Consider the following 56602-nt stretch of genomic DNA (forward strand, 5'->3'; position numbering starts at 1 on the left):
GGAGCCGGAGCGGCAGACCGCGGCGCCGACCGGCGCCTCCGTGTTGCCGGCCACCGGCAGCTCGTTGCCCCGGAAGTCGTTGACCACCGCGCGCGGCGTCCAGTCGCCGTTGACCTCGACGAAGCCCATGTCGGCGTCGCCCGGGAAGGTCGAGGCGCGGACCGTGCCCTGGGCCTGCTGGTTGAAGCCGGTGGTCGTGGAGCCGACCCCGCCGCAGTGCCCGGCCGTGACGAAGCCGCCCTCGACCGAGAAGCCGATGGAGCAGCGGGCCGTGCCGCCGTCGACCCGGATGAAGTACGGGTCGGCGCCGCGCACGTCGAACAGCGGCTTGGGCGAGGCCGTGCTGGTCACGACCGACACCGCGTCGCCGGCGACACCGGCGGTGCGAGCCAGCTTCTTGGCCGCCGTCACCTTGCCCGGCTTGGCTACCACGACCAGCTTGTTGGTCTTGACGTCGACGTACCAGCCGGTCACGCCGGCCGCCTCGGAGCGGACCGCGTCCACCTTCTCCTTGGCCGCCACCAGCGTCTGCTCGCTGCGCTCGACCAGCACCGGCTCGGCGCCGGCGGCCCGGACCGCCTTCTCGGCGCCGGGGTCGGTCACGGCGACCTTCAGGGTGTTGCCGTCGGTCGCGAGCCAGGCGCCGCCGAAGTCGGCGCCGGTCTGCGCGGACAGCTTGGCGCTCACGCCGCTGGCCCACTTCGACCGCTGCAGGCGAGCCGTCGCCTGATCGCCGTCCAGACCGAGGTCACGCTTCATCGCCGCCAGGATCTGGGGCGAGACGCCACCGGCCTTGGGCTTGGCAGTCGTGCTCGACGGCGTGGTGCCGGCCATGGACGGCAGGGTGAACGCCACTGCCGCACCCGCCGCCGCCACGACCGCCGCCGCCACGGCGATCCGTCTGCGCTGCATCTTTCGGTACTCCCCTCGACACGGGTGCCGTGGGGGCGGCACCGTGCCCAGAAGTACGGGAAGAACCAGCGAAAGGTTTAAATGAGCCTCAGACTTCTACGACGGTCGGCACGATCATGGGCCGGCGGCGGTAGGCGTCGTTGACCCACCGGCCGACCGTACGCCGGACGACCTGCTGCAACTGGTGGGTGTCGGTGATGCCGTCCTCGGCCGAGCGGTGCAGCGCGGCGGTGAGCAACGGGATCACCGGGTTGAACGCCTCGGGGTCCTCCGAGAAGCCCTTGGCCGAGATGTTGGGCTCGCCGACGACCTTGCCGGTCACCGAGTCGATCACCACGGTGGCCGAGATGAAGCCGCCGTCGCCCAGGATCCGCCGCTCGGTCAGCAGCGACTCGCTGACGTCGCCGACCGCGAGACCGTCGACGTAGACGTACCGGTTCTGCACGCGGCCGACGTGCCGGGCGTGCCCCTCGACCAGGTCGACGACGTCGCCGTCCTCGCACAGCACGACCCGGTCGGGCGCGACACCGGTCTCGACCCCGAGCTGGGCGTGGGCGCGCAGGTGCCGCCACTCGCCGTGCACCGGCATGAGGTTGCTGGGGCGCACCACGTTCAGCAGGTAGCGCAGCTCGCCGGCCGGGGCGTGCCCCGACACGTGCACCTTCGCCGTCTCTTTGTGCACCACCGTGGCGCCGGCCCGGGACAGCCGGTTGATCACCCGGTAGACCGAGGTCTCGTTGCCCGGCACGAGCGAGCTGGCCAGCACGACCGTGTCGCCCGGCTCGATCGTGATGTGCCGGTGGTCGCCGCTGGCCATGCGGCCGAGCGCGCTCATCGGCTCGCCCTGCGACCCGGTCGACATGAAGACGATCTCGTCGCCCGGCATGTTCGTCGCCTCGTCCAGGCTGACCAGCAGCCCGTCCGGGATGTTGAGCAGGCCCAGGTCGCGCGCGATGCCCATGTTGCGGACCATCGAGCGGCCGATCAGGGCCACCTTGCGCTCGTACTCCCAGGCGGCGTCCATCACCTGCTGCACGCGGTGCACGTGGGAGGCGAAGCTGGCCACGATGATGCGGCCCCGGGCCTTGCCGAAGATCGAGCTGAGCACCGGGCCGATGTCGCGCTCGGGCGCCACGAAGCCGGGCACCTCGGCGTTCGTCGAGTCGGAGAGCAGCAGGTCGACGCCCTCGGCGCCCAGCCGGGCGAAGCCGGCCAGGTCGGTGATGCGGCCGTCCAGCGGCACCTGGTCCATCTTGAAGTCGCCGGTGTGCAGGATCAGGCCGGCCGGGGTGCGCACGGCGACCGCCAGCGCGTCCGGGATCGAGTGGTTGACCGCGAAGAACTCGCAGCCGAACGGCCCGAGCTGCTCGGTCTGGCCCTCGCGCACGGTCAGCGTGTACGGGTCGAGCCGGCGCTCGGCCAGCTTGGCCTCGACCAGGGCCAGCGTGAACTCGGACCCCACGAGCGGAATGTCGGCCTTGTGGGCCAGCAGGTAGGGCACGGCGCCGATGTGGTCCTCGTGGCCGTGCGTGAGCACGATCGCCTGGACGTCGTCGAGCCGGTCGAGGATCGGCGTGAAGTCGGGCAGGATCAGGTCGACGCCGGGCTGTTCCACGTCGGGGAAGAGCACACCGCAGTCGATGATCAGCAGTTTGCCGTCGAACTCCAGGACCGTCATGTTGCGGCCGATCGCGCCGAGGCCACCCATCGGGATGACACGCAGGGCGCCCTCGGGCAACGGCGGCGGCGGTTCGAGGTCCGCGTGGGCTTGACTCATATCAGGTTTGTCAGTCTTTCCTCATTTTGTGCGGCGGTCGCCCGTCACAGGGCGATGCCGGCGGCGGCGGCGTCCTGGCGCAGCTGGTCGAGCTCGTCACCGGTCGCGTCGACCAGCGGCGATCGGACCGGGCCCGCCGGGCGGCCCTGAGCGTTGAGGCCCGCCTTGACCAGCATGGTGCCGGGAACCCGGAAAATGCCGGTGAACAGCGGCAATGCCTTGCGGTGCAGAGCCTGGGCGGCGGCGTTGTCGCCGCGCTCGAAGGCCTCGATCATGTCTTTGGCCAGGACGCCGGTGAAATGGGTGGAGGTGCCGACCAGGCCGGCCCCGCCGATCGAGAGCAGCGGCAGGGTGGCCGCGTCGTCACCCGAGTAGTAGGCCAGCCCGGTGCGGCTGAGCACCCACGAGCTGGCGATCAGGTCGCCCTTGGCGTCCTTGACGGCGACGATGCGCTCGTGCTCGGCGATGCGGCACATCGTCTCGGTGGCGATCGCCGTGCCGGCGCGGTGCGGGATGTCGTAGACCATCACCGGCAGGCCGACCGCGTCGGCGACGGTGAGGAAGTGCCGGGCCACGCCTTCCTGCGGGGGCTTGTTGTAGTACGGCGTCACGACCAGTACGCCGTGGGCGCCCGCCTTCTCAGCGGCGTGAGCGAGCTCGATCGTGTGAGCGGTGTTGTTGGTGCCCACGCCGGCGACGACCTTGGCCCGGTCGCCGACCGCGTCGACCACGGCCCGGAGCAGGGTCTCTTTCTCGGCGTCGGTGGTGGTGGGCGACTCGCCGGTGGTGCCGCTGACGACGAGCGCGTCGTTGCGCTGCTCGTCGACCAGGTAGGTGGCCAGCTTCGCCGCGCCCTCGACGTCGAGGGAGCCGTCCGGGGCGAACGGGGTGACCATGGCGGTCAGCAGCCGTCCGAAGGGTCGCGGGTCGTGCGTCATACCCCCCAACCTATCGGACGGCCCGCTCAGACGTAGAGCGCGGTGAACGGGGCCCAGGGCAGGTTGCGTGCCACGGACCAGACGGCCCACACCGCGACGAAGGTGATCAGGACGGCCGGGCTCAGGTTCAGCTGGGGCAGGTTCCACTTGAAGAGGCGCTTGGCGGCCCAGGCCACGTACATATAGAGCAGGAACGGCACGGCGAAGGCGAAGATCGCGTGGTGGCGGGCCGCGGCCGACAGGTCCCCGTGCAACAGGTACCACGCGGCGCGGGTGCCGCCGCAGCCCGGGCAGACGAAGCCGGTGGTGTATTTCAGCAGGCAGGTGGGGGCGTCACCGGCGCCGGCGTCGGCCGGGTGACTGGCCAGCGTGTAGCCGACGGCGCCGCCCATGCAGACCAGCAGGGCGAGCGGGGCGGCCCAGATCGGCGACCTCGTCCAGACCCGCTGGACGAAGCGGGTGACCCGGTCGGGCTCGTGGGCGGCCTGCTGCTGGGCGTAGTAGGCCAGCCATTCCGGCGGCACCGGCGGGCCCTGGACGGGCTGGTCGTCCAGCCACGGACGGGTGGCCTCCGGCGTGGTGGCGGCGCTCATTCGGGCATCCGGCGTGGTGGCGGCGCTCATTCGGCATCCGGGCGGGCGGCGGCGCTCATGAGCGCCACGGTACACCGGCCGCGCCCTGCCTCCGCGGCCCGACGATCTTGCCCGGCCACCCGCTCACACCGGCAACGCCTTCAGCGCGGCCGTCAAGGGGACCGCGAAGTCGCCGCGTTCCGGAGTGGCGATCCGCTCGAGCCCCAGCCAGCCGGCCAGCCGGTGCAGCTCGGCGGCGAGGGCGGCGGCCGTCTCGTCCGGCTCGGCCCCGGGCTCGAGCCAGGCCGCCGGAACCAGCAGCTCACCGGTCTTGCGGTCGGCCTTCAGATCGACCCGGGCGGCCAGCTGGTCGCCGAGCAGGAAGGGCAGCACGTAGTAGCCGTAGAGGCGCTGGGCGGCCGGCACGTAGATCTCGATGCGGTAGTTCATGCCGAACAGCCGCTCGGTGCGGCCGCGTTCCCAGATCAGCGGGTCGAACGGGCTGACCAGCGTGGCCGCCCGCACCCAGCGCGGCAGCTTTGCCTCTTGGTGCAGATAGGTCGGCTGCTTCCAGCCGGGCACGGCGACCGGGCGGAGCACCTGATCTTCGACCAGCTCGGCCACGGCCCGCTTGAACCCGTCGACCGGCAGGCGGAAGTAGTCGCGCAGCTCGGGCTCGGCGGCCACGCCCAAGGCCCGGGCGGAGAGCTCGACCAGGGCGCGCAGGGCGTCGGGCTCGGCCGGGGTGGGCGCGTTGAGCACGGACGGAGGCAGCACCCGCTCGGGCAGGTCGTACCGCCGGGCGAAGGACGTGGTGCGTTCGGCCGCGGTGATCTCGCCCGAGTAGAACAGCCACTCGAGCGCCTGCTTGACCGACGACCAGTTCCACCCCCAGTGGTCGCTGCGGCGGGGCTCGTCGTGCTCGATCTCGGCCGCGGTGATCGGGCCGCGCTGCCGGACCACGTCGAGCACGCGGGCGACCAGCTCGGGCTGCTCTTGCACCACGCGGCGCATGCCGCCCCAGGCCAGCTCGCCGGCCCGGGCCATGCGCCAGCGGAACAGCGGCTGCAGGTCGGTGGTGATCAGCGAGGCCTCGTGACCCCAGAACTCGAACAGGTCGCGCGGCTTGCGATAGGCCGCCCGCTCGAGCAGGCCCACCGGATAGGGCCCGAGGCGGCTGTAGAGCGGCATGAAGTGGGCCCGCTGCAGCACGTTGACCGAATCCATCTGGATCAGGTGGACCCGGCGCAGCACCCGCCGCAGGTGGCGCAGGTCGGTCGCGCCGCCCGGACGCGGGTCGGCGAAGCCCTGCGCGGCCAGCGTGACGCGGCGGGCCTGCGCGACGGAAAGCGTTTCGGGGAGAGCCATCGATGAGCACGTTAGAGCAGGGGTACGACAAAATCGTCCGATGGCAGTGATCCGTCCCCTCGCCGAAGCCGACATCCGCACCGTCGCCGAGGTCCACGTCCACACCTGGCAGGTGGGCTACGCCGGGATCGTCCCCGGCGACATCCTCGATCGCCTCGACCCCGACGAGTTCGCCGCCCGCCGGCGCACCCGGCCCGCGCCCGAAGGGGCAAGGACGCTCGTCGCCGAAGAGGACGGGCGCGTCGTCGGATTCGTCGGCTTCGGCCCGTTCCGCCGGGACGACGGCGCCGACCCCGGGATGGGCGAGCTGTACTCCATCTACCTGCACCCCGACTTCTGGGGGCGCGGGATCGGCCGCCAGCTCATCGAGGCGGCCCGGGCCGGGCTGAAGGAGGCCGGCTTCCCCGACATGCGGTTGTGGGTGCTCACCGGGAACACCCGGGCCCGCCGGTTCTACGAGCGGGCCGGCCTGGCGCCCGACGGCGTCGAGCAGACCTGGACGCCGCGCGGCTCCACGCTGGAACTACCCGAATTGCGCTACGCGGTCGCTCTGTAGGCTCGCCCGCATGGCTATCGGCTTCGTGCGTCCCGCGCGCCCCGGCGACGCGCCGGAGATCGCCCGCATCCAGCTGGGAACGTGGCGCTCGGCCTACCGGCGCATGTTCCCGGCCCACGTGCTGGCCAACCTCGACGAGGGCTATCTGGCCCGGGGCTGGTCCGAGGCGATCGAGCGGCCGCCCACTGAGAAGCACCGGGTGCTGATCGCGGTCGAGCAGAGCGAGACGGCGACCCAGGTCGTGGGCTTTGCGGCGGCCGGCCCGGCCGACGAGCAGGCGCTGGCGCCCGAGGAGCCGGCGCTGCCGGCGACCGTCGCGGCGGTCACCGACCTGCTGGTCGAACCGCGCTGGGGCCGGCGCGGGCACGGCAGCCGGCTGCTGTCGGCCGCGGTCGCCCACTGGCGCGACGACGGCTTCACCCACGCCGTGGCCTGGGCCTACGAGCAGGACAAGGTGATGCAGAAGTTCCTGGCCTCGGCGGGCTGGGAGCCGGACGGCGCGGGCCGGGCCCTCGACGTGGACGACATGCTCGTCCCCCAGCTCAGGCTGCACGTGGCACTGGACGGAGAATAGATCCGTGACCATCCCGACCTTCGTGTACGACGGCGACTGTTCCTTCTGCAGCTCGTGCGCCGAGTTCATCGAGAAGCGCATCCCCACCCACGCCCGGGTGATTCCGTGGCAGTTCGCCGACCTCGACGAGCTGGGCCTCACGGTCGAGCAGTGCGAAGAGGCGGTGCAGTGGGTCGGCGCCGACGGCGGGACGGCTTCCGGCCCCGACGCGATCGCACTGATGCTGCGCGACGCCGGCCGCTTCTGGCAGCTCGCGGGCGGCGCGCTGCAGCTGGGCCCGGTGCGGCTGGCCGCCTGGCCGGCGTACCGCTGGGTCGCCGACCACCGCCACCTGCTGCCCGGCGGCACCGCGGCCTGCTCCCTGCCCCAGGCCCAGCGTGACGCCCTCTACGGCACCGGCTCGGGCGCCTGACTGCTGAGCCGGCGGCGGGCCCACTCGATCGGGCGCACCTTCTCGATGGACAGGAAGCTGGCCATGGCCACCAGGTGCGGGGCGAACGAGATGGTGATCATCGAGAACGTCATCAGGTGGAACGAATAGAAGAACGCCACCCCGATCCACCGGAAGCGCTGCGGGACCACGAAGATCAGCGGGCTCAGCAGCTCGAACGCGATGATGCCGGCCTGGGCCGCGATGAGCAGGCCGGGGACGACGGCGATGTGGTCGGCCAGCCAGGTGCCCCGGCGGATGATCGCCTGGGCCAGCACCGCGCTGGTCAGCCAGTCGATGCCGCCGAACCGCAGCTTGGCCCAGGCGGCCAGGAAGTACGTGCAGACGACGGCGATCTGGGTGACCCGCAGCGCCCAGCCGGCCGCCTCGGAAAGTGTCTTGTCGCCGAACCGGGCCCGGCCGATCGTGGGCAGCACGGCCAGCGCCACCAGCAGCCCGACCCGGTCGTGGTCGACCTTGCCGTAGCTCATCGCGATGATCATCCACTCGAAGTACAGCGCGAAGACGGCCCAGCCCAGGATGCGGGGCGCCCGGCCGGTGGCGGCGGCCAGCGAGAGCACGATGAGCGCCCAGAACACCGCCCACACCAGCGCGTGGGTGGGCGTCGGCAGCGGCAGGATGCGGCCGATCAGCAGCGGTTCGTAGAGGTCGCCCGGGGTGTTGGCGTGCGAGCGCACCCAGGGCGTGAAGACCGTGAGGTCGAGCGCGACGAAGACGTAGACCAGGGTGCGGAAGGCGGCGATCCGCCCGAGCGGCACCGGCGCGAACAGCCACTTCATGGGCGGGTCCACTCGGCCACGGTCTCGTCCCACGACTTGCCGGTGGGGCGGGCGTGCTCGATGCCGTGCCAGCGCACCACGATGCGGACCGTGCGCAGCGGGGCGGCGCCGGGCGAGTGCTGCTCGTACGCCGTGATCACCCGGGCCAGGCGGGCCGGGTCGTCGACGTACGCCTGCTGCTGCCCCTCGATCTCGGCCCGCCGGATGCCGCTGTTGCCCTCGGTGATCGCGACCGTGCGCCCGTCGGCGTCGACGCCCTCGACCCGGGTGTCCCGCGCGGCCCCGTTCGGGTCGGGCGCCGTCGAGTACATGCGGAACGGCCCGAACGGGAAGTCGTCGTCGGTCCCCCACAGGGTGCCGGCGAGCAGCAGCACCCCGGCGATCAGGGTGGCGGCCACCCGGACCCGGCGGCCGCGCACGGAAAGCTGGTTCACAGCAGCACAACCTATCGGCTCGGGTCCAGTACGTTCATCAGGTGGATGCCGTGGCCCGGCTCGTGGTGACCCACCGCCGGTGGGTCTTGCTCGCCTGGCTGCTGCTCGCCGTGGCCGGCGGTTTCGCGGCGCCCAAGGCCGTCGCCGCGCTCACCTACGACTTCTCTCTGCCCGGTCAGCCCGGCTACGAGACCAACCGGGTGATCCAGGAGCGGTTCGGCTCGGGTGGCGACGCCCTGCCGATCCTGCTGGTCGACCGGCAGCCCTCGGCCGAGCGGGCCGGTGACCTGGTCGCGTCGGTCGCGCAGGCGTTGCCTGGCGCGAGCGTTCTGTCGTACGCCGGTGAGCAGGCACTGCGATCGTCGGACGGGCAGACCGCGGTGGTGGTGGTCTACCCGCGGATCGTTCCCGGCCCGGAACCGTACGTCGAGGCCCTGCCCGCGCTGCAGAGCGTGGCCGCGGCTCATCAGGTGACCGTGACCGGCAAGGACGCGCTCGCGGCCGAGGGCGGTGGCGACCAGGGCGCCGATGTATTGGTCGAGACCATCTTCGGCGCCACCGGGGCGTTGATCGTGCTGCTGCTGGTGTTCGGCTCGGCCCTGGCCCTGCTGCCCCTGCTGATCGCGGCCGGGTCCATCCTCACTACCTTCCTGCTGGTCTGGGGGCTGACCGGGATCACCGACATCTCGTTCATCGTGCAGTTCCTGCTGGCGTTGATCGGCTTGGGCGTGGCCATCGACTACGCCCTGCTCATCGTCACGCGGTGGCGTGAGGAGCTGGGCCGCGGCGCCGACCCGGCCGAGGCCGTGCACCGGGCGCTGGCCACGGCGGGCCGGTCGGTGTTCTTCTCCGGCGTGACGGTCGCGATCAGCCTGGCCGCGCTGATCGCCCTGCCGGTCCCGTTCCTGCGCAGCGTGGGCTTCACCGGGCTGCTCATACCGGTGATCAGTGTGCTCGCGGCGCTGACCCTGCTGCCCGCCCTGCTGCTGACGGCCGGTCGGCGCCTGGACTGGCCGCACCGGCGGAGCACCGATCCGGACAGCCGGCTGTGGCGGCGCGTCGGCACGGCGGTCGTGCGGCGCCGCTGGTTGTCGGCGATCGCGGCCACCGTGGTGCTGCTGGTCCTGGCCGCGCCGGTGCTGACGATCCGCCTGGGGCAGCCGACGAACGCCTCGCTCGCCTCGGCCGGCGGCGACGCCGGGGACGCGATCACCCGGCTCGACTCCTCCGGCATCGGCGCCGGACTGACCACGCCGGTCGACATCCTGACCGCCGACCCCGCCGGGGTTCGCGCGGCGGTGGCCGGCCTGCCCGGGGTGGCCTCGGCGGTCGTCTGGCCGGGCCGCGCCGGCGGCGAGACGCTGGTGCGGGCCTGGACCACGGCGGACACCTCTACCGGTGAGGGGGTGGAGGCCGCAGCCGCGGTCCGGGTTGCGGCCGAGGCCACCGGCGCCCGGGTCGGCGGCGGGCCCGCCGGTGAGGCCGACTTCGTCGCCGCGGTCTACGGCAACGCCTGGTGGGTGATCGGGCTCATCGTCGTGGTGACGATCCTGCTGCTCATCCGGGCGCTGGGCTCGATCGTGCTGCCCATCAAGGCGCTGGTTCTCAACGTGCTCTCGCTGGGCGCGGCCTACGGCATCACCGTCTGGATCTGGCAGGACGGGCACGGCACCGAGCTGTTGTTCGACCAGCGTGCGGCCGGCGCGATCACCACCTGGGTGCCGATCGCCGTGTTCGCCTTCCTGTTCGGCCTGTCCATGGACTACGAGGTCTTTCTGCTGGCCCGGATCCGGGAGGAGCACGACGACGGCCACCCGACCGATGCGGCCACCGTGCGCGGGCTGGCCCGCACCGGCCGGTTGGTCACCTCGGCCGCGCTGATCCTGTTCCTCGCCTTCATCTCGCTGGCCCAGGTGCCCACGACCGAGGTGAAGATCCTGGCCACCGCCCTCGCGCTCGGCATCATCATCGACGCCACGATCGTCCGCGGCGTGCTCGCCCCGGCCCTGGTCGCCGCCCTCGGCCCGGCCAACTGGTGGACCTGGCGGCGGCGACCGGGTCAGCCCTTGTCGGAGCCGGCGGCCGCGTCCCGTACGAAATAACGCTGGAAGATGACGAAGATGATGGCGACCGGGATGGTGGCCAGCAGGGCCGCGCCCAGCTTGAGCGGGTACTGCGTGCCGGCGCCCAGCGAGCCGCTGACCAGGTCGGCCAGGCCGCGGGGCAGGGTGAACAGGCTGGGGTCCTGCACCGAGACCAGGGTGTGCGGGAACTCGTTCCACGATCCGGTGAACGACAGGATGGTCAGCGTGATCAGGGCCGGCTTGGCCATCGGCAGCACGACCGAGCGGAACGTCCGGAAGACGCCGGCTCCGTCGATGCGGGCCGCCTCCTCGACGCTGACCGGCACCGAGTCGAAGAACTGCTTCATCACGAAGACCCCGGTGGCGTCGGCCAGCAACGGCACGATCAGCCCGGAGTAGCTGTTGTACATGCCCAGCTGGTTGAGCACCAGGAACTTCGGGATGAGGAGCACGACGGGCGGCACCGCCATCAGCGCGAGCAGGCCCGCGAACAGCGCCCGCCGCCCGCGGAACTGCAGGCGGGAGAGCGCATAGCCGGCCATCGAGCCGAAGGCGACCCGGCCGATCGTGACCACGACGGTGACCAGCACCGAGTTGCCCAGCCAGGTCGGGAAGCCGGTGCCTTCGAAGATCCTCTCGATCGAGGCCGACGTGAAGGGGTCGGGGATCGGCGAGAGCGGGTTGGCGGCCGCGTTGGCCTCGGTCTTGAAGGCGTTGGCGATCTGGATGACGAACGGGTAGAGGAAGACCAGCGCGAAGAAGATCAGGATCGCGTAGCCGAGAAAGCGCGAGGTCAGCGTACGGATCATCAGTCACGCTCCCGGGTCAGCCGGCGCTGGACGAGGGTGAGCACCACGATGATGAGGAACAGCACGAACGAGATGGCCGCACCGGAGCCGTAGTCGAAGTCGCGGAATGCCGTGCGGTAGGACAGGAAGGCCGGGGTCAGCGTCGTCTTGGCCGGGTTGCCCTGGCTCATCACGTAGATCTGGTCGAACACCTGCCACGTGCCGATCAACCCGAGCGTCACCACCAGGAACGTCGTCGGCCGGAGCTGGGGCAGGATGATGTGCCGCAGCCGCTGCCACGCCGAGGCGCCGTCGATCAGGCCGGCCTCTTCCAGTTGCACCGGCACGTTCTGCAGGGCGGCCAGGAACATCACCATGAACGTGCCCGACGTGGTCCAGATGACCAGCGTGATGATCGCGCACATGGCCACGCTGGGCCCGGCCAGCCAGTCCCACCAGCTCAGCCCGAGCAGGCTGTGGTCGGCCAGCAGAGCAGGCGCCTGGTCGCCGAAGGCCAGGTGAATCAGCCCGCGCGGGTCGGAGAACCACTGCGGCCCGTTGATGCCGAAGACGCTCAGGATCGCGTTGATCGCGCCGCCGTTGGCGAACATGAACAGGAACACGACGCTGATCGCCACCGAGCTCGTGACGGACGGGAAGTAGAACGCCGTACGGAAAAAGCCTTTGCCCTTGAGCAGCCGGTTGTTGACGACCAGGGCCAGCGCCAGCGCCAGAACGGTCTGGATCGGCACGACCAGCAGCACGTAGTACGCGTTGTTGCGGATGCTGGTCATGAAGTCCTGCCGGGCCAGCCCCTCGTCGGTGAACAGCCGCGTGTAGTTCTGCAGCCCGGCGAACGGCACGTCACCGGTGAACGGGCTGCCCTGGCCGTTCCAGCGGGTCAGGCTGACCCACAGCGCCATCAGGATCGGCAGCAGCATGAACAGGCCCAGGATGATCAGGGCCGGGGCGACGAACAGCCAGCCGGCCGGCCGTTCGTTGCCCCGGATTCCGCGTGGCACGCTCAGCCCCCGAGGGCCGTCTTGGCGTTCTTGTCGAAGCGCTGCAGCACCGCCTTGGGGTCGCCGGTCTGCAGGCCCTGCAGGCCGGAGTCGAGGTCGGCCAGCACGCTGTCCATCTTGGGGGCGTTCACCGGACCCTGGGCGTACTGCGCGCCGGCCACGAACGCCGCGTCATCCGGGTTCTGCTGCTGATAGGTCGCCTGCGCGTCCTGCCGCGAGGGCATGACGCCGAACGCCTTGCTGAAGCTCAGCTGTTGCTCGGCGCTGGTCATGGCCTGCACGAACGCGACCGCCTGCTGCTTGAACTTGCTCTTGGCGGCGATGCCCCAGCACTGCGTGAACGACAGCGTGCCCTTGCCCTTGGGTCCGGCCGGCAGCTCTTTCACCGTGTACTTGATGTTCGGGAAGTCCGCGGTCAGCGCGCCCTTGATCCAGTTGCCCTCGATGGTCATCGCGACCTTGCCCTTGCCGAACGCCTCGCCGGCCCACCCCGCGTCCAGTGCCTTGGGGTATTTGGCCAGACCTTCCTTCAAGAGCCCTTGTACGTACGTCAGGGCCTCGACGTTCTGGGCGGTGTCCCCGGTCGCCTGCTTGCCGTCCGGGCTGACCCAGTAGCCGCCGGCCTGCACGAGGAAGGCGCCGATCCGGTCGCGGGTGTCGCCGATGGCCAGCGGCGTGATGTTCTTGGCCTTGATCTTCTGGGCCGTCGCGCGCAGCTGCTCCCAGCTGGTGGGGATGTCGGCGTCGGTCAGCCCGGCCTTCTTCCACAGATCGGTGTTGATCTGCAGCGCCAGGGTCGACGTGTCCTTGGGCACGCAGTACAGCTTGTCCTCGAAGGTGAAGCTCTGCCGCAGGTTGGGCAGGAAAGAGTCAACCCCTTCCATTCCCTGCGCGTACGGTTCCAGGGCCCCCACGCTGGCGTAGTCCGCGAAGCGGGCGGCATCGACGTAGAAGACGTCCGGCGGGGTGCTGCCGGCCAGCGCCTGACCGAGCTGCTGAACGATGTCCTGAGCCGGGGTCACAGTGGCCTTGCTGCCGCTGCTCGACGCCCATTGAGCGGCCGCGTCCTGCACGGCCTTGGTCTCGGCGTCGCCCGACGAGGCGATCATGATCTTGAGGTCGGCCGGGCCGGCGCTCTGCTGGGTGGTGGTCGAACCGTTGTCGTCGAAGCCGCTGCCGCAGCCGGCCGCTACGAGCGACCCGGCGAGCGCGGCGGCCAGGGCCGCGTGGCGAAGTCTGGTCATCGGGGGATCTCCAAGGGGTCAGGCCGTCTGGCGGAGCACCAGGGAGGGCGGGAGCAGGACGGTGGCAGGGACGGAGGGCGCACGGCCGTCGAGAAGTTCGGCGAGCAGATCCATGCAGCGGGCGGCCGCCTCGGCCAGGGGCTGGCTGACGCTGGTGAGCCCGATGGCCTGAGCGACCGCCGTGTCGTCGAAGCCGACGACCGCGCACTCGCGGCCGAGTTCGCGGGCGGCCTGAAGGGCGCCGAGGGCGAGGGAGTCGCTGGCGCAGACCAGGGCGGTCGGCGGTTCATCGGTGGCGAGCAGAGCGCGGGCCGCCTCGGCCCCGCCCTGCACGCCGTCGGTCGAGGCGGCCGACGGTCCCCACGGACCGAGCACCCGATGCCAGCCCTCGCGGCGGGCGTCGCCGACGCCGGAGCCGGCGGGCCAGCCCAGGAAGCCGATCCGCTGATGACCGGCGGCGAGCAGGTGTTCCGTGGCGGCGGCGGTGCCGGCCGCGTTGTCGACGTCGACCCAGGAGTGCATGTCGGGCGCGCCCCAGGGCCGGCCGAAGGTCACGAACGGCACGCTGCGCTCGGCCAGCCAGGAGGTGCGCGGGTCGCCGTGGTGCGTGCTGGTCAGGACGAAGGCGTCCAGGTCGTACGCGGAAAGCAGGTCGTCGTAGGTGGCGATCTCGTCGTTGTCGTCGGCGGCGGTGTAGAGCATGACGCGATAGCCGGCCAGCCCGGCGGCGTCGGTGAGCCCGTGCAGGAAGCGGTCGAGCACCGAGCCGTTGATGCCGTCGCGGGCGGGCTCGATGCGCACGGCGATGAGGCGGGACCGGCCCGTCCGCATCTGCCGCGCGGCCTGGTTGACCCGGTAGCCGAGCGCGGTGATCGCCTCGCGGACGCGCTCGCGGGTCTCTTCCCGCACCACGTCCGGCGTGTTGATCACGTTGGACACGGTCTGGCGCGAGACGCCGGCCCGGCGGGCGACCGTCGCGATCGTCACCTTTTCCACCAAGTCGACCCTTCCTAGGTCTTGAACGATCAAATTCTGATAGGGCAGGATTGGATCGATCAAGTTACGGGGTTGTTTCGCACTTTGCCCGCAGCCTCGCCGCCTGTCAACCCCGGGAGATCGCGTGCCCCTCCAGCCCCTCCTGCACGATCTGGTGCCCACCCTCGCCGCGCCGACGTCGGCGCTCTCCGGGGCGGACGGTCAGATCCGCGCGTCCGGGGTTCAGGGGGTGTTCCACGCCGACTGCCGGGTGTTGTCGCTGGCCGTGCTTCGCCTGGACGGACGTGAGCCGGAGCCGATCGGGCACGCTGCGGCGGGGCCGGGGGCCACGCGGTTCGTCAGCCTGGCGCGCTGGCTGGGCAATCCTGGGCCCGACCCGACGGTGCGCATTGATCGCGTACGGAGGGTCCGGGCCGGCGCGGTCGATGAGGAGATCACGATCGTCTCCACCGCGGATGTTCCCGTCACGACCACAGTCACGATCGACACCGCAAGCGATCTGGCGCCGATCGAGATGGTTAAGTCCGGAAATATCGGACGCGGTGACGATGATTTCGGGCGCGGTCCCGCCTTCGAGCAGGGCGTTGGTGACGTCGGGCAGCGTGGGGACGGCGTCGGCGGCGTTGAGGTGCGCATCGAGGGGGATCTTGACCGCCGGGTGACGATTCCGCCGCGCGGGCGGGTCACCCTGCGCTGGGCGTTGACCGTGCGCGATCCGGCGGCGGTCATGCTGGCCGGCCCGCGCGGCGACTTCGCCCGCCCGGCCGTACGAGCCGCCGACCACCGCCTGACCCGGCTGCTCGACCAGTCCCTGGACGACCTGGCCGCCCTGCGCCTGACCACCGCGATCGACGACGGCGACACGTTCCTCGGCGCCGGCGTCCCCTGGTACCTGACACTCTTCGGCCGCGACAGCCTGTGGGCCGCGCGGATGATGCTGCCGCTCGGCACCGACCTCGCCCTGGGCACGCTGCGGGCGCTGGCCCGCCGCCAGGGCACCAAGCTCGACCCCGAGACCGGCGAGGCCCCCGGCAAGATCATGCACGAGCTCCGCCGGGACGACGTGAGCGTCGAGGGCCGGCTGCCCGCGGTCTACTACGGCACGATCGACGCCACCCTGCTCTGGATCAGCCTGCTGCACGACGCCTGGCGCTGGGGCCACGACCCGGCCGAGATCGCCGAGCTGCTGCCCGCGCTCGAGGCGGCGCTGGGCTGGCTGGCCGACCACGCCGACCCGGACGGCGACGGCTTCCTCGAATACCTCGACCCGACCGGGCGCGGCCTGGCCAACCAGGGCTGGAAGGACTCGCACGACGCGGTTCGCTTCCACGACGGGCGGATCGCCGACGCCCCGATCGCGCTGGCCGAGGTGCAGGGGTACGCGTACCGGGCCGCCCAGGACGGCGCGGCGCTGCTCGACGCGTTCGGCCGCCCGGGCGGGTCGCTGTGGCGGGCGTACGCCGACGCGCTCGCGGCCCGGTTCCGCGGCGCCTTCTGGGTGGACGGCGGGCGCTACCCGGCGCTGGCCCTCGACCGGGACAAGCAGCCGGTCGACGCGCTGACCAGCAACATCGGCCACCTGCTGGGCACCGGCATCCTGAACGCGGACGAGGAGGCACGGGTCGCGGCGGCGCTCGGCTCGGCCGAGATGTCCGGCGGCTACGGCCTGCGCACGATGTCGGCCGGCGACGGCGGGTTCGCGCCGCTGTCGTACCACTGCGGCTCGATCTGGGCCCACGACACGGCGATCGTGGCCGCTGGGCTGGCCCGGGCCGGTTTCCCGGCCGAGGCCGGCCGCCTGATCGACGGGCTGCTGGGCGCGGGCGAGGCGTTCGGGTTCCGGCTTCCCGAGCTGTACGGCGGTGACTCCCGGACGGAGATTTCGAGGCCCATGCCGTACCCGGCGTCGTGTCACCCGCAGGCGTGGTCGGCCGCCGCCGCCGTGCTCGTCCTGCAGGCCTGGCTCGGCCTCGACCCCGACGTCCCCGCCGGCGTGGTCCGCGTACGCCCCCTGCCCGACGCCCCCACCGTGACCGGCCTGAGAATCGCCGGCCACCCGGTCGACTTCGCGAACGGCACGCTCACCGGCCTACCGCCGGGGTTCTCAATCCAGGAAGCTGTCGAGTCCGACCGTCAGGCCGGGACGCTCGAGGATTTTGCGGACGCCGAGCAGGACGCCGGGCATGAAGGAGACCCGGTCGAGTGAATCATGGCGGATGGTGAGCGTCTCGCCGAGCGAGCCGAACAGCACCTCCTGATGGGCGACCAGGCCCGCGGCGCGCACCGAGTGGACGCGGACGCCGTCGATGTCGGCCCCGCGGGCGCCGTCCACCTCTTCCTTGGTGGCGTCGGGCATGGGGCCCAAGCCGGCCTCGGCCCGGGCCTGCGCGATCAGGTGGGCCGTGTGGGTCGACGTGCCGCTCGGGGCGTCCAGCTTGCGCGGGTGATGCTGCTCGATGATCTCGACCGAGTCGAAGTAGCGGGCGGCCCGGGCCGCGAACTGCATCATGAGCACCGCGCCGAGGCCGAAGTTGGGGGCCACCAGCACGCCGACACCGGGCTTGGCCGCGAGCCATTCGCGTACCTGGGAAAGCCTTTCGTCGGTGAAGCCGGTGGTGCCGACGACCACGCTGATGCCCTGGTCGACGGCCCAGCGCAGGTTGTCCATCACCGCGTCGGGGGTGGTGAAGTCGACGAAGACCTGGGCGTGGGCCTCGGACGCCTTGAACAACTCGTCGCCCTGGTCGAGCATGGCGACCAGTTCCATGTCGCCGGCGGCGTCGACCGCCTTGCACACCTCGAGGCCCATGCGGCCCCGGGCACCGAGAACGCCGACGCGGATCGACTCAGCCTGGTTCGTCATCCGGATAATTTAGTCCGCCCGGCCCACCAGCGTTCGGCCAGGCCCACCAGCGCGAACACGCCGGCCACGTAGAGCCAGCCGACGAACACGTCGATCACGTAGTGCTCGCCCGTGTAGACCAGCGTGAAGGTCATGGCCAGCGGATAGGCCAGCAGCAGCGGCCACCACCGCTTGCGGACCATCGGCAGGAAGAAGGCGACGGCCATCATCGCGTACGCGGTGTGCAGCGACGGCATGGCGGCCACCGGATTCGACTGGTGCACCTGCAACGCGTTCAGGGTGTTGCCCGCGCCGTGCAGGCCCAGCACGTCGAGCCCGCGGGACGAGAAGCGCTCGACGTGGTCGGGCAGGTAGCCGTAGAGCGAGGCCCACCACGGGGGCGCGGCCGGGTAGAGGAAGTACGTGACCAGGCCGGCCAGGCTCAGCGTGATCCAGCGGCGGATGAACCGGTACGACACGGCCCGGTTGCGCACCCACAGCACCACGGCCACGGTCGGCACGGTGAGGAAGTGCGAGATGTAGACCAGCGTGGTGACCACCTCCCACCAGGGGACGTGGTTGGCGTCGTACAGGTGCTCCTGCAGCCAGACCGTGGGCACCTTGCCGTCGGTGAGCCACCCGAACATGGCCTCGTCGGCGTGGATCAGCGGCAGCACGTGCGGGTCGAAGAGCTTGTCGGCCGCGCCCCGGGACACGTTGTAGAAGACCAGCAGCAGCACGACCGGGCCCCAGTCGCGCAGGAACAGCAGGTGCTCGCGCCAGGGCAGATAGTTGCGCCAGGCGATGGTGGCCAGCCAGAGCCAGCCGAAGGCGGTGACCGGGTCGCTGGTCGGCACGCCGACCAGCCACACGAAAACCGCGAAGGCCGCCGCCCACACCGTCATGCCGATGATCCGGCGCTTGCGCTGTTCCGGGGTCACGGCGGGCGTGGGCGGCGGTGGGGTCTCCAGCGTCGTCACGGGGTCCAAGGTTAGCGGTGCGCCCCGAACGCGTTCTCGTCGAAGGGTCCGACCACGGCCAGCGACATCGGCTGACCCAGCAACTGGGCCGCCACCTCGTTCACCTCGCCGGTGGTGACCGCGTCGACCCGGGCCAGCAGCTCGTCGACGCCCATCAGGTCGCCGTAGAGCAGTTCGGACTTGGCCAGGCGGCTCATCCGCGAGCCGGTGTCTTCCAACCCCAGCACGTACGAGCCCTTGACCATGCCCTTGCCCCGGGCCACCTCGTCGGCGCTGACGCCCTGGGCGGCCACCCGTTCGAGTTCGGCCCGCACGAGGTCGAGCACCTCGTCGACCTTCCCGGGCGCCGAGCCGGCGTAGACACCGAACAGGCCGGCGTCGGCGTACTGGCTGGCGTACGAGTAGACCGAGTAGGCCAGGCCCCGCTTCTCGCGGATCTCTTGGAACAGCCGGCTCGACATGCCGCCGCCGAGCACGTTGTTGAGCACGCCCAGCGCGAACCGGCGCTCGTCGCGGCGGCCGATGCCGACCCCGCCGACCACCAGGTGACCCTGCTCGGTGTCGCGGTTGCGCACGACCACGTGCGGCTTCTGGGTCGGCACCCGCTTGGAACCCGGCCGGGGCGCGGCCGGAGCGGCCGGCTCGGAGTCGAGGGCGGTGCCGGCCAGGGCCTTGCGGACCAGCCGGACGACCGTGGCGTGGTCGAGGTTGCCCGCCGCCGCCACCACGATGTGCGGCGCCTTGTAGCGCCGCCGGTAGAAGCTGTGGATCTGGTTGCGGGTCATCGGGGTGATCGATTCCTCGGTCCCCGAGATCAGCCGGCCCAGCGGGTGGCTGCCGAAGACCGCCTCGGTGAAGATGTCGTGCACCTCGTCACCGGGCTCGTCCTCGTGCATCGCGATCTCTTCGAGGATCACGCCGCGCTCGGTCTCGACGTCGGCCGGCTCCATGATCGAGTCGGCCACCGCGTCGACCATCACGTCCACCGCGAGCGGCAGGTCGGCGTCCAGCACCCGCGCGTAGTAGCAGGTGTATTCCTTCGTGGTGAAGGCGTTCGTCTCGCCGCCGACCGCCTCGATCTCGCTCGAGATCTGCAGCGCGGTGCGCTTGTGGGTGCCCTTGAACAGCAGGTGCTCGAGGAAGTGCGAGGCGCCGGACATGCCGGGCGCCTCGTCCCGCGAGCCGATGCCGACCCAGACGCCCAGCGAGGCGCTGCGGGTGGTCGGGATCGACTCGGTGACGATGCGCAGCCCGCTGGGCAGGATCGTGCGCTTCGCGCCGTCCGCGAGGGTCTGTGTAGTAGCGCGGGCCGGCTTTCCGGCCGGCCCGCGCGACGAACTAGTTGTCACAGTTTAGTCGCGGCGCTCGCCACGGCCCTCGCCGCCGGAGCGACGGCGACGACGGGGCTCGCCACCACCCTCGCCACGGGGCTCCCGCGGCTCGCGCGGCGGGCGGCCACCCTCGGCCGAAGCGGCCGGCGCGGCGACCGGAGCCTCCTCGCCCTCGGGGCGGACCTTGTCGAGGTAGATCTTGCCGCGGGCGTCGATGTCCGCGATGGACACCTCGACCTTGTCGCCGACGTTGAGGAAGTCCTCGACCTTCTCGACCCGCTTGCCGTCGCCCACCTTGCTGATGTGCAGCAGGCCGTCGCGGCCGGGAAGCAGCGAGATGAAGGCGCCGAACGCGGCCGTCTTCACCACGGTGCCGAGGAACTTATCGCCCACCTTGGGCAGCGTCGGGTTGGCGATCGCGTTGATCCGCTCGACGGCGGCCTCGGCCGACGGGCCGTTGGTGGCGCCGACGTAGATCGTGCCGTCGTCCTCGATGGAGATGTCGGCGCCGGTCTCGTCCTGGATCGCGTTGATCGTCTGGCCCTTGGGGCCGATGACCATGCCGATCTTGTCGACCGGGATCTTGACCGAGGTGACCCGCGGCGCGTACTCCGACATCTCGGCCGGCGAGCTGATCGCGGCCTCCATCACACCCAGGATCGTGGCGCGGGCGTCGTGCGCCTGCTGCAGGGCACCGGCCAGCACGTCGGACGGGATGCCGTCGAGCTTGGTGTCGAGCTGCAGGGCGGTGACGAACTCGCTGGTGCCGGCGACCTTGAAGTCCATGTCGCCGAACGCGTCCTCGGCGCCCAGGATGTCGGTCAGCGCGACGTACTGGGTCTTGCCGTCGACCTCGTCCGAGATCAGGCCCATCGCGATGCCGGCCACCGGCGCCTTCAGCGGCACACCGGCGCTCAGCAGCGACAGCGTCGAGGCGCAGACCGAGCCCATCGACGTCGAGCCGTTGGAGCCCAGCGCCTCGGAGACCTGGCGGATCGCGTACGGGAACTCCTCGCGCGTGGGCAGCACGGGCACCAGGGCCCGCTCGGCCAGCGCGCCGTGGCCGATCTCGCGGCGCTTCGGCGAACCCACCCGGCCGGTCTCACCGGTCGAGTAGGGCGGGAAGTTGTAGTTGTGCATGTAGCGCTTGGACTTCTCGGGCGCCAGGGTGTCGAGCGCCTGCTCCATGCGCAGCATGTTGAGCGTGCTGACCCCGAGGATCTGGGTCTCGCCGCGCTCGAACAGCGCCGAGCCGTGCACCCGCGGCAGCACGCCGATCTGGGCGCTCAGCGGCCGGATGTCGCGCGGGCCGCGGCCGTCGATGCGGACCTGGTCGCGCAGCACGCGCTGGCGCACCTCGCTCTTGGTGACCGAGCGGAAGGCGGCGCTGATCTCTTTCTCGCGGCCCTCGAAGCGCTCGTCCAGCAGCTCGTGCGCCTTGGCCTTGACCAGGTCAAGGGCCTCTTCGCGCTCCTGCTTGGCGGCGATCTTCAGAGCCTCGGCGGTCTCGGACCGGACGGCCTCGGACACGGCCGAGAAGACGTCGTCCTGGTACTCGAGGAAGACCGGGAACTCGACGGCCGGCTTCGAGGCGACCTCGGCCAGCTCGCTCTGCGCGCGGCAGAGCTCGCGGATGGCCGGCTTGGCAGCCTCGAGGCCGCTCGCCACGACCTCTTCGGTGGGGGCGGAGGCGCCACCGGCGATCAGCTTGATCGCGTTCGGGGTGGCCTCGGCCTCGACCATCATGATGGCGACGTCGCCGTCGGCCAGGGTGCGGCCGGCCACGACCATGTCGAAGGTGGCCCGCTCGAGCTCCTCGAGGGTCGGGAAGGCGACCCACTGGCCGTCGATGTGCGCGACCCGGGTCGAGCCGATCGGGCCGCTGAACGGCAGGCCGGACAGCTTGGTCGACATCGAGGCGCCGTTCATGGCGACCACGTCGTACGGGTGGGCCGGGTCGAGCGCGAGGACGGTCTCGACGACCTGGACCTCGTTGCGCAGGCCCTTGGTGAACGACGGGCGCAGCGGCCGGTCGATCAGGCGGCAGGTGAGGATCGCGTCCTCGCTGGGGCGGCCCTCGCGGCGGAAGAACGAGCCGGGGATGCGGCCCGCGGCGTACATCCGCTCCTCGACGTCGACGGTCAGCGGGAAGAAGTCGAAGTGCTCCTTCGGCTGCTTGCTGGCCGTGGTCGCGGAGAGGACGACAGTGTCGCCCAGCTGGACGATGACCGAACCGGCGGCCTGCTTGGCCAGGCGGCCGGTGGAGAACGTGATCTCGCGGGTGCCGAACGACCCGTTGTCGATGACGGCGGTGCGCGATTCGGTGCCGAGAGCGGTGTTCTGCTCTGTCATGTGGTGCGGTACTCCTTCGTCGAGGACCCGGCGGTCTACACAGCGCGGTTTCCGCAGCTGCCGGTCTTCGATCGAAGTACCCAGGATTTCGTCTGCCTGGGGACCACTACCGAGGACCGGTGGCTTACTGCGTACCGCGCGGGTCCGGTGGTGCTGTATCTGCTACAGCTAATCGGGGGAGCGGCCCGGTCGGCCACTCCCCCGTCAGATCAGCGGCGCAGGCCGAGTCGCTCGATCAGCGTCCGGTAGCGCGCGATGTCCTTCTTCTGCACGTAGTTGAGCAGGCGGCGGCGGCGGCCGACCAGCAGCAGCAGACCACGACGGCTGTGGTGGTCGTGCTTGTGGGTCTTGAGGTGCTCGGTGAGGTCGGCGATCCGCTTGGTGAGCATCGCGACCTGGACCTCGGGCGACCCGGTGTCGCCGTCCTTCGCCTTGTACTCGTCGATGATCTTGGTCTTGGTCTCTTGATCGAGCGCCATGTTCTCCGTGATTCTGTGTTGCCGGTGAAGCGGTTACCCCGCGGCCCGCGGCGTCGGGCAGGCAGGCGGGACCGGAAGTTGGATAATCCAACGTCGTGTCAACCCTACCAGGGCGTCAACGAAGCAACGCGCGGGTCTCTTCGACGTCGTCGCGGATCTGCGCCACCAGCGGCTCGATCGCGTCGTAGGTGCGCTGCTCGCGCAGGTGGGCCACGAAGTCGAGGCTCACCCGCTCGCCGTAGAGATCACCCTCGAAGTCCAGCACGTACGCCTCGACCCGGCGCTCCCGCCCCGAGAAGGTGGGGTTGGTGCCGATCGAGACGCTGGCGGGCAGGCGGGCGGCGTGCTCTCCCCCGCGGATCAGCCAGGCCGCGTAGACACCGTCGGCGGGCACGGCGGCGTAGCGGTGGACCATGAGGTTGGCGGTGGGGAAGCCGATCTCGCGGCCGCGCTGATCCCCCCGGACGACCACGCCGGCCAGGCGGTGCGGCCGCCCCAGAGCCGCGGCGGCGGCGCGCACGTCCCCCGCGTCGACACAACTTCTGATGTACGTCGAAGAGAAGACCAGCCCGTCCTCGGAGACCAGCGGCGCGTCCTCCACCGTGAACCCGAACTGCACACCGAGCCGCTCGAGCAGGTTCACATCCCCCGCCGCCTTGTGCCCGAACCGGAAGTTGTCCCCCACCACCACGGCAGCCGCGTGCAACGCCTCGACCAGCACGTCGTGCACGAACGCCTCGGGGCTGAGCTGCGAGAACGCCGGCGTGAAGGGGACCACGCAGAGCGCGTCGACGCCCAGCTGCTCGATCAGCTCGGCCTTGCGCACCGGCTCGGTCAGCACCGCTGGGTGCGACCCCGGCCGCACCACCTCGGCCGGATGCGGGTCGAAGGTCACCACAACCGACTGAAGCCCCAGGTCACGGGCCCGCTTCACGGCATGCCCGATGATCGCCTGGTGCCCCCGATGCACCCCGTCGAACACGCCGATGGTGACGACCGACCGCCCCCATCCACCCGGAACAGCCTCAAATCCCCGCCACCGCTGCATGTCCAAGCCCTCCCGGCCCAAGCCAACAGCCCCAGACTATCGACGCGTGACGCCCCCGGTTTTTCGCGTCAGGGGTTCTGTGGTTTCCATCCCGAGCCCCCACCCACCCAGGGGAATAGGAAAGGGACGGTACCGCCGTCAAGCGCTGTCGGTCGGTTGTCCACAGATCGCCACCGGCGCGCGACCCGGCGTTGTCCACAGATCAGGCCGGGGCGAGCACGATTTCGGCGCGGGCCTTTCCTTCTCGTTCCGAGACGATGGCGAGCACTTCACCTGACGGGGCGAATACGGCGTACGGGCCTTCGATGCCGACCGGGGTGAGCGGGCCGCCGTGGCTGAGAACCCGCGCCTCGTCGGGGGTGGCCTCGCGCTGAGGGAAGGCCTGGCGGGCGGCCTCGGCCATCGGCAGGGTCACCACATCGGGGGCTGACGCTTCGAGTTGTTCGAGGGTGCGGGCCTCGGCCAGGGTCATGTCGCCGACGGCGGTGCGGCGCAGGGCGGTCAGGTGGCCGCCGACCTCGAGCAGGGTGCCCAGGTCGCGGGCGATGGCGCGGATGTACGTGCCGGACGAGCAGGTCACGTCGATGTCGACCTCCACGAAGCCGTCGGCTCGGCGGATGTCGAGGACTTCGAGGCGGCTGATCGTGACCCGGCGGGGTGGGAGTTGGACGTCCTCGCCCTCGCGGACTCGCTTGTAGGCCCGCTCACCCTTGATTTTGATGGCGCTGACGGCGCTCGGCACCTGGTCTGTCTCGCCGCGCTGGCGGGCCAGGCCGGCGTGGATCGCCTCATCCGTGACGGCGTCGGTGGGGGTGGTTGCGGTGACCTCGCCCTCGGCGTCGTCGGTGATCGTGGACTGGCCCAGGCGGATGGTCGCGCTGTAGCTCTTGCCGGCGCCGATCACGTACGTGAGCAGGCGGGTGGCCCGGTTGACGCCGATGATCAGCACGCCGGTGGCCATCGGGTCGAGGGTGCCGCCGTGGCCGACGCGCCGGGTCTTGGCCAGCCGCCGGATGCGGGCCACCACGTCGTGCGAGGTCATCCCCGCCGGCTTGTCCACCACGATGAGTCCGTCCGTAATCACCGGACCACCCTAGAAGCTCACCGCGTCACACCGACCACGGCCCAGCGGCCGGAGCGCCAGCGCCACACGGTCGTGACGAAGCGGATCAGGATCAGCAGGGCCAGCCCGGCCCACACGCCGCCCAGGCCGAGGTCGAAGAAGTAGGCGATCCAGATGGCCGGCAGGAACCCGAGCAGCGCCGCCGCCAGCGTGATGTTGCGCAGGAAGCGCACGTCACCGGCCCCGATCAGCACGCCGTCGAGCGCGTAGACCACCCCGGCGAACGGCATCAACCCGATGAACCAGGGCCAGATCACCGCGGCCTGGTCGTGCACCCCGGCGTCCGGCGTGAACCATCCGGGGATGTGGCTGCTGCCCGCCGCGGCCAGCAGCGCGAAGACGACGCCGGCCAGCCCGCCCGCGATCGTCACCTTCTGGGAGACCGCGCGGGCCTCGGGGGCGCTGCCCGCGCCGAGCGCCGCGCCGACCAGCGACTGGGCCGCGATGGCGACCGCGTCGAGGGCGAGCGCGCTGAAGAACCACAGCTGGAGCGCGATCTGGTGGGCGCCGACCGACTCGACCCCGAAGCGGCTGGCGACGGCGGTGGCCGACAGGAAGCAGGCCTGGAACGCCGCACCGCGGATCAGAAGGTCCCGGCCGAGGCTCAGCTGCTGTCCGATGACGGGGAGGTCGGGGCGCAGCTGCCGGGTCTCGCGGATCAACGCGTACAGGAAGAAGCCGCCGGAGACGCTTTGGGCGACCACGTTGGCCACGGCCGAGCCGGTGAGCCCCCAGCCGACCGGGTAGACGAGCACCGGGCACAGGATCGCCGAGAGCACGTTGGCGCCGAGCACAAAGATCAGCGGACGGCGCGTGTCCTGCACGCCGCGCATCCAGCCGTTGCCGGCCGCGGCCAGCAGCAAGCCGGGTGCACCGAGGGCGGCGACCCGCAGCCAGCCGGCGGCGGCGTCGGCGGTGGCGGCATCCCCGGCGAGGGCGTGCGCGAGGGGCCCGGCGAAGGGCTGGGCGAGAAGAGCCAGCAGGACGCCCACTCCGAGCGCGAGCCAGGAGGCCTGCACACCTTCGGCGACGGCGGCGGCCCTGTCCCCCGCGCCGAAGCGCCGGGCGGCGCGGCCGGTGGTGCCGTACGCCATGAGGGTGCCCAGCCAGGCGGCCACCGACATGATCGTGCCGCCGACGGCCACCGCCGCTAGCGGCACCGGCCCGAGGTGCCCGACGACGGCGGTGTCGACCAGCACGTACAGCGGCTCGGCGGCCAGCACGACGAGCGCCGGCAGGGCGAGCTGAGCTATCCGCCTAGTGGAGACGGCGGCGGGCTGGGCAGGCGGGCTCATGGTTGCTCATGATGCCCGCCCAGCCGTAAGGACTGCAATACGGGTGAGTGCTTACCCGGACTACTGACGCGTGTCCATCGAGGTCTGCAGGGCGCGGCGCGCCGCCTCGCGGGCTTCGTCGGTGGTCGGGGGCTTCGGCTTCGCGGCCATGATCGTGGTCCTTCCCTGGTGGACGCGGCACGACGACACGCGTCCTGAAAGATCGGTCGAGCGGGCGTCACGTGGGCCGGCCCGGGATCGCCGGGCGCCTGGCGCGGGTGACGCGGCCCGAGTGGGTGGACCCGGGTGGCTCGAGGTTCCGCGGCGGGCGGTGGTCACGGCCGCGCAAAACCAAATCACCGTTCAGGCACCAAAACTATCGTTCAGGTCCGCCTCCTGGAGCGCGGTTCCCACCAATCGGGATGCGAAGCCGATAACCGACACACGAAATCGCCCGCCCCGGCCGAGCGGCCGGGACGGGCGACAAGCAGTTCGAGGGTCAGGCCTCCAGCAGAGGGAGGATCTGAGCGATCACATCCTGCGGGGTGCCGTGACCGGTGAAGCCGGCCGCCAGCCGGTGCCCGCCGCCGCCCAGGGCCGCGGCGACCGCGCTGACGTTCACCCCGCCCTTGGAGCGCAGCGACACCGCCCACTCGCCCGGGGTCTGCTCTTTGATGACCACTGCGACGTCGGCCTCGGCCACGCCGCGCACCGGGTCGATCAGCGCGTCCAGCACGTACGGGCGCTGGCCGTGCCGTTCCAGGTCGGCCGCCGTCGCGTACGTCCACACCAGGCCCCGGCCGCCGGCCGCCGCCGGGTCGAGGACCGCGCGGCCCAGCACCTCGCCGGTCAGCTTCATCGCGCCGAAGGGCCGGGTGTCGAACGTCCGGCGGGCGATCTCGGCCGGGCTGATGCCGGTGGCGACCAGGCGGGCCGCCAGCGCGTGGACCGACGGCGAGCGCACGAACTTGAACGAGCCGGTGTCGGTGGTCAGCGCCACGTACAGGCACTCGGCGATCTCGGCGTCGAGCGGGACGCCGAGGCGGGTCAGCAGCTCTTCGGCCACCACCGAGGTGGCGGCCGCGGTCGGGTCGACCAGGGCGACGTCGCCGAAACCGGTGAACGAGGCGTGGTGGTCGAGCACGATCACCGGGGCGTCGCCGTCGAGCCGGTCGGCCAGCCCGCCCAGGCGCGATTCGGCCGCCACGTCGAAAATCACGGTCAAGACCGGTTCCGCGTACGCCTCGGAGTGTGGCACCAGCAGGTCGGAGCCCGGCAACGTGCGGTACGGCTCGGGCACGTCGAACTCGCCCGGGAACGTGGCCCGCAACCCCGTGAAGCCCAGCCGGCGCAGGCCCAGCGCGAAGCCGAGCATGCTGCCCAGCGCGTCCCCGTCCGGGTTGACGTGGCAGATCAGCTGCACCTCGGCGGCCGGCGCGACCCCGCGGATCGCCGCCACGGCGGCCGTCCAGGCGGCCTCGGGAATCGCCGAAGCCTCGGGCGAGCGTGGTTCGGGGGCGGACGCGGCGCGGCCCGGCTCAACGCCGGGCCGCTTCACTGACGCGGATGTCACCCCTGGTCCTCGCGGGCGCCGACCCGCTCGTCCTCGTCGTCCTCGTCGTCGCTCTTGTAGGGGTCGGCGTCGCCCGCGTACTGCTTGCCGGCGGCCAGGCGCTGCACCTCCTGGTCGCGCTGGCGGGCGGCGGCCAGCAGGTCTTCCATCTCTTTGGCGTGGTCCTGCACGTTGTCCTGCGAGAAGGCCAGGCTCGGCGAGTGCCGCAGGCCGAGCGCGTGACCGACCCGGGAGCGCAGCATGCCCTTGGCGCTCTCGAGGGCCGCCTTGGTGGCCGCCTGCTCGGTCGGGTCGCCGAGCACCGTGTAGAAGACCGTCGCCTCACGCAGGTCGCCGGTGATTCGCGCGTCCGTGATGGTCACCATGCCGAGCCGGGGATCTTTGATCTCGCGTACCAGCGACGCCACCAGTTCCCGTACGCGTTCCGCATGCCGACGCGTCTTGGCCGGGTCCGACATATCGCCCACCTCCGACTGTTTTCCCGCGGGGTCGTGACACCCCCGCCCAACTGCTGAAGCCTACCCACGTGGCCGTGGGGGCGAACGTGTGAGTCTCAGTCGTCGTCGCCGTGGAGGCGGCGCTTGACCGACAGCAACTCGATCTCGGGCCGGCCGGCCACCTGATTCTCGCAGGTGTCGATGACGGCGCGGGCCTGAGCCGGTTCGGCGGCCACCACCGCCACCCCGATCTGGGCCCGCCCGTGCAGGTCGTGAAAGCCCACCTCGGCCGCGCTGACCTCGTACTTCTTCAGCATGGCGAGGATCGGGCGGACGTAGGAGCGCTTCTGCTTGAGCGAGCGTGAGTCGCTGGGCAGGAGCAGGTCGAACACTGCGGTTTCGGTATACATCAGCGGTGAGGGTACTGCCGGGGTACGACAGTCCGCCGCTCAAATAAGCCGGGCCACCAGCACGTCCCGCTCGATGCCCTGGTCGACCCGGTGGTCCAGGGGCAGCTGGGGCACCAGCTCGAGCCCGTTGGCCAGCAGGATGTCCTCGGCCAGCTCACGGCGGGCCACCTTGGTGTTCCACGACAGGCCGATCGCCGCACCCTCGCGCAGCAACGGCAGCCACTGCGGCACCGCGCGCTCCAGCAGGTCGAGCGGCCGACGTGAGATGCCGCCCTCGTCGTCGTACGACCCGTGGGCCACGCCGTAGGGCAGGTCGGCCACCAGCACGTCGGCCAGGCCGCCCCGCAGCAGTCCGTCGAGCTGGGTGGTGTCGGCCTGCAGCACCACCAGCTTCTGCACCGCGCCCGCCTTGTGGTCCTCCTTGCTGGCCGCCATCGTCACCTCCAGGCGGCGGGCGGCCCGCTTGCCCTGCCGGCGCACGGGCACGAGTTCCGCCGTGTGCTTGAGCCGCTTGCGCTTGAGCCAGGTCTGCAGGAAGAGCTTGTACGCCTCCACGTCCTTGCCGTCGATCTCGACCCCGACCGCGTCGTAGCCGTACATCAGCGCCTGGTTGAGCGTCGTGCCCCGCCCGGCCAGCGGGTCGAGCACGGTGAGGCCGCCGTCGAGCATCCGCCCGGCCGACGCCGAGGCCAGGATCGTGAGGTTGAGGACGAGCTTGGTGAACTGCTCGTTGGTCTTGCCGGCGTACTTGGGGATGGTGATCAGGTCGCTGTCGTAGCGGGCCAGCGGCGTCATCATGACCGGGCGCAGGTGGTCGTCGTCGGTGCGTTCGAACAGCGCGTACGCCGCGGACAGGTTGGACAGGTAGGCGACGTCCCGGACGCTCAGGTCGCCGGTGAACGCCAGATACTCCACACCGCCCAGCGTGGTGACGTCGATGTCGCCTAGGCCCGAAGTGAGCGCGGGACCGAAGGCGGCCAGCTCAGCGGTGGCGAGGCGGGCGGCCTGATCGGCGTAGACGCGGTTGGCGGAGGGCGCGAGCAGCAGGGCGTACCGGGACATGGGAGCCATTTTGCCGAGCCGCGCCCGGCCGCCGCCCATCGGGGCGCGGATCGGCAGTCGATCTCGGCACGGAAAAGGGAACGGCCCCGGCGCTGGGAAGCGCCGGGGCCGTTCTTCATGCTCTCTTCGTCACGCGCGCGGCTTCTCGCGCATCTCGAAGGTCTCGATCACGTCGCCGACCTGCGGGGTGCCGAAACCGCTCAGGGTCAGACCACACTCGAAGCCCTCGCGGACCTCGGTCGCGTCGTCCTTGAAGCGGCGCAGCGAGCTGATCGTGACGTTCTCGGCCACCACGGTGCCGTCCCGCAGGATGCGGGCCTTGGCGTTGCGGCGGATGAGACCGGTGCGGACCAGACAGCCGGCGATGAGACCGATCTTGGACGAGCGGAAGACCTCGCGGATCTCCGCGGTGCCCAGCTCGACCTCTTCGTACTCCGGCTTGAGCAGACCCTTGAGCGCGGCCTCGATCTCCTCGATGGCCTGGTAGATCACGCTGTAGTAGCGGATCTCCACGTTCGCCCGGTCGGCCATCTCCTTGACCTTGTTCGAGGCCCGGACGTTGAAGCCGATGATCGTGGCGGTGGCCTCCGAGGAAGCCGACGCCAGGTTCACGTCGCTCTCGGTGATCGCACCGACGCCGCGGTGGATGACCTTGAGCTGGATCTCGTCCGGAATCTCGATCTTGAACAGCGCGTCTTCCAGAGCCTCGACCGAACCGGACGAGTCGCCCTTGATGACCAGGGTGAGCGAGGTCTTCTCGCCCTCCTTGAGCTGCTCCATGAGCGTCTCGAGAGTCGCCTTGGTGCGCGAGTTGGCGAAGCTCGCCGCGCGGCGGCGGGCCTGCCGCTGCTCGGCGATCTGCCGGACCGTGCGGTCGTCCTCGCCGGCGAGGAACGTGTCGCCCGCGCCGGGCACCGAGGTGAGACCGAGGACCAGCACCGGACGGGCCGGCAGCGCCTCAGCCACCTGGTTGCCGTTCTCGTCGAGCATGGCGCGGACGCGGCCGTGCGCGCCGCCCGCCACGATCGAGTCGCCGGCCCGCAGCGTGCCCTTCTGCACCAGCACCGTCGCCACCGCACCGCGACCCTTGTCGAGGTGGGACTCGACGACCGCGCCCTGGGCCGCCCCGTCGACCGGAGCGGTCAGCTCCAGCGACGCGTCGGCGGTCAGCAGAACGGCCTCGAGCAGCTCGTCGATGCCGGTGCCGGGCTTGGCGGCCACGTTGACGAACATCGTGTCGCCGCCGTACTCCTCGGCCAGCAGGCCGTAGTCGGCCAGCTGCTGACGCACCTTCTCAGGGTTGGCGTCGGGCTTGTCGACCTTGTTGACCGCGACCACGATCGGCACCTCGGCCGCCTTGGCGTGGTTCAGCGCCTCGACCGTCTGCGGCATGACGCCGTCGTCGGCCGCGACCACGAGGATGACGATGTCGGTGACCTGGGCGCCGCGGGCACGCATGGCGGTGAACGCCTCGTGACCCGGGGTGTCCAGGAACGTGATCGCCCGTTCCTCGTCGTTGTGCTCGTAGTGCACCTGGTAGGCGCCGATGTGCTGGGTGATGCCACCCGCCTCGCCGGCGACCACGTTGGTCTTGCGGATCGCGTCGAGCAGCTTCGTCTTACCGTGGTCGACGTGACCCATGACGGTCACGACCGGCGACCGGCTGACCAGACGGTCCTCGGCCACCTCGGCGTCGAGGTCGATGTTGAACTGCGCGAGCAGCTCACGGTCCTCGTCCTCGGGGCTGACGATCTGGACGTTGAAGCCCAGGTGCTCGCCCAGCAGCAGCAGCGTGTCGTCGGAGACCGACTGCGTCGCCGTCACCATCTCGCCCAGGTTGAACATCTCCTGGACCAGCGAGCCGGGGTTGGCGTTGATCTTGTCGGCGAAGTCGGAGAGCGACGCGCCGCGGGAGAGCCGGATCTCTTGACCCTGCCCACGCGGAGCGCCCGAGCTCATCTGCGGAGCCGACAGATTGTCGAACTCTTGACGACGCTGCTTCTTCGACTTGCGACCGCGGGTCGGCCGGCCACCGGGACGCCCGAAGGCACCCGCGGCACCGCCGCCACGGCCACGACCGCCACCACCGGGACGACCGGGAGCACCGGCGCCGGCCGGAGCACCGCCGCCGCCACCGGGACGGAAGCCGCCGCCACCGCCACCGCCGCCACCGGGGCCGCCGCGGTAGCCACCGCCACCGCCGCCACCGCCGGGACCGCCGCGGTAGCCACCGCCACCGCCGCCGCCACCACCGGGACGGAAGCCGCCACCGCCGCCGCCGGGACCGCCACGGCCGCCGCCGGGACCACCGGGACGACCGGCGCCACCGCCGGGACCGCCACGGCCGGGACCGGCCGGGCGCTGCGCGGGCATGGACGCGGGGCTGGGCCGCGGCGGCATCGACGCCGGGCTCGGCCGCGGCGGCATGCCGGGCTGGTTGGGCCGGGGCATCGCGTTGGGCGTGGGCCGGGACCCACCGCCGGACACCCCGAACGGGTTGTTACCGGGACCGCGCTGCGGCGGACGCGGGGCGCCACCGGCGGGGCCGGGACGCGGACCGCTCGGCGCGCCGGGAGCCGCGGGACGGCCGGCGGCCGGCGAACCCGGACGCGGCGGAACCGAACCGGGGCCCGGAGGCCGGGGCCGCGAGCCGGGGTCGGCCGGCGGCTGCTGGGCGCGACGCTCGGCGTCGCGGGTGCGGGCGGCCTGTGCGGCCTTGACCGCGGCCTCCTGCTCGGCCTTGAGGGCCGAGGCACGAGCCTCGGCCGCCGCGACCTCGATGTCGTGGGCGCTCGCCGGCTTGGCGACCGGACCGGGCGTGGGGCCCGGACGGCCGGCCGGCGGCTTGGGACGCGCGAAGGAACCGGGCGACGGCGAAGCCGGGGACGTGGGGGCGCTGGGCGCTCCCGCGGCCGGAGCCGGGGCCGTGGGCCGGCGCGGCGGCTGAGGCCGGGCGCTCGGCGGAGCCGGACGGGCGGCGGCGGGCGCGGACGCGCTGGGGGCCGCCGCGGCGGGAGCCGCCGGAGCGGAACCTGCCTCGAGGGCGCCACGCAGCCGCCGGGCCACCGGGGCCTCGACCGTGCTGGATGCGGACTTGACGAACTCGCCCATCTCTTTGAGCTTGGCGAGAACGGTCTTGCTGTCGACCCCGAGCTCCTTCGCGAGCTCGTGTACGCGGGCCTTTCCTGGCACTGCACTCCTCACTTCGAGGTCGTGCGAGCGCACCCGCAACGACCTCACTCGTGCACTAGAAGCCTGTTCATTTCAGGGACTTCATCGTGTGCTCATCTTGGTCGTCCTACCTTGCTGGGTCGTGACGCGGCCACCATGGCCACATCATCGGTCGTTCCGTGCGGCATGACCGTACGGATGTGCTCGGCCAGCAAACCGGTGTCAGCAACACCGGTGAGTCGCAACGCCCGCCCGAAGGCACGGCGCCGCTCCGCCAGCGCGAAGCAAGCCGGATCGGGATGCAGATGCGCTCCCCGGCCCGGCAGTCGGCGGCCCGGATCGGGCTGGAGCCGGAGGTCAACCCCGGAACCGGCCGCGACGAACCGAATCAACTCGGAAGCCGGCGCGCGCTTGCGACAACCGACACACGTCCGCAGAAACGCAGCGCGTGCCGGGCCGGCCATTCGAAAGTCTACTCCTCGTGCGTCCGGAACGGTTATCCGGTCAGCTTCCCGCTTCGGCCGCATCACGGTCGGCCGGGGCGGCGGGGGCGGCCGGCTCGTTGTCCGGACGGATGTCGATACGCCAGCCGGTGAGCCGGGCGGCGAGCCGGGCGTTCTGCCCTTCCCGGCCGATCGCCAGCGACAACTGGAAGTCGGGCACGGTGACCCGGGCCGTACGGCTGGCCGCGTCGACCACCTCGACCCGCAGCGCCTTGGCCGGGGAGAGCGCGTTGCCGACGAACTGGGCCGGATCCTCCGACCAGTCGATGATGTCGATCTTCTCGCCGTGCAGCTCGCTCATGACGGCCCGGACGCGCTGACCCATCGGGCCGATGCAGGCGCCCTTGGCGTTGACGCCGGGCACCCGCGAGTGCACCGCGATCTTCGTACGATGGCCGGCCTCACGGGCGATCGCGGCGATCTCGACCGTGCCGTCGGCGATCTCGGGCACCTCGAGCGCGAACATCTTCTTGACCAGGGCCGGGTGCGACCGCGAAAGGGTGACCTGGGGGCCGCGGAAGCCCTTGGCCACGTGCACCACGATCGCCCGCAGCCGGGAGCCGTGCTCGTAGGGCGCCTCGCCCGGCACCTGCTCGGACTGCGGCAGCACGGCCTCGATCTTGCCCAGGTCGACCAGGACGATGCCCTTCTCGGCCCGGGCCGCGTCGGCCTGCACGATGCCGGTGACCAGGTCGCCGTCGCGGCCCGCGTACTCACCGAAGTGCTGCTCGTCGGTGGCCTCGCGCAGCCGCTGCAGGATGACCTGCTTGGCCGTCATGGCGGCGATGCGGCCGAAGTCGTGCGGGGTGTCGTCCCACTCGCGCACGACGGTGCCGTCGGCGTCGAGCTCCTGGGCCAGCACCGACGCCACGCCGCTCTTGCGGTCGATCTCGACGCGGGCGTGGCTCTCCGCGCCGTCGGTGTGCCGGTAGGCAGTGAGCAGCGCCGTCTCGATGGCCGCCAGAATCGTCTCGAACGGGATCTCCCGCTCGCGCTCCAGGGCGCGCAGCGCCGCGAGGTCGATGTTCATTCCTCGCCCTCCCCTTCGTCGTCGTCTTCGTCTTCGTCGTCGTCGTCTTCGTCGAATTCGGCCTCGTCCAGCCGCTTGAACTCGATCTGCACCTTGCCCGGGCCGAGCTCGTCGTAGCGCAGCTCACGCGGGGCGCCGTCGACGTCGAGCACGATGCCCTCGTCGCCGGCCTCGGTGATCCGGCCGGTCAGCCCGTTGACCGCGACCAGCCGGCCGCGGTTGCGCCGCCAGTGCCGGGGCAGGGTGAGCGGCCGGTCGACGCCGGGCGAGCCGACCTCGAGCTGGTACTCGCCGGCCAGCACCTCCTGGCCCGCTTCCTCGGCCGCGTCGAGCGCGGCGGAGATCTCGCGGCTGACCACGGCCACGTCGTCGAGGCTGATGCCGCCGTCGGTGTCGACCAGCACGCGCACCACGTGGCGGCGGCCGGCCCGGGCGACGGAGACGTCCTCGAGGTCGTAGCCGGCGGCCGAGATGACCGGTTCGATCACCGCGCTCACCCGGGCCCGGGCGGCCTTGAGGTCGATGCGCGGGGCGGCGGGAACGCGGGGCTCCTCGTCCTCCCGGCGGCGCCGCGCGCCCGGACGCTGGCCAGGCCGGGCGCCGGCGCGACCACCACGCTGCGTCATCGGTGCTCGACCTTCCTTCAGCAAATGGACAAACGACTGTATGCCGCCGGGCTGGAAAGCCCCGCGGCTGAGACAGAGCGTAACGCGCTGCGGCCGGAGCCGGTCGAGCGCCGCACCGAATCCGCGCCATCCGCAGCTCACGGCGCGTCTCTCATGGTGTTGACTGGCGCGGTGCGGATGAGTGTGACGCGACACAGCCGGCGGTGGGTGCTGGGGGCCGCGGCCGGTCTCGGCGCGGCCGGCCTGACCGGCTGCGGGCTCCTCGACGACGAGCCCGAGCCGCCCGAGGTCCCCGATCCGCTGCAGCCGCTGCTCGACGAGGCGGTGGCGCTGGCCGCGTCCTACGACCGGGCGATCGTGAGCCAGCCCGGTCTGGCCACGCGGCTCACTCCCCTGGCCGACGACCACCGCGCCCACGCCACCGAGCTGGCCCGGCTGATCGGAAAGTCTCTGCCTTCGACCAGCGCCAGTTCTGTGCCCAGCGCACCGGCCGGCGCCGCGGCGGAAACAGTTGCTTCGCTGCGCACGGCCGAGCAGACGGCGCAGAAGAACGCGGTGGCGGCGTGCAAGTCCGCCCCGGCCGATCGGGCGGCTCTGGTCGGTTCCATCGCCGCCTGCCGGGCCACCCATGCGGAGGCCCTGCGGTGAACCCGCAACTGGGGGCTGCGCTCGCGGCGGAAGAGGCGGCTATTTACGCGTACGGAGTTATCGGGGTCAATCTCAACAGTCGGGGTGACGAAACCGAGGCGCGCATGGCCGAGCAGGCCCACCGGGTCCGCCGCGACTACCTGGTGGCCCGCATGGCGCAGCTCAAGGCCAGCGCCGCGCCCTCGCCGGCCGGCTACGACCTGCCGTTCCCGGTGACCGACCGGGCGAGCGCGCTCAAGCTGGCGGTCCAGGTCGAGGACGGGGTCGCCCAGTCGTGGCGGCCGGTGCTGGGCGTGACCACGGGCGCCGACCGGGGCACCGCGCTGGCCGCGATGACCGAGGCCGCCGTGCGCGCCACCCGCTGGCGCCGCCTGGCCGAGGTCACCCCCGTGACGCTTCCGTTCCCCGGCCGCCCTGCCTGAGGGGAATGTCCCTTTCCTAGCTACGCGCTGTAGACCTTCCGCGTACGCATGGATGCCCGAGAATGGCGGGGTGCAGGACGAGATCGACTTCACCTCGCCGCGGGGACGCCTGGCCGTCCGCCTGCGTGATGTGATCGAGCGCCGCTGGTCGGCCGAGGTGCAGGCGATCGGCGTGCACGGCTCGCTGGCCCACGGCGACGACCACGACGGCAGCGACGTCAACCTGACCGTCGTCACCTACCGCCCGGGCGCCGGCCCCCGGTCCGCGCTGCGCAAGGTGGACGGCGTCCTGGTCGACCTGCGGGTGGTGAGCGCCGACGAGGGACTGCGCCAGGCTCAGCAGCTGACGCCGCGCTGGCCGCTCGAGGCGGAACGGTTCGTCACCACCCGCGCGCTGCACGACCCGCGCGGCTGGTTCGGCCGGCTGCGCGACGCCCACCTGGGTCGCCTGGCCGAGGCCCGGCCGCCCGAGTTCAGCGGGCTGGCCCGGCACGACTGGCAGGTCGCCTCGGCCGCGCACAGCCGGGCCGTGCGGCTGGCCGAGTGGTACGAGACGGACGCCGCGCTGGTGATGATCGCCGAGTCGCGGCTGCACGCCGCCCTGGTCGCGGGGCTTCTCAGCCGTACGTACTTCCGCAACGCGGCCGACGCGGTCAAGCGCACCGGCCTGGCCGGGGCCGACGTGCAGGAGCTGGGCGGGGTGCTCAAGCAGCAGGCCGAGGAGCTGACCGCCCGGGGCAAGCCGGTCGACGGCAACCTGGCCCTGCTGTTCGAGTGATCACCCCGTGCTGACGCCGATCAGCGCGCCGACGCCGTAGGTGACCGCGGCCGCCAGCGCGCCCAGCGCGAGCTGCCGCAGCCCGCCCTTCCACCACGGCCGGGAGGTGAATCGCCCGACGACCGCGCCGACGGTGAAGAGCCCGAGCCCGCCCACGGCCAGCGCGAGCCACAGGCTGTCGAAGCCCAGCAGATAGGTGAGCAGCGGGATCAGCGCGCCCACGGCGAAGCACACGAACGACGACCCGGCCGCCGTCCACGGGCTGGGCAGCTCGTCGGGCACGACGCCCAGCTCTTCCTGCGCGTGCACCCGCAACGCCTGGTCCGGGTGCTCCTTGAGGATGTCGGCGACCTGGCGGGCCAGCGGCTCGGGCAGCCCCTGGGCCACCCACCGGGCGACCTGCTCGTCGGCCTCACCCTCGGGATTCTGGGTCAGCTCGCGCAGCTCTATCGCGAGCTCGGCCGCCACCTGCTCGTTCTGGGTGCGCACGCTGGTGTACTCGCCGATGCCCATCGAGATCGCCCCGGCCACCAGACCGGCCACCCCGGTCAGCACCAGGGTGTGCCGGTCGACGCCGCCGCCGCCGACGCCGGCGATCAGCGCGATGTTGGTCACCAGGCCGTCCATCGCGCCGAAGGTGGCCGCCCGCAGCCAGCCGCCGGAGACGTCGGCGTGGTGGTGCTCCCGCACCGGTGTCACGGCAGCGTCAGGATCTCGGCGCCGTCGTCGGTGACCACCAGGGTGTGCTCGAACTGGGCCGTCCACTTGCGGTCTTTGGTGACGACCGTCCAGCCGTCCTTCCACACCTCGTACTCGTACGTGCCGAGGGTGATCATCGGCTCGATGGTGAAGGTCATGCCCGGTTCCATCACCGTGTCGAGGCGCGGGTTGTCGTAGTGCGGGATGTAGAGCCCGGAATGGAACGTCTCACCGATGCCGTGACCGGTGAAGTCGCGCACCACGCCGTAGCCGAAGCGGCGCGCGTACGACTCGATGACCCGGCCGATCACGTTGATCGGGCGGCCCGGCGCGACCGCCTTGATGCCGCGCATCATGGCCTCGTGCGTGCGCTCGACCAGCAGGCGGGCCTCTTCGCTGGGCTCGCCGACCAGGAACGTCGCGTCGGTGTCGCCGTGCACCCCGTCGAGGTAGGCGGTGACGTCGACGTTGATGATGTCGCCGTCCTCGAGCACCGTCGAGTCGGGGATGCCGTGACAGATCACCTCGTTGAGCGAGGTGCAGCACGACTTGGGGAAGCCCTTGTAGCCCAGGGTGGACGGGTAGGCCCCGTGGTCGCACAGGAACTCGTGCACGACGGCGTCGATCTCGTCGGTGGTGACGCCGGGCTTGGAGTGCTCACCGGCGAGCTGGGTGGCCTGCGCCGCCAGCCGCCCCGCGACCCGCATCTTCTCGATGGTCTCCGGGGTCTGCACGTGCGATCCGCGCCACTCTTTCGGGCGCTTCTTGCCGACGTACTCGGGGCGGACGATCTGCGCCGGGACCGCCCGCCAGGGCGACTGCTGTCCCGGCGCCAGTGGGGCGCGAACGGTCATACCCAAAGCCTATAGCCGTCGGCGGCGCGTCAACTGTGTCGGCCGCCGCACCATAACGGCTCTGTTGAGGCCGATCGACCGGTTCTTGCCGCCCCCGGGCCCCTGTGTAATCGTGTCAGCGTGGATCAAGAGGGGGCGGACCCGAACTTCACCAGCACGGCTGCCCTGGGGGCGGACCGGGTCGTGGTGACGGTCACCGGCGAGGTGGACATGTCCACCGCGGACGCCATGTACGAGAGCGGCACGAAGGACGACGCGCCCGCGGCGACCCTGGATCTGCGAGGGGTCACGTTCTTCGACTCGGCCGCGATTCATGCGCTGCTGCGGCTGGCCGAGCGCTACGGCGACCGGCTCACCGTGCTGCCGTCGCCGCAGGTGCGCCGGGTGCTCGAGATCTCGGGGCTGTCGACCCAGCCCTGGCTCAGCGACTGAGGCGGCGCCGCAGCGTCACCGCCGTGCCGGCCTCGGACCGCACCACCGACAGCTCGGTCAGCGCGCCGATCAGGGCCAGCCCGCGGCCGCGGAACCCGCCCGACTCGCTGGGCTTCCAGTGGCCGGTGTCCCGGACCGTGACGACCACCGAGTCGTCGGTCACCGCGGCCTCCACCGTGATGCTGGCCTCGGCCGGGTCGAGCGGGTGCTCGATCGCGTTGGCGGCGGCCTCCGACACGGCCACGGTCAGGTCGAAGGCGTCCTCCTCGGGCACCTCGTTGCCGGTCAGGAAGTCGTCCAGGCGGCGGCGGAGCACGGTCAGCCGGGTCGGCTCGGCCGGCAGCCGCAGCACGAACTCGCGCGGCTCGGTCGCCTCCAGCGCGAGCAGGGCGATGTCGTCGCGCCGGGGCCGGCGGGCCGCCTTGGCGAGAAGCGAGTCCAGCAGGTCCTCCACGTGTTCGGCCGGCTTGGCGGCGTCGCTGATCAGTTCGGCCAGCCCGGCGTCGATGCCGGTCTGCCTGTCCTCGACCAGGCCGTCGGTGTAGAGCAGCAGCCGCGAGTTGCCGGGGATGTCAGTCGTCAGTGTCGGGTAGTCGGCCTCGGACAGGGCGCCGATCGGCGGACCGAGAGCCGACGAGTAGAGGAACGAGCCGACCTCGCCCGGCGGCACGAGCACCGGCGGCGGATGCCCGGCCGACGAGTAGTGCAGCCGCCGCTGCCGCGGGTCGAAGCGCACGCAGACCACGGTGGCGAACTGCCGCCGGCCCAGGTTGTCGACGAGCCGGTTCAGCCTGGTCAGGGCGTCGCCGCAGTCGAAGCCCTCGAGGATGTAGGCCCGCAACGCGTTGCGCAGCTGCCCCATGCCGGCCGCGGCCTGCACGCCCTTGCCGACCACGTCGCCGATGACCAGGTACAGCTGGTCGCCGGGGGCGGCGATCACGTCGTACCAGTCGCCGCCGACCTCGGCCTCGCTGCTGCCCGGCAGGTAGCGGCTGGCCACGACGGCGCCCGGCACCCGGGGCAGCGTCGGCGGCAGCAGGCTGTGCTGCAGGGTGGTGGCGATCCGGTGCTCGGCCTCGTACAGGCGGGCGTTCTTGATCCGCAGCCCGATGATGCGGGCCAGCTGGGTGAGCACGGCCAGTTCCGGGGTGGCCCGCGGGGAGGCCCACACCCGCAGCTCGCCGACGGTGGCGCCGGTGGTGTCGGGCAGCGGCAGCACGACGTCGGGCGGGGTCTGCGGGTCGGCCCCGCCGTCCACCTCGGCCCGGGCGCCGGGCACGGTGACCACCACCCGGCCGGCCGTGGTCATGTCGCGCACGTGGCGGGCGGCCACGTCGAGCACCTCGGCCGTGGTGCGCACGGTGCTCACCGCGACAGCCACGTCGACGAGGCCCTGCAGCCGGCTGGTGATCTCGCGGCGGGCCTGGCCGAGGTCGAGGTTGGCCCGCACCCGGGCCGTCAGGTCGCGCGCCGAGAACGGCTTGACCAGGTAGTCGTCGGCGCCGGCGGCCAGCCCCTCGCTCGAGGCCTCCTCGCCGGCCCGGGCCGAGAGCACCACGATGGGCACCTCGCGGGTGCGCTCACCGGCCCGCAGGGCGGCGATCAGGCCGAAGCCGTCCAGGCGGGGCATCATGACGTCGGTCAGCACCAGGTCGTACTCGTTGCGCTCGGCCAGCTCGAGGGCGGCCCGGCCGTCGACCGCGGTTGTGACGTCCCACAGCGGGCGCAGCAGCCGGGCCAGGTGGTCGCGCAGGTCGGCGTTGTCGTCGACCAGCAGAATGCGGCCGCGGGGACGGTCGGCGGGCACGGGGGAAACGGCCGGGAGCGGGGCCGGCTCGTCCCCGGTCCACCAGTGCTCGGCCTCCTCGACGTACGGCCGGGCGTCGAACTCGGCCACCACCCGCTCGCCGCCGCCGGCCAGGCGGTCGGGCGGCAGATGGGCCGTGCCGAAGGGGACGGTGACCGTGAAGACGCTGCCCTCGCCGGGCTCGCTCTCGACGCCGGCCGTGCCGCCGTGCAGCTCGGCCAGCTCCCGCACCAGGGCCAGACCGATGCCGGTGCCCTCGTGGCTGCGCGACCAGGCGCCGGTGACCCGGTGGAAGCGGTCGAACAGCAACGGCAGCTGGTCGGCCGGGATGCCGACGCCGGTGTCGCGCACGGTGAGCTCGGCCCCGCGGTCGCCGGCCCGGATCCGGACGTCGATGCGCCCGCGCTCGGTGAACTTGACCGCGTTGGAGAGCAGGTTGAGGACGATCTTCTCCCACATCTCGCGGTCGACGTGGACCGGCGCCGGCAGCGGGGGCGCGTCGACCGACAGCACGAGCCCGGCCCGCTCGGCGGCCGAGCGGAACGTGCTGGCCAGCCGGGCGGTGTAGTCGGCGAGGTCGGTCGGCCGATAGGCGGCGCGCAGCCGGCCCGACTCGAGCCGCGAGAAGTCGAGGATCGTGTTGACCAGCTTGAGCAGCCGCAGGCCGTTGCGCTGCATGGGCAGAAGCCGTTCACGCTGGTCGGCCGGCAGTTCCGGGTCGTCGAGCAGGTCTTCGAGCGGGCCGAGGATCAACGTCAGCGGCGTACGGAACTCGTGGCTCACGTTCGAGAAGAAGGCCGTCTTGGCGCGGTCGAGGGCGGCCAGCCCGACCGCGCGGGCGCGCTCCTGCTCGTACGCCCGCAGGTTGCCCACGGCCCGCGAGATCTGCGCCGTCGCCAGCTCCAGGAAGTTGCGGTAGCCGCCGCCCAGGGCCAGGTAGCGGCTCACTCCCACCACCAGCGCGCCGACCCGCTGCGTGCCCACGCTGACCGGCAGCACCAGCGCCCGGTCGGCGGCTGAGGGCGGCGCGTCGGCGATCTCGCGCAGGGCGCCCGAGGCCTCCTGCCCGGTCTCGATCACCTGGCGGACCACCGGGGGCAGCGCCTCGAGCCCGGTCACCTCGTCGAGGAGCTCGAGCTTGGCGTACGGGACGTCGGCCGCGTTCTCGGCGAACACCGCCGCCACCTCGGCCGCCAGGGCCGCCTGGTCGGGCGAGTCGGCCAGCCGCGAGCCGAGCGCGCTCAGCGTGCGCACCCGCCGCTCGCCGAGCACCCGACCGGTGGTGTCGGTGACGATGCAGAAGATGCCCTCGACCCGGTCGCCCTCGGTGCGGATGGGATCGTACGAGATGTCGAAGTACGTCTCTTCGAGGAAGCCGTGCCGTTCGAGCATGAACGGGTGGTCGGCCGCCCAGAACGCCTCGCCGTCGGCCCGTACCCCGTCAAACAGGATCTTGAGTACGGACCACGCCTCGGCCCACATCTCGTGACCCGGCCGGCCCAGGAAGGCGGGGTGTTTGTCGCCCATCGCGGAGATGTAGGCGTCGTTGTAGAGGGCGCAGTACTGCGGGCCCCAGAAGATGCAGATCTGAGCCCGCGAGGCGAGCATCGTCGCCACCGCGCTCTGCAGCTCGGGCGGCCACCCGGCGGGCTCGCCCACCGGGCTGGCCGACCAGTCGAATTCGAGCATGCGACGGCCCATCTCGCCGCCCCGCTCGAAAGCCGCGCGGAGCCGGCTCGGAAGGACGTCGTCCGAGCTCGCGCCCATGGCCCTCCCACCCGTACGACCAACCGGTTCGGTTGAGCACCGTAACACCGTGAACCCGGCTCGGCGCGGCGAGTGGTTACGCGGCGAAGGCTTCCGGCTTCAGACCGGAGCGGCGGGCCGCCGCTTCGACCAGCGCGGCGAAGACCCGGAGGTCGTTGGTGCGCTCGGGGTGCCACTGCACTCCCACGGCGTACGTGTAATTCGGGTCCTCGATCGCCTCGATGACCCGGTCGTCGGGGCACCAGCCGGTCGCGGTGAACGAGCCCGGGTCGTCGACGCCCTGGTGGTGGAACGAGTTCACGATGGTGTGCGCGCCCAGCAGCCCGTGCACGATGGAGCCGGGCTCGGTGATCAGATCGTGCCGCCCGTACGCGGAGGCGTCGGCGGCCAGCGGGTCGGTGCCGGACGCGGCCCGGTGCCGGTCGTGGCCGATCAGGTCGGGCAGGTGCTGGTGCAGCGAGCCCCCGGCGGCGACGGCCATCACCTGCATGCCCCGGCACACACCGAGCAGCGGCAGGTCGGTCTCGAGGGCGGCCTTCATCAGCAGCAGCTCGGACTCGTCGCGCTCCTTGTCGATCTCGGTCTCCGGATGCCGTTCGGCTCCCCAGTACGCCGGGTCGATGTCGCCGCCGCCGCAGAAGACGATGCCGTCCAGCGACTCGAGGACGTCGGCGCCGGGGTCGTCCGGGGTGATCAGCACGGCACGGCCGCCGACGGCGTGCACGGCTCGTACGTACGTCATGGGGAGCATGCCCGCCACGAGGTCGTTGCTGCCGTACTGGACCTGCTGGGCGTACGAGGTCATGCCGATCAAGGGCCTGCGCATGTGGTGCTTTCCTCCTCGAGCTAGGTGCTGCGGTGCCGGTGTGCCGCGGCGACCAGCGCGCCGAAGAGCCGTTCGTCGCGAACGACCTCGGGGTGCCACTGCACACCTAGAACAAAGCGATGGTCCGGATCCTCGACTGCTTCGGCGAGGCCGTCCTCCGCACGTCCGGTGACTGTGAGGTTTCCGGCATCGGCGACGCCCTGATGGTGAAAACACCTGATGGCCAGGTCGTCACCCATCAGGCCGGCGATGCGGCTGCCGGGCTCGAACGACGCTTCGTGCTCGCCGTAGACCCCGGGCGCCGGGCGATGCCTCTCGTGACCGAGAACGTCGGGCAGATGCTGGTGCAGGGCGCCTCCGGCCGCGACCACGAGCAGTTGCATGCCCCGGCAGATGCCGAGAACGGGTACTTCCATGTCCAACGCCCGGCGGGCGAGGAGCATTTCCGCCCGGTCCCGATCGGGGCGGGTCACGGTCAGCGGCCCGGGCTCGGCGCCGTAGAAATCCGGGCTCAGGTCGGGGCCGCCGGCCAGCACCAACCCGTCGAGGAAGTCCAGCACGTCGGTGTCGTCGTGCTCGGGGATGAGCACGGGACGGCCGCCGGCCTGGCTGACCGCGGCGACGTAGTCGTGCGGGATCAGCGTGGTGGGCAGATCACGCCAGACGCCCCAGGTGGCCGGTTCCACATAGGTCGTGATGCCGATGATCGGACGCATCCCGCCACCGTAACCAGATCATGTATCGAGACAACCGCCAAATGACCGGCCTTCAGTCGCTTTTTAGGGCGGCGGGCGGGGCGGTCGGACGGGGAAGGGGCGCGCGGCGTCGCCCTCCATCGAGAGCGGCGCCGCGCCCGGGTCCTTCTGTCCCACCAGCACCGGGATCGACCGGCGCCGGCGGGGATTCGACCCCTGCACCCGGCGAATCGGGTGTAAGAGGTCGGTTCCCATGTAAACGGAGTCTTAAACAATCACAGCGGAGTTACATAGGCTCCGGTGATTCCACCGTCGACCACGAACTGCGAAGCGGTCATGAACGAGGCGTCGTCGCTGGCCAGGAACGCGACCGCGGCCGCGATCTCCTCGGGCTCGGCGAACCGGCCCATCGGCACGTGCACCAGGCGGCGCGCGGCCCGCTCGGGATCCTTGGCGAACAGGTCCATCAGCAGCGGAGTGGCGACCGGGCCGGGGCACAGCGCGTTGATCCGGATGCCCTCGCGGGCGAACTGCACACCCAGCTCACGCGTCATCGCCAGCACCCCGCCCTTGCTCGCGGTGTAGGCGATCTGCGAGGTCGCGGCGCCCAGCAGGGCCACGAACGACGCGGTGTTGATGATCGAGCCCTTGCCCTGCCGCTGCATGTGCGGGATCGCGTACTTGCAGCAGAAGAAGACCGACGTGGTGTTGACCTTGAGCACCCGCTCCCAGGCGTCGAGCCCGGTGACCAGGATGGAGTCGTCGTCGGGGGGCGAGATGCCGGCGTTGTTGAAGGCGATGTCGACCCGGCCGTGCCGCTCGGCCACCCCGTCGAAGAGGGCCTTCACCTGCTCCTCGTCCGAGACGTCGCAGGCGACGAACTCACCGTTGGTCTCCGCGGCGACCGCCTTGCCCGCTTCCTCCGAGATGTCGACGGCGACGACCTTCGCGCCCTCGGCCGCGAACCGCCGCGCGGTAGCCAGCCCGATGCCGCTGCCGGCGCCGGTGATGACGGCGACCCGATCTTGCAAACGCTCCACTTAATCTCCCATGGCCAGGAATACGTTCTTGACGTCGGTGAAGGACAGTAGGGCGTCGGGGCCCAGCTCACGACCGAGTCCGGACTGCTTCATGCCGCCGAACGGGGTCCAGTAGCGCACCGAGGAATGGCTGTTGACGCTGAGCGCTCCGGTTTCCACGGCACGCGAGACGCGCAGCGCCCGGCCGACGTCGCGGGTCCAGAGCGAGCCGGAGAGCCCGTACTCGGTGTCGTTGGCCAGCCGGACGGCGTCCGCCTCGTCCTTGAACGGCAGCACCGACAGCACCGGGCCGAACACCTCTTCCCGCCAGTGCCGGTCGCTGGTCGAGTGGGCCAGCAGCACGGTCGGCGGGAACCACCAGCCGTCGCTTTCCGGCGCGCTGCCCCGGAAGGCGACGTCAGACCCTTCCACGTACGCGGCGACGTTCTTTTTATGGGAGGCGGAGATCAACGGGCCCATCTCGGCGGTGCTGCTGGACGGCTCCTCGACGCGGAAAGACTTGACCGCCGGCTCGAGCAGGGACAGGAACTTGTCGTACACCGATTCCTGAACCAGCAGGCGGGAGCGGGCGCAGCAGTCCTGGCCGGCGTTGTCGAAGACGGATGACGGCGCGCTGGCGGCCGCCTTCTCGAGGTCGGCGTCGGCGAAGACGATGTTGCTGCTCTTACCGCCGAGCTCGAGGGTCACCCGCTTCACCTGATCGGCCGCGCCGGCCATGATTCCCTTGCCGACCTCGGTCGAGCCGGTGAAGCAGATCTTGCGTACGGCGGGATGGGTGACGAACCGCTGGCCGACCACGGAGCCCTTGCCGGGGACGATCTGGAACACGTTCTCGGGCAGGCCGGCTTCGAGGGCCAGCTCACCCAGCCGGATCGCGGTCAGCGGGGTGAGCTCGGCCGGCTTGAGCACGACCGTGTTGCCGGCGGCCAAAGCCGGTGCGAAACCCCAACCGGCGATCGGCATCGGGAAGTTCCAGGGCACGATGATGCCGACCACGCCGAGCGGCTCGTGGAACGTCACGTCCAAGCCGCCGGCCACGGGGATCTGGCGGCCGCTGAGCCGTTCGGGCGCGCCCGCGTAGTAATCGAGGACGTCGCGGACGTTGCCCGCCTCCCAGCGGGCGTTGCCGATGGTGTGGCCGGCGTTGCGTACTTCGAGTTCGGCCAGCTCGTCGATGTGCTGGTCGACCACGGCCGCGAACCGGCGCAGCAGCCGGGCCCGGTCGCCGGGCGCAACATCCCGCCACGCCGGGAAGGCTTGGGCCGCGCGCTCGATGGCGGCATCGGTCGCCGCCAGGTCCAGCGAGGGCACGGTCGTGAAGACCGCGCCCGTCGCCGGGTTGATCACGTCAGTAGTCGTCACGGGTTGAATCCTTACATGCGCTCGAAGCCGCGGCGCAGCTCCCAGTCGGTCACGGCGGCGTCGAAGTCGGCCAGCTCCACCTGGGCCATGTTCGCGTAGTGGCCGACCACGTCGGGCCCGAACGCCGACTGCGCCACCTCGCTGCCCAGCCACAGCTGCTGGGCCTCGCGCAGCGTGGTCGGCACCCGGTCGGCCGTCGCGTCCTCGTACGCGTTGCCGGTCGTCTCCGGTTCCAGCTCGAGCTCGTTCTCGAGCCCGTGCAGCGCCCCCGCCACCAGCGCCGCGATGGCCAGGTAGGGGTTCACGTCGCCGCCCGGCACCCGGTTCTCGACCCGCATGCCTTGGCCGTGGCCGGCGATCCGGAGGGCGCAGGTCCGGTTGTCCACGCCCCAGCGCAGCGCGGTCGGCGCGAACGATCCCGGCTGGTAGCGCTTGTACGAGTTGATGTTGGGCGCGAACAGCAGGCTGAACTCACGCATGGTGGCCAGCAGCCCGGCCAGCACCCGCTGCCCGGTCACGCTCAGGTGGGCCGGCCCGTCGCCGAGCATGGCCGATTTGCCGTCGGCGCCGCGCAGCGAGAAGTGGATGTGGCACGAGTTGCCCTCGCGCGCGTTGGGCTTGGCCATGAAGGTGAGCGCCATGCCCTCCTGGGCGGCGATCTCCTTGGCCCCGTTCTTGTAGATCACGTGGTTGTCGGCGGCGGTCAGCGCGTCGGCGTAGCGGAACGCGATCTCGTGCTGGCCGTAGTTGCACTCGCCCTTGGCGCTCTCGGGCAGCAGGCCGGCGCCGTACATCTCGTTGCGGATGCGGCGCAGCAGCGGCTCGACCCGGGCCGTCCCGAGCAGTGAGTAGTCCACGTTGTACTGGTTGGCCGGGGTGAGGTCGCGGTACCCCTTGTCGAAGGCCTGCTCGTAGGTGTCCTTGAAAAGAACGAATTCAAGTTCGGTTCCCGCGTACGCCGTGAGGCCGTGCGCCGCCAGCCGGTCCAACTGTTTCTGGAGGATCTGACGGGGTGACGCGTAGACGGGCTCCCCGCCGGTCGTCTCGAGGTCGGCCAGCACGAGCGCCGTACCCTCCTGCCAGGGCACGCGGCGCAGGGTGGTGAAGTCCGGCTTCATCACGAAGTCGCCGTAGCCGCTGGCCCACGAGGACATCTCGTACCCGTCCACGGTGTTCATGTCGACGTCCACCGCGAGTAGATAGTTGCATCCCTCGCTCCCCCCGCTGACCACCTCGTTCATGAAGTAGCGGCCGTGCAGCCGCTTGCCCTGCAGCCGGCCCTGCATGTCGGTCAGCGCCAGCAGCACGGTGTCGATGCTGCCGTTGTCGACGGAGACGTCCAGTTCCTCGAGATCCATCAGGTTGTCCCCTCTGCGGGAGGCCGGGCCGGGGTGGGCCCGGCCTCCGTTGACTCAGTTTTCGGTCGGCATCGTCTGTTCGCCGTGATGGGCCTTCTCGATCAGATTCTGCTTCGGCCCGGTGAACCACTTGCGGGCGCTCGCGAACCACCAGATCGTGGCGAATGCGAGAACGACCAGGACGGCGAAGATCGTGTAGTTGAAGTTTGACGCCGTGATCGGGCTGGCCGTCGGCAGGACGAAGAGCACGCAGATGATGCCCACCCAGACGATCGCGATCCAGCCGACCGGGGCGCTCCACTTGCCCAGGTGCCACGGGCCCCGCTCGAAGTCCGGGTTCATGCGGCGCAGGAACACCGGCATGACGTACGCGATGTAGAGCCCGATGACCGCGACCGAGGTGGCCGCCAGGTAGGCCGTCGTGTTCCACAGCGACGGCAGCACGAGCAGGGTCGACAGGGTGACGCAGAGCCAGATGGAGTTGGTCGGCGTACCGGTGCGGGGGTTGACCTTCTTCCACAGCCGCGAGCCGGGCAGCGCGCCGTCGCGGGCGAAGGCGTACGACATCCGCGAGTTGGCGGTGACCGAGGCCATGCCGCAGAACCACTGCGCCACCATGCAGATGAACAGCAGGAACGTGCCCGTGTTGTGGCCGACGGCGTCGATGAAGATCTGGGCCGGCGGCAGGCCGAGGTCGGTGGTGCGCTCGGCCTCGTAGTCCTGGATCGACCAGGTGATCGCGAAGAGCAGGACGAAGCCGGCGATCACCGAGACGACCACGGACATCACGATGCCGCGCGGGGCGGCCCGGGCGGCGTCGTGCGTCTCCTCGGCCACGTGGGCCGAGGCGTCGTAGCCGGTGTACGTGTACTGCGCCATCAGCAGTCCGATGAGTACCGCGTACACACTGGCCCCGGCGAAGGTGAAGCCGGTGGCGTTCTGCACCTCGAAGAAGACCTCGGAGACCGGCTTGTGGTTGTCCGGCACCACGGCCAGGATCACCACGATCACCGCCACGCCGACCAGGTGCCACCAGGCGCTGACGTCGGACAGCACGCGGACGAGGTTGACGCCGAACGTGTTGAGCAGGCCGTGCACGATGATGATGACCAGGAAGATCAGGAACGTGCGGCCGGTGGTGACCTCCATGTCGAAGGCCAGGCTGAGGAAGGCCGACGTGGTGATGGCCGCGCCGAAGTCGATGGCGGCGGTGACGGCCACCTCGCCCAGGAAGTTGAACCAGCCCACGAACCAGGCCCAGGCGGCCTTGTTGCGTTTGGCCAGTGCCGCCGCCCACCAGTAGAGCGCGCCGGCGGTGGGATAGGCCGAGCACACCTCGGCCATGGCCAGGGCCACGAAGGTCACCATGATGCCGACGAAGAGCCAGCCCAGGGTGATGGCCATCGGGCCGCCGGCGGTCATGGCGATGCCGTACGAGGTGATCGCGCCGGCCAGGATGGAGATGATCGAGAAGGAGACCGCGAAGTTCGAGAAGCCGGACAGTCGGCGATGGAGCTCCTGCTCGTAGCCGAGTTGGGCAAGGCGTTCTTCGTCGGTGCTGGGTGCGGGGTTGACGCTCATGTGCGGCTCCCTTACCGAAGGGTTGCTGTGACCGAGGCCACGGCGTGCCGTGATGATCTACCCGCTGTGTTACGCGCGTCAATGCGGAGCGTTAATTGCGTTGCCGCCGGCTGCTCGTTCGCCGCACACTCATGGGCAGACGCGGGCCCTCGGCAGGCTCCGCGAGCTCCCGGGGCCGCCCATCGGCGCCTCGGCCCGCGGCGGCGCGGGGCGCGGTCACCTCTCTCTCACGCGGCATCGCCGCGCCCTGCGCCCGTCCCGCGCCGCCGCCTCACTCTCCCCACCTTCACCTGCGACAACGCGAATACCTTTTGCGATTTGTCCAAAAAATCTGCAGCGCCGGTACTAGAAATCCGACGGTGATCGGCATAGAGTCTGTGTCGTCGGCCACGCACAGCCGACACGCACATGGCACAGAACCTGAGTTGGTTAAGGAGGACGAGATACCGCAGCAACGCGTAAGCGCAACGTCCCCGACCCGACAAGAGGTGATCGCAGCCGATGCCATTCACTCAGGTGGTCCGCTAGCGGCACGCAGGCGGACTACCGCATGCGCCGGCGACGGCCGGCACCAGAATTGAAAAGCCAGGGCCCCGGTTACCCGCCGGGGCCTTGGATTGTGCTCCCCCCTTTGACTGTGCGCCTCTCGGACCACCCCCTCGGAAGGGCACGATGAGCACCACCTTCGACGACGCCGACTTTCCGGCGTACACGATGGGCCGTGCCGCCGACATGATCGGTGTGACGCCGGCCTTCCTCCGCAGCCTCGGCGCCGCCGGCCTGATCGAGCCCGAGCGCTCCCTCGGCGGCCACCGCCGCTACTCCCGTCATCAGCTTCAACTCGCCCTGCGCGTCCGCCAGCTCCTGGACGAGGGCATTCAGCTCGGCGCGGCCTGCCGCATCGTCATGCTGGAAGACCGGCTGGCCGCCGCCCACCGCCGCATCGTCGAGCTCGGCGGCAGCCTGACCTCGGACGACGACGCCGACATTCCCACCCCGACCCACCCGGACATCGCGAAGACCCAGTACTACCGCGCACCCTGATGATCAAATTGCCGTTGTGGCAGCCTGAGGGGGTTGTGGCAGCCTAAGGGGCATGCGCAGCCTCGACGACTGGCAACGCCCCGGGCCCACCCGCCGCCAGCGCCGTAACGACCTGGTCATCGCGCTCGTCGTGGTGGCCGCCGCGCTGCTCAACGTGATGCTCAGCCGCAGCGTCGGTCAGTTCGTGTGGGGTGTCGAGCGCAGCGCACCCGAACACCTGGCGTTCGCGCTGGCCGTCACCGTCCCGCTGATCTGGCGGCGCAGCCACCCCGAGGTCGTGCTGGTGATCACGGCCGCGGTGTTCATCGCCGGCCAGGTCCGCGGGGCGCAAGAGATCCAGTTCGCCTCGGGCGCGATCTTCGCGGCCATCTACGCCGAGGGCGCCTGGGGGCGGGACAGGGCCCGGTCGCGCTGGTTGCGGATCGTCGTCATCGCCGCGATGTTCGGCTGGCTGGCCATCGCCTGGCTGATCGCCGCCGACTCGCTGCCGGAGGACGCCTTCCCGGACGGCACCGGCGAGCTGCCGCCTTTGTTGTCGGCCCTGGTCGGCCAGGTGCTCATGAACATGGTGGTGTTCGGCTTCTCCTACTTCTTCGGCGAGACGGCCTGGCTGGCCGCGCGGCGCGAGGCGGTGCTGGTCGAGCAGGCGGAAGAGCTGCGCCAGGCCCGGGCCGCGGCCGAGGAGCGGGCGGTGGTCACCGAACGGCTGCGCATCGCCCGCGAGCTGCACGACGTCGTCGCCCACCATGTCTCGGTCATGGGCATCCAGGCCGCGGCGGCCCGCCGGGCCATGGACCGGGATACCGAGACGGCGCGGGACGCGCTCACCTCGGTCGAGGAGGGCGCGCGGACGGCGGTGGACGAACTGCACCGGATGCTGGGCGCGCTGCGCACGGCCGACGAGCCGGTGTCCGCCCCCACGGCGGGGGTCGACCAGGTGGCGAAGCTGCTCGACCGCGTGCGCGACGCCGGGCTGACCGCCGAGTTCGCCGTGTTCGGCACCGCCGTACCGCTGCCGGAATCGACCTCGCAGGCGGCGTACCGCATCGTGCAGGAGGCCGTGACCAACTCGCTCAAGCACGCCGGGGCGTCCACGATCGACGTCCGGCTGCGCTATCTGGCTCGTGAACTGGAGGTCGACGTGGCCGACGACGGGCGCGGGGCCGCCACCCGGCCGAGCGGCGAGGGCGGGATGGGCCTGGTCGGCATGCGCGAGCGGGTGGCCCTGCTCGGCGGGGCGGTCGAGACCGGCAATCGCTCGGCCGGCGGCTACCGGGTGCGGGCCCGGCTGCCGCTGATCCCGGCCCAGCGGGCGGTGGCGTCGTGATCCGGGTCCTCCTCGCGGACGACCACCGGCTGGTCCGCACCGGCTTCCGGGTGATCCTCGGGATGGAGGACGACATCGAGGTCGTCGGCGAGGCCGAGAACGGGACGGAGGCCGTCGAGGCGACCGCCCGGCACTGCCCCGACGTGGTGCTGATGGACGTCGAGATGCCCGGCATGGACGGCTTGGAGGCGACCCGCCGGATCGTCGCCGCCGACGACGGCCCGTCCGTGCTGATCCTCACCACCTTCGACCGCGACGACTACCTGTTCGCGGCGCTCGAGGCCGGGGCGAGCGGGTTCCTGCTCAAGAACAGCTCGCCGGAATCGCTGGTCGAGGCGGTGCGGGTGGTGGCTCGCGGGGACGCGCTGCTGGCGCCCGAGATCACGCGCCGGGTGATCTCGGCCTTCGCCCGGCCGGGGGCGCCCCGGGCGGCGGCCCTCCTGGGTGAGCTGACCCCGCGGGAACACGAGGTGCTGGTCGAGCTGGCCGGGGGCGCCACGAATGCCGAGATCGCGGCCGCCCTGCACCTGGGCGAGACGACGGTCAAGACCCATGTCAGCCGGGTGCTGACCAAGCTGGGGGCTCGCGACCGTACGCAGGCAGTGGTTTTCGCTTACGAACTAGGGGTGGTCCGCCCCGGCGGGTAGGTCCTCCGCAGGACGGACCCGGTGGATCATGCTTGAGCCGGACGCATTCGCGGGCCGATTTCCCTAGCGTCGAAGGCATGCTGAACGTCGAATCCGTCAGCCGCAGCTTCGGGGACCGGGCCGTTCTGCGGGACGTCACGTTCCCCGTCGGGAGCGGCAAACTGACCGGCTTCGTCGGCGCGAACGGCGCCGGCAAGACCACCACCATGCGGATCATCCTGGGTGTGCTGGCCGCCGACAGCGGTGAGGTGACCCTGGAAGGCAGGCCGCTGACCCGTGAGATCCGGCAGCGCTTCGGCTACATGCCTGAGGAGCGCGGGCTCTACCCGAAGATGACCGTGCACGACCAGGTCGTCTACCTGGGACGGTTGCACGGCCTCAGCAGTTCCGCGGCCGAGGACCGTACGACCAAATTGCTCGAACGACTCGGGCTGGGCGAACGGGCCGGCGAGAAGCTGGAGAAGCTGTCGCTCGGCAACCAGCAGCGGGCGCAGGTCGCCGCCGCGCTGGTGCACGACCCCGAGGTGCTCGTGCTCGACGAGCCGTTCTCCGGCCTCGACCCGATCGCCGTCGAGACGATGGTCGACGTGCTGCGCGACCGCGCCTCCTCGGGCGTGCCGGTGCTGTTCTCGAGCCACCAGCTCGAGCTGGTCGAGCGGCTGTGCGACGACCTGGTGATCATCGCGGACGGCTCGATCCGGGCCGCCGGCGACCGGAACGCGCTGCGCGCCCAGCACGCCCTGCCGCGCTACCAACTGGTCGTCGACACCGACGCCGGCTGGCTGCGCGACCAACCCGGCGTCACCCTGCTCGACCTGGAGGGGCCGCGCGCCGTCTTCGACCTCGATCCCGGGTCCGACGACCAGAAAGTGCTGCTGGCCGCCCTGGAACGCGGCCCGGTGCGCAGCTTCGGCCCGGTCGTCCCGTCCCTGACCGAGATCTTCCGAGAGGTCGTCCGATGAGCACCTACGCCGCCGCCAAGGTCGTGGCCGCCCGCGAGATCCGGGTCAAGCTGCGCGACAAGACGTTCATCTTCAGCACGGTGTTCTTCCTGCTCTTCGCGATCGCCGTCACGGTGCTCCCGGTGCTGTTCTCGGGCGGCGCGACCACTGTCGCGGTCGCCGACCAGGCCACCGCCACCCGCCTGCAGCAGCAGGAAGACCTCGAGGTGCGGGTGGTCGCCAGTGACGCGGCGGCCGAGCAGCTGGTGCGCGACGGCGACGTGGACGCGGCCGTGGTGAGCGGGCCCGAGGTCATCGCCATGTCCGACCGGCCCGGCGACGTCGTGAACGCGCTGAGCACCCAGCCACCCGTCCGGCTGCTCGACGTGGACGCGGTCGACCCCTTCCTCGCGTACATCGTGCCTTTTGCTCTGGCCTTCGTCTTCTTCTTCACCTCGTTCCTGTTCGGGCTGCAGATCGCGCAGAGCGTCACCGAGGAGAAACAGACCCGGATCGTCGAGATCCTGGTGGCCAGCGTGCCGACCCGGGCGTTGCTGGCGGGCAAGGTCGCGGCGCTCACGCTGCTGGCGTTCGCCCAGGTGGCCCTGATCGCGATCGTGACGCTGATCGGCGCCCGGCTGGCCGGCCTCGACCGCGGGGTGCTGCATCTGCTGCAGCCGACGATCGGCTGGTTCGTGGCGTTCTTCCTGATCGGCTTCGTCATGCTGGCCGCGCTGTGGGCCGGGGTGGGCGCCCTGGCCTCGCGCCCGGAAGACCTGAACAGCTCGTCCCAGCCGGTGCAGATGGCCGTCATGCTGCCGTTCTTCGCGGTGATCTTCTTCGGCGAGAACGACCTGGCGATGCGGGTCTTCTCGTACATCCCGTTCTCGGCGCCGACCGCGATGCCGACCCGCATCTTCAACGGCGACGCCGCCCTGTGGGAACCGTTCGTGTCGCTCGGCATCATGGCCGTCACCGCGGCGGCGCTGCTGGCGGTCGGGGCCCGCGTCTACGAGGGTTCGCTGCTGCGCACCAACGGCAAGACCAGCTGGGCCACGGCCTGGCGGTCGCGCACCACGGTGTAGTCCCGCCTCGCCGGCCGGCCGGACTACGGCGTCGTGCCGCCGACCCGCCGCACGATCGCCAGCAGCGACTCCTCGACCTGCTCGATCGGGCGCTCGGGCAGGAAGACCAGCCAGTCGACGGCCACCACCAGGCCGACACCGAACAAGGCGGAAGAGGCCACGCGCACGTCCAGGTCGGCCGGCAGATCGCCGGAGTCGACGCCGGCCTGGACGGTCTCGGCGATCACGCCGATGGCCTGCTCCCGCAGCAGGACCAGGGTCTGCTGCCACTCGCGGTTCGTGCGCCACATCTCCGAGAGCAGCAGCTGGGCGAAGGCCCGGTAGCGGCGGATGTACTCGAGCTGGCTGCGGACAAGGGCGGCCACCGCCTCGCGCGGGGGCAGCCCTTCCACCGCGTTTCGGAACTCGTCGGTGAGCAGACCGATGCCGTACCGCAGCAGCTCCTCGAAGAGGTCGGTCTTCGACTTGAAGTTGTAGTAGACGGTGCCCTTGGCCACCCCGGCCCGCAACGCGATGTCGTCGACCGTGGTGGCCGAGAACCCCTGCTCGGCGATCAGCTCGACGGCCGCCTCGAACAACCGCTGCCGCGTGTCCTCCCGCCGCCGCGTCCGCCCGTCCGTCGCCACCACTGCCGCCTTTCCCGCCGCCACCATCGCGACTCTAGCCATCACCACGGGCCCCGCCGGCCGACGCCGCCGTCTACAGTTCCGGCCTGTGACTTCCAGTTCCGCCTGGCCGCGCCGACGCACTGCACCGGTCGGGCTCGTCCGCACCCTCGTGGCCGTCGAGCTGTACGTCGTCGCGGCCTACCTGGCCGCCGCCGTCGTGCCGTACCTGTGGGCCCCGCGGACCTATCCGCCGACCTGGTTGTGGATCGTGCCCGGCTGGCTGCTGGGCGTGCCCGGCTTCTACATCACCCTGCTGGGCGCGCCGTTCGCCGTAGCGCTAGCAATTGTCTCGCTCGCCCAACTGGCCCTTCACCGCAGCATTTCGGCGGCGCTGTATCGGTGGTGCGTCGCCGCCGCCGTGCTCACGTGCGCCCTGGCGGTCTTCACCCTCACGCCGCTCGGCCGGACTATCGCGGTGTTCGTCGCCGACTAGGGTCTGTTTCGTAGCAAGGGTGGGAGCGAGGCGCGGTCCAGATTTCGTCTGGTGGTGGCCCGTGGAAGCCCGGCTCCCGGTGTTGGAACCGGGCTTTCACGGGACGCCGCCAGGCGGGATCTGGGCCTCGCCGCAGCCCCGCCCCTGCTACGAAACAGACCCTAGGCTCAGATCACCAGTTCGGGGTGCAGGTCGCTCATGCTCAGGCGGCGGCTCCGGCGGGCGGTCAGCACGGTCAGGGCGAGCGCTCCCAACCCGTACGCCATAAGCACCAGCACGCCCTGCACGACGGTTCCCCACGGCCCGCCGTCGATGGTGTGGCGGGCGGCCTGAACCACGTAGGTCATGGGCAGCAAGGGATGGATCGCCTGGAAGAAGCCGGGTGACGTCTGCACGGGGTAGGTGCCGCCGGAGGACGTCAGCTGCAGCATGAGCAGAGCCAGCGCGGCGATGCGGCCGGGAGCGCCGAGGGCCGCGCCGAGCAGCTGCATGATCGCGGCGAAGACGGTGGCGGTCAGCGCGAGCAGCCCCCACGTGGCCACCGGGTGCACCGGGTTCAGGCCCAGCGCGAAGTGCACCACCAGGAAGAGCAGCGTCGCCTGGACCAGGCCGATCGCCACCGCGGGCAGCAGACCGGCCAGCGCGACCCGGGTGCTGGGCGCCTCCGAGACCAGGTAGCGGCGGTTGAGCGGGCGCAACACCATGAACGTGATCATCGCGCCGACCCACAGGGCCAGGGCCAGGAAGTACGGCGCGAAACCCACCCCGTACGTGCCGGCCGGATGCCGCACGCTGCGGTCGAGCGACACCGGATCGGCGAGCACGCCGGCGCGGTCGCTGGGATCGTCGCCGTACCCGGGGATCTGATCGGCCCCGTCGGCCAGGCCGGTGGCCAGTTGCTCGGCGCCGCCCTGCAACTGACCGAGCCCGTTCGCGAGCTGGTGACCACCGTCGGCCAGCGTGCCGAGACCGCCGGAGAGCTCGCGAGCGCCGGAGGACAGCCGGTAGAGGCCGCCCTGCAGGTCGAGCGCGCCCTGCCTGGCCTGGGCGGTGCCGGTGCTGAGCTGGGCCGCCCCGGTGGCCAGGCGGTTGAGCCCGGCCGAGAGCTGATCGACCCGGGACCGCGCGGCCTGCACGTCGTCGGCCAGGTGCGGGGCGGCCGCGGCGATCTGACGGGCGGTCGCGGCCACCTGGCGGAGCTCGGCGCGCAGCGCTCCGAGGTCGGCGTCGTTCACCGTGTCCCGTACGCGCTCGGCCGCGGTGACCAGCCGGGCCGCGAGCGCCTTGGCATCGGCGAGGCCTTCGGTGTCGCCGGGCAGAGTGTTCAAATAGGACTGCAGCTGCCGGGCGTTGCGAACGGCCTGATCGGCGGCGTCGTCGATGGCCCCGATGTTGGCGGCCAGCGTGTCGGCGCCACCGGCGACCAGGTTGGCGGCGTCGGCGATCCGCTGG

53 protein-coding genes (2 of these 53 only partly in view) are annotated in these 56602 nt (G+C 71.3%); 15 read left to right on the plus strand and 38 right to left on the minus strand.

What is annotated here, in order from left to right; genetic code table 11:
* The 5 genes from OWR29_RS44880 to OWR29_RS44900 form a co-directional block, all read right to left on the minus strand.
* On the minus strand, window positions 1–912 hold the 5' portion of the coding sequence (locus OWR29_RS44880) for a S1 family peptidase (RefSeq protein WP_267569783.1). The gene continues 624 nt to the left of window position 1, outside the view; the window shows 912 of its 1536 coding nt (coding positions 1–912); it begins with the start codon at window positions 910–912; its stop codon lies off the left edge, out of view.
* An 88-nt stretch (window positions 913–1000) separates the two neighbouring features.
* Entirely contained in the window at window positions 1001–2689 is a 1689-nt protein-coding gene (locus OWR29_RS44885) for a ribonuclease J (RefSeq protein WP_267569785.1), read from the minus strand.
* 44 nt (window positions 2690–2733) lie between these two features.
* The gene (dapA, locus tag OWR29_RS44890) at window positions 2734–3627 is read right to left on the minus strand and encodes a 4-hydroxy-tetrahydrodipicolinate synthase (RefSeq protein WP_267569786.1); all 894 of its coding nucleotides are present in this window, start codon (window positions 3625–3627) and stop codon (window positions 2734–2736) included.
* A gap of 26 nt (window positions 3628–3653) precedes the next feature.
* The gene (locus tag OWR29_RS44895) at window positions 3654–4220 is read right to left on the minus strand and encodes a DUF2752 domain-containing protein (protein ID WP_267569787.1); all 567 of its coding nucleotides are present in this window, start codon (window positions 4218–4220) and stop codon (window positions 3654–3656) included.
* A gap of 123 nt (window positions 4221–4343) precedes the next feature.
* Window positions 4344–5567 (minus strand): winged helix-turn-helix domain-containing protein, encoded by a 1224-nt coding sequence (locus OWR29_RS44900; protein ID WP_267569788.1) that lies wholly within the window; start codon window positions 5565–5567, stop codon window positions 4344–4346.
* A gap of 40 nt (window positions 5568–5607) precedes the next feature.
* Here OWR29_RS44900 and OWR29_RS44905 point away from each other — a divergent pair, with 40 nt between their 5' ends.
* Genes OWR29_RS44905 through OWR29_RS44915 form a run of 3 tightly spaced genes read left to right on the plus strand, consistent with a single transcriptional unit; the run spans window position 5608 to window position 7109 of the window.
* The gene (locus tag OWR29_RS44905) at window positions 5608–6123 is read left to right on the plus strand and encodes a GNAT family N-acetyltransferase (protein WP_267569789.1); all 516 of its coding nucleotides are present in this window, start codon (window positions 5608–5610) and stop codon (window positions 6121–6123) included.
* Window positions 6124–6133: 10 nt separating this feature from the next.
* Window positions 6134–6697: a GNAT family N-acetyltransferase gene (locus OWR29_RS44910; RefSeq protein ID WP_267569790.1), complete on the plus strand. Its 564-nt coding sequence runs from the start codon at window positions 6134–6136 to the stop codon at window positions 6695–6697.
* Window positions 6698–6701: 4 nt separating this feature from the next.
* Window positions 6702–7109, plus strand: a complete 408-nt coding sequence (locus OWR29_RS44915; RefSeq protein WP_267569791.1) for a thiol-disulfide oxidoreductase DCC family protein — start codon at window positions 6702–6704, stop codon at window positions 7107–7109.
* On the opposite strand, the gene OWR29_RS44920 is transcribed toward OWR29_RS44915, so the two are convergent.
* Both OWR29_RS44920 and OWR29_RS44925 read right to left on the minus strand, forming a co-directional pair.
* Window positions 7085–7939, minus strand: coding sequence for an HTTM domain-containing protein (locus tag OWR29_RS44920; RefSeq protein WP_438872739.1), 855 nt, complete (start codon window positions 7937–7939; stop codon window positions 7085–7087). The two genes, OWR29_RS44915 and OWR29_RS44920, sit on opposite strands and share 25 nt — an antisense overlap.
* Entirely contained in the window at window positions 7924–8361 is a 438-nt protein-coding gene (locus OWR29_RS44925; RefSeq protein ID WP_267569792.1) for a hypothetical protein, read from the minus strand. The genes OWR29_RS44920 and OWR29_RS44925 overlap by 16 nt, the downstream gene beginning before the upstream one ends.
* Before the next feature lie 41 nt (window positions 8362–8402).
* Between OWR29_RS44925 and OWR29_RS44930 the strand changes: the two genes are divergently transcribed.
* A complete protein-coding gene (locus tag OWR29_RS44930; protein ID WP_267569794.1) occupies window positions 8403–10463 on the plus strand; it encodes an MMPL family transporter in 2061 nt (686 codons plus the stop codon).
* Here OWR29_RS44930 and OWR29_RS44935 read toward each other — a convergent pair.
* From OWR29_RS44935 to OWR29_RS44950, 4 genes are read right to left on the minus strand one after another with little or no spacing between them, the layout of a single operon-like run.
* Window positions 10421–11254: a carbohydrate ABC transporter permease gene (locus OWR29_RS44935; protein WP_267569796.1), complete on the minus strand. Its 834-nt coding sequence runs from the start codon at window positions 11252–11254 to the stop codon at window positions 10421–10423. The two genes, OWR29_RS44930 and OWR29_RS44935, sit on opposite strands and share 43 nt — an antisense overlap.
* Window positions 11254–12255, minus strand: coding sequence for a carbohydrate ABC transporter permease (locus OWR29_RS44940; RefSeq protein WP_267569797.1), 1002 nt, complete (start codon window positions 12253–12255; stop codon window positions 11254–11256). The genes OWR29_RS44935 and OWR29_RS44940 overlap by 1 nt, the downstream gene beginning before the upstream one ends.
* A gap of 2 nt (window positions 12256–12257) precedes the next feature.
* Window positions 12258–13499 (minus strand): sugar ABC transporter substrate-binding protein, encoded by a 1242-nt coding sequence (locus OWR29_RS44945; protein ID WP_267569798.1) that lies wholly within the window; start codon window positions 13497–13499, stop codon window positions 12258–12260.
* 18 nt (window positions 13500–13517) lie between these two features.
* Window positions 13518–14495 carry a LacI family DNA-binding transcriptional regulator gene (locus OWR29_RS44950; protein ID WP_267569799.1) on the minus strand — a complete coding sequence of 326 codons (978 nt, stop codon included), beginning with the start codon at window positions 14493–14495 and terminating at the stop codon, window positions 13518–13520.
* A gap of 124 nt (window positions 14496–14619) precedes the next feature.
* On the opposite strand from OWR29_RS44950, the gene OWR29_RS44955 reads away from it, so the two are divergent.
* On the plus strand, window positions 14620–16701 hold the full coding sequence (locus OWR29_RS44955) for a glycogen debranching N-terminal domain-containing protein (RefSeq protein WP_267569801.1): 2082 nt from the start codon (window positions 14620–14622) through the stop codon (window positions 16699–16701).
* Here OWR29_RS44955 and dapB read toward each other — a convergent pair.
* The 16 genes from dapB to rimP form a co-directional block, all read right to left on the minus strand.
* A complete protein-coding gene (gene dapB, locus OWR29_RS44960; RefSeq protein ID WP_267569802.1) occupies window positions 16600–17358 on the minus strand; it encodes a 4-hydroxy-tetrahydrodipicolinate reductase in 759 nt (252 codons plus the stop codon). The genes OWR29_RS44955 and dapB overlap by 102 nt on opposite strands.
* Window positions 17355–18242: a phosphatase PAP2 family protein gene (locus tag OWR29_RS44965; protein ID WP_267569879.1), complete on the minus strand. Its 888-nt coding sequence runs from the start codon at window positions 18240–18242 to the stop codon at window positions 17355–17357. Before OWR29_RS44965 ends, dapB begins: the two co-directional genes overlap by 4 nt.
* 86 nt (window positions 18243–18328) lie before the next feature.
* Window positions 18329–19666, minus strand: coding sequence for a M16 family metallopeptidase (locus OWR29_RS44970; RefSeq protein WP_267569803.1), 1338 nt, complete (start codon window positions 19664–19666; stop codon window positions 18329–18331).
* A 3-nt stretch (window positions 19667–19669) separates the two neighbouring features.
* Window positions 19670–22000, minus strand: a complete 2331-nt coding sequence (locus OWR29_RS44975; RefSeq protein ID WP_267569804.1) for a polyribonucleotide nucleotidyltransferase — start codon at window positions 21998–22000, stop codon at window positions 19670–19672.
* Between the two features lie 209 nt (window positions 22001–22209).
* Window positions 22210–22479, minus strand: coding sequence for a 30S ribosomal protein S15 (gene rpsO / locus OWR29_RS44980; protein WP_202990009.1), 270 nt, complete (start codon window positions 22477–22479; stop codon window positions 22210–22212).
* Window positions 22480–22594: 115 nt separating this feature from the next.
* Window positions 22595–23527, minus strand: a complete 933-nt coding sequence (locus OWR29_RS44985; RefSeq protein WP_267569805.1) for a bifunctional riboflavin kinase/FAD synthetase — start codon at window positions 23525–23527, stop codon at window positions 22595–22597.
* A gap of 202 nt (window positions 23528–23729) precedes the next feature.
* Window positions 23730–24611, minus strand: coding sequence for a tRNA pseudouridine(55) synthase TruB (truB, locus tag OWR29_RS44990; protein WP_267569806.1), 882 nt, complete (start codon window positions 24609–24611; stop codon window positions 23730–23732).
* A 17-nt stretch (window positions 24612–24628) separates the two neighbouring features.
* On the minus strand, window positions 24629–25945 hold the full coding sequence (locus OWR29_RS44995) for an MATE family efflux transporter (protein WP_267569807.1): 1317 nt from the start codon (window positions 25943–25945) through the stop codon (window positions 24629–24631).
* 478 nt (window positions 25946–26423) lie between these two features.
* Window positions 26424–27410 (minus strand): DHH family phosphoesterase, encoded by a 987-nt coding sequence (locus OWR29_RS45000; protein WP_267569880.1) that lies wholly within the window; start codon window positions 27408–27410, stop codon window positions 26424–26426.
* Window positions 27411–27493: 83 nt separating this feature from the next.
* Window positions 27494–27955 (minus strand): 30S ribosome-binding factor RbfA, encoded by a 462-nt coding sequence (gene rbfA / locus OWR29_RS45005; protein ID WP_267569808.1) that lies wholly within the window; start codon window positions 27953–27955, stop codon window positions 27494–27496.
* A 95-nt stretch (window positions 27956–28050) separates the two neighbouring features.
* Window positions 28051–28344, minus strand: a complete 294-nt coding sequence (locus tag OWR29_RS45010; protein WP_267569809.1) for a DUF503 domain-containing protein — start codon at window positions 28342–28344, stop codon at window positions 28051–28053.
* A 39-nt stretch (window positions 28345–28383) separates the two neighbouring features.
* Window positions 28384–29406: a TRM11 family SAM-dependent methyltransferase gene (locus tag OWR29_RS45015; protein WP_267569811.1), complete on the minus strand. Its 1023-nt coding sequence runs from the start codon at window positions 29404–29406 to the stop codon at window positions 28384–28386.
* Window positions 29407–29535: 129 nt separating this feature from the next.
* Window positions 29536–32598, minus strand: a complete 3063-nt coding sequence (gene infB / locus OWR29_RS45020; RefSeq protein WP_267569812.1) for a translation initiation factor IF-2 — start codon at window positions 32596–32598, stop codon at window positions 29536–29538.
* A 92-nt stretch (window positions 32599–32690) separates the two neighbouring features.
* Window positions 32691–33104, minus strand: a complete 414-nt coding sequence (locus OWR29_RS45025; RefSeq protein WP_438872740.1) for a YlxR family protein — start codon at window positions 33102–33104, stop codon at window positions 32691–32693.
* Complete coding sequence (nusA, locus tag OWR29_RS45030) at window positions 33082–34110, minus strand: transcription termination factor NusA (protein ID WP_267569814.1); 1029 nt, start codon at window positions 34108–34110, stop codon at window positions 33082–33084. The genes OWR29_RS45025 and nusA overlap by 23 nt, the downstream gene beginning before the upstream one ends.
* Window positions 34107–34736, minus strand: a complete 630-nt coding sequence (rimP, locus tag OWR29_RS45035) for a ribosome maturation factor RimP (RefSeq protein WP_267569815.1) — start codon at window positions 34734–34736, stop codon at window positions 34107–34109. The genes nusA and rimP overlap by 4 nt, the downstream gene beginning before the upstream one ends.
* Window positions 34737–34913: 177 nt before the next feature.
* Here rimP and OWR29_RS45040 point away from each other — a divergent pair, with 177 nt between their 5' ends.
* Genes OWR29_RS45040 through OWR29_RS45050 form a run of 3 tightly spaced genes read left to right on the plus strand, consistent with a single transcriptional unit; the run spans window position 34914 to window position 36584 of the window.
* Complete coding sequence (locus OWR29_RS45040; protein ID WP_267569816.1) at window positions 34914–35384, plus strand: hypothetical protein; 471 nt, start codon at window positions 34914–34916, stop codon at window positions 35382–35384.
* Window positions 35381–35806 (plus strand): ferritin-like domain-containing protein, encoded by a 426-nt coding sequence (locus OWR29_RS45045; protein WP_267569817.1) that lies wholly within the window; start codon window positions 35381–35383, stop codon window positions 35804–35806. The genes OWR29_RS45040 and OWR29_RS45045 overlap by 4 nt, the downstream gene beginning before the upstream one ends.
* Before the next feature lie 52 nt (window positions 35807–35858).
* Window positions 35859–36584: a nucleotidyltransferase domain-containing protein gene (locus OWR29_RS45050; protein WP_438872741.1), complete on the plus strand. Its 726-nt coding sequence runs from the start codon at window positions 35859–35861 to the stop codon at window positions 36582–36584.
* On the opposite strand, the gene OWR29_RS45055 is transcribed toward OWR29_RS45050, so the two are convergent.
* Together OWR29_RS45055 and map are read right to left on the minus strand one after the other, a co-directional pair.
* Window positions 36585–37283, minus strand: coding sequence for a VIT1/CCC1 transporter family protein (locus OWR29_RS45055; protein WP_267569819.1), 699 nt, complete (start codon window positions 37281–37283; stop codon window positions 36585–36587).
* Window positions 37280–38137 carry a type I methionyl aminopeptidase gene (map, locus tag OWR29_RS45060; protein ID WP_267569820.1) on the minus strand — a complete coding sequence of 286 codons (858 nt, stop codon included), beginning with the start codon at window positions 38135–38137 and terminating at the stop codon, window positions 37280–37282. Before map ends, OWR29_RS45055 begins: the two co-directional genes overlap by 4 nt.
* Window positions 38138–38257: 120 nt before the next feature.
* On the opposite strand from map, the gene OWR29_RS45065 reads away from it, so the two are divergent.
* A complete protein-coding gene (locus tag OWR29_RS45065; RefSeq protein WP_267569821.1) occupies window positions 38258–38569 on the plus strand; it encodes an STAS domain-containing protein in 312 nt (103 codons plus the stop codon).
* Here OWR29_RS45065 and OWR29_RS45070 read toward each other — a convergent pair.
* The 7 genes from OWR29_RS45070 to OWR29_RS45100 all read right to left on the minus strand — a co-directional run bounded on the left by OWR29_RS45070 (window position 38559) and on the right by OWR29_RS45100 (window position 49005).
* Entirely contained in the window at window positions 38559–42143 is a 3585-nt protein-coding gene (locus tag OWR29_RS45070; protein ID WP_267569822.1) for a SpoIIE family protein phosphatase, read from the minus strand. The two genes, OWR29_RS45065 and OWR29_RS45070, sit on opposite strands and share 11 nt — an antisense overlap.
* 76 nt (window positions 42144–42219) lie before the next feature.
* The gene (locus tag OWR29_RS45075) at window positions 42220–42969 is read right to left on the minus strand and encodes a gamma-glutamyl-gamma-aminobutyrate hydrolase family protein (protein WP_267569823.1); all 750 of its coding nucleotides are present in this window, start codon (window positions 42967–42969) and stop codon (window positions 42220–42222) included.
* A 20-nt stretch (window positions 42970–42989) separates the two neighbouring features.
* Window positions 42990–43685, minus strand: coding sequence for a gamma-glutamyl-gamma-aminobutyrate hydrolase family protein (locus OWR29_RS45080; protein WP_267569824.1), 696 nt, complete (start codon window positions 43683–43685; stop codon window positions 42990–42992).
* A gap of 254 nt (window positions 43686–43939) precedes the next feature.
* A complete protein-coding gene (locus tag OWR29_RS45085; RefSeq protein ID WP_267569825.1) occupies window positions 43940–44704 on the minus strand; it encodes a 3-oxoacyl-ACP reductase in 765 nt (254 codons plus the stop codon).
* Complete coding sequence (locus OWR29_RS45090) at window positions 44705–46066, minus strand: aldehyde dehydrogenase family protein (protein ID WP_267569826.1); 1362 nt, start codon at window positions 46064–46066, stop codon at window positions 44705–44707.
* Between the two features lie 11 nt (window positions 46067–46077).
* Window positions 46078–47424 (minus strand): glutamine synthetase family protein, encoded by a 1347-nt coding sequence (locus tag OWR29_RS45095; RefSeq protein WP_267569827.1) that lies wholly within the window; start codon window positions 47422–47424, stop codon window positions 46078–46080.
* A gap of 54 nt (window positions 47425–47478) precedes the next feature.
* The gene (locus tag OWR29_RS45100) at window positions 47479–49005 is read right to left on the minus strand and encodes an amino acid permease (protein WP_267569828.1); all 1527 of its coding nucleotides are present in this window, start codon (window positions 49003–49005) and stop codon (window positions 47479–47481) included.
* Window positions 49006–49677: 672 nt separating this feature from the next.
* Here OWR29_RS45100 and OWR29_RS45105 point away from each other — a divergent pair.
* The 5 genes from OWR29_RS45105 to OWR29_RS45125 all read left to right on the plus strand — a co-directional run bounded on the left by OWR29_RS45105 (window position 49678) and on the right by OWR29_RS45125 (window position 54049).
* Window positions 49678–50049: a MerR family transcriptional regulator gene (locus OWR29_RS45105; protein ID WP_267569829.1), complete on the plus strand. Its 372-nt coding sequence runs from the start codon at window positions 49678–49680 to the stop codon at window positions 50047–50049.
* Window positions 50050–50101: 52 nt separating this feature from the next.
* Complete coding sequence (locus OWR29_RS45110) at window positions 50102–51376, plus strand: sensor histidine kinase (protein ID WP_267569830.1); 1275 nt, start codon at window positions 50102–50104, stop codon at window positions 51374–51376.
* Window positions 51373–52023: a response regulator transcription factor gene (locus tag OWR29_RS45115; protein WP_267569831.1), complete on the plus strand. Its 651-nt coding sequence runs from the start codon at window positions 51373–51375 to the stop codon at window positions 52021–52023. The genes OWR29_RS45110 and OWR29_RS45115 overlap by 4 nt, the downstream gene beginning before the upstream one ends.
* A gap of 77 nt (window positions 52024–52100) precedes the next feature.
* The gene (locus OWR29_RS45120) at window positions 52101–52985 is read left to right on the plus strand and encodes an ABC transporter ATP-binding protein (RefSeq protein ID WP_267569832.1); all 885 of its coding nucleotides are present in this window, start codon (window positions 52101–52103) and stop codon (window positions 52983–52985) included.
* A complete protein-coding gene (locus OWR29_RS45125) occupies window positions 52982–54049 on the plus strand; it encodes an ABC transporter permease (RefSeq protein WP_267569833.1) in 1068 nt (355 codons plus the stop codon). Before OWR29_RS45120 ends, OWR29_RS45125 begins: the two co-directional genes overlap by 4 nt.
* Before the next feature lie 23 nt (window positions 54050–54072).
* Here OWR29_RS45125 and OWR29_RS45130 read toward each other — a convergent pair whose 3' ends face one another.
* Complete coding sequence (locus tag OWR29_RS45130; protein WP_267569834.1) at window positions 54073–54699, minus strand: TetR/AcrR family transcriptional regulator; 627 nt, start codon at window positions 54697–54699, stop codon at window positions 54073–54075.
* Between the two features lie 64 nt (window positions 54700–54763).
* Here OWR29_RS45130 and OWR29_RS45135 point away from each other — a divergent pair, with 64 nt between their 5' ends.
* Window positions 54764–55150 carry a hypothetical protein gene (locus OWR29_RS45135; protein ID WP_267569835.1) on the plus strand — a complete coding sequence of 129 codons (387 nt, stop codon included), beginning with the start codon at window positions 54764–54766 and terminating at the stop codon, window positions 55148–55150.
* A gap of 167 nt (window positions 55151–55317) precedes the next feature.
* On the opposite strand, the gene OWR29_RS45140 is transcribed toward OWR29_RS45135, so the two are convergent.
* Window positions 55318–56602 carry the 3' portion of a YhgE/Pip domain-containing protein gene (locus OWR29_RS45140; RefSeq protein WP_267569836.1) on the minus strand. The gene runs 851 nt beyond the window's last position, so 1285 of the gene's 2136 nt are visible here — the last part of the coding sequence; its start codon lies beyond the right edge, outside the window; it ends in the stop codon at window positions 55318–55320.

The organism is Paractinoplanes pyxinae (genome assembly GCF_026626335.1).
GTDB lineage: Bacteria > Actinomycetota > Actinomycetes > Mycobacteriales > Micromonosporaceae > Actinoplanes > Actinoplanes pyxinae.

Coding starts and splice junctions, on each gene's coding strand:
- OWR29_RS45025 (WP_438872740.1), bottom strand. CDS start 33,104: ATGCGGCCGAAGCGGGAAGCTGACCGGATAACCGTTCCGGACGCACGA.
- OWR29_RS44885 (WP_267569785.1), bottom strand. CDS start 2,689: ATGAGTCAAGCCCACGCGGACCTCGAACCGCCGCCGCCGTTGCCCGAG.
- OWR29_RS45075 (WP_267569823.1), bottom strand. CDS start 42,969: ATGCGCAGGCCCTTGATCGGCATGACCTCGTACGCCCAGCAGGTCCAG.
- dapA (WP_267569786.1), bottom strand. CDS start 3,627: ATGACGCACGACCCGCGACCCTTCGGACGGCTGCTGACCGCCATGGTC.
- OWR29_RS44975 (WP_267569804.1), bottom strand. CDS start 22,000: ATGACAGAGCAGAACACCGCTCTCGGCACCGAATCGCGCACCGCCGTC.
- OWR29_RS45015 (WP_267569811.1), bottom strand. CDS start 29,406: ATGTCCCGGTACGCCCTGCTGCTCGCGCCCTCCGCCAACCGCGTCTAC.
- rimP (WP_267569815.1), bottom strand. CDS start 34,736: ATGACGCAGCGTGGTGGTCGCGCCGGCGCCCGGCCTGGCCAGCGTCCG.
- OWR29_RS45095 (WP_267569827.1), bottom strand. CDS start 47,424: ATGGATCTCGAGGAACTGGACGTCTCCGTCGACAACGGCAGCATCGAC.
- OWR29_RS44985 (WP_267569805.1), bottom strand. CDS start 23,527: ATGCAGCGGTGGCGGGGATTTGAGGCTGTTCCGGGTGGATGGGGGCGG.
- dapB (WP_267569802.1), bottom strand. CDS start 17,358: ATGACGAACCAGGCTGAGTCGATCCGCGTCGGCGTTCTCGGTGCCCGG.
- OWR29_RS45125 (WP_267569833.1), top strand. CDS start 52,982: ATGAGCACCTACGCCGCCGCCAAGGTCGTGGCCGCCCGCGAGATCCGG.
- OWR29_RS44895 (WP_267569787.1), bottom strand. CDS start 4,220: ATGAGCGCCGCCACCACGCCGGAGGCCACCCGTCCGTGGCTGGACGAC.
- OWR29_RS44995 (WP_267569807.1), bottom strand. CDS start 25,945: ATGAGCCCGCCTGCCCAGCCCGCCGCCGTCTCCACTAGGCGGATAGCT.
- map (WP_267569820.1), bottom strand. CDS start 38,137: ATGACCGTTCGCGCCCCACTGGCGCCGGGACAGCAGTCGCCCTGGCGG.
- OWR29_RS45070 (WP_267569822.1), bottom strand. CDS start 42,143: ATGGGCGCGAGCTCGGACGACGTCCTTCCGAGCCGGCTCCGCGCGGCT.
- OWR29_RS45050 (WP_438872741.1), top strand. CDS start 35,859: ATGCCCGAGAATGGCGGGGTGCAGGACGAGATCGACTTCACCTCGCCG.
- OWR29_RS44965 (WP_267569879.1), bottom strand. CDS start 18,242: ATGACGGTGTGGGCGGCGGCCTTCGCGGTTTTCGTGTGGCTGGTCGGC.
- OWR29_RS45110 (WP_267569830.1), top strand. CDS start 50,102: ATGCGCAGCCTCGACGACTGGCAACGCCCCGGGCCCACCCGCCGCCAG.
- rpsO (WP_202990009.1), bottom strand. CDS start 22,479: ATGGCGCTCGATCAAGAGACCAAGACCAAGATCATCGACGAGTACAAG.
- OWR29_RS45040 (WP_267569816.1), top strand. CDS start 34,914: ATGAGTGTGACGCGACACAGCCGGCGGTGGGTGCTGGGGGCCGCGGCC.
- OWR29_RS45105 (WP_267569829.1), top strand. CDS start 49,678: ATGAGCACCACCTTCGACGACGCCGACTTTCCGGCGTACACGATGGGC.
- OWR29_RS44905 (WP_267569789.1), top strand. CDS start 5,608: ATGGCAGTGATCCGTCCCCTCGCCGAAGCCGACATCCGCACCGTCGCC.
- OWR29_RS45100 (WP_267569828.1), bottom strand. CDS start 49,005: ATGAGCGTCAACCCCGCACCCAGCACCGACGAAGAACGCCTTGCCCAA.
- OWR29_RS44900 (WP_267569788.1), bottom strand. CDS start 5,567: ATGGCTCTCCCCGAAACGCTTTCCGTCGCGCAGGCCCGCCGCGTCACG.
- OWR29_RS45010 (WP_267569809.1), bottom strand. CDS start 28,344: ATGTATACCGAAACCGCAGTGTTCGACCTGCTCCTGCCCAGCGACTCA.
- OWR29_RS45120 (WP_267569832.1), top strand. CDS start 52,101: ATGCTGAACGTCGAATCCGTCAGCCGCAGCTTCGGGGACCGGGCCGTT.
- OWR29_RS45080 (WP_267569824.1), bottom strand. CDS start 43,685: ATGCGTCCGATCATCGGCATCACGACCTATGTGGAACCGGCCACCTGG.
- OWR29_RS44910 (WP_267569790.1), top strand. CDS start 6,134: ATGGCTATCGGCTTCGTGCGTCCCGCGCGCCCCGGCGACGCGCCGGAG.
- nusA (WP_267569814.1), bottom strand. CDS start 34,110: ATGAACATCGACCTCGCGGCGCTGCGCGCCCTGGAGCGCGAGCGGGAG.
- OWR29_RS44945 (WP_267569798.1), bottom strand. CDS start 13,499: ATGACCAGACTTCGCCACGCGGCCCTGGCCGCCGCGCTCGCCGGGTCG.
- rbfA (WP_267569808.1), bottom strand. CDS start 27,955: ATGTCGGACCCGGCCAAGACGCGTCGGCATGCGGAACGCGTACGGGAA.
- OWR29_RS44935 (WP_267569796.1), bottom strand. CDS start 11,254: ATGATCCGTACGCTGACCTCGCGCTTTCTCGGCTACGCGATCCTGATC.